Source organism: Pseudoalteromonas sp. J2K-J599 (assembly GCF_059295115.2).
In genome coordinates this window covers 865,072-922,742 of sequence record NZ_CM200271.1, presented here as the reverse complement: position 1 = coordinate 922,742, position 57,671 = coordinate 865,072, and the positions used below count along the sequence as shown (strand labels likewise).

Below are 57,671 nucleotides of genomic sequence, written 5' to 3'. Positions count from 1 at the left end.
GACGAGTGTTGCTTTGACTGTTTCGTTTGGTAATGCACCGCTTACAAAACATACTTTATTGTTATGTTTAGCAATGCCACGCCCTTGATGATCCATTCCCGTTATAGTCAATTCTAGTGTTTGTTGCTTTAACGGTTTTTTTTTCGCTTTAAAAATTTGCGCCATTAGGCATTACCTTAACTTTATTTATGAAGCACCTATATTTAGATGCTTTAGAATGCGTGTTGAACCGTATATACTCAAGTCATACTAATAACGATAAAACGCTCTCATTATGACCAAATTAGGCTTACGCGATTCTGTTTTAACACTGACCCTGATCCCAACGGTGATCATAGGATTACTACTTGGTGGCTATTTTACAATAAATCGTTACATTGAGCTTGATGAAATTTTATATCAGCAAGGCACTACTATTTCTGAGCCCCTTGCTATTGCGCTTGAGCAACCCATGCTTGAAAAAAACAAACAGCTATTGAATCGCCTTATAAGCTACACACATAACAAGCACTCCCCTACAATTAAGTCGATTGCAATTTTTGATAAAAATAATGCGCTATTAATGACCAGTAATTATCACCGCTCATTTGAAAAGTTAATTAGTCAAAAAACGCTCATAAATTTAAAAACCACCCATGTGCAAAAGTCAGATGAGCTTGTTACATTTTTCACACCCATTATTAACCATACTAGTCACGATTCTAAATGGGACCCGTCGGCTTTTCAGTCATCTCTGGGCACCGTTATTATACAGCTAAATAAAGACCAAGCTGTTATAGGGCAACAAAGAGCTTTATTAATTAGCGGTATTGTAATTATTTTATCATTGGTGTTTGCAGCTATTTTAGCTTTAAAGTTGAGCCGCATGTTTATGACGCCGCTTAATAAGTTAGTACTTGCAACCGACAAGTTAGTTGAAGGTAAAAGAAGTACTGGCCTTAACGACAACATGATTGGTGAGTTTGAGTTACTTCGAGAAGGCTTAAACACCATTGCTCACACTATGGTGATGCAAAAAGATGAAATGCAAAAAAATATTGATCAAGCAACAAGCGACTACCGCGAAACACTAGAGCAATACGAAACGTCAAATATAGAGCTCTCGTTTGCAAAAAAAGAAGCGCAAGATGCTAACCGTGTAAAATCAGACTTTTTAGCTAAAATGAGTCACGAGCTTCGTACTCCGTTAAACGGTGTTATTGGATTTACACGCCAGCTTTATAAAACACCGCTGAATAAACATCAAAAAGATTACCTCGACACTATTATGCTCTCAGCAAATAGTTTAATGACTATTATTAGCGACATTTTAGACTTCTCCAAACTAGAAGCGGGGGCAATGGAGCTTGAGTCGATTCAGTTTCAACTTCGTGATGCTGTAAATGAAGTAATGACACTACTCGCTCCTAGCGCACACGATAAGCAATTAGAGCTATCCATTTACATTAACCAACAAGTACCGGATGACTTAACAGGCGATCCCACTCGCTTTAAACAAGTCTTAATAAACCTGTTAAGTAATGCGATTAAATTTACCGAAAAAGGCTCTATTAAGGTCGACATAAGTCATCGGTTACTCGACGACGAACGCACTTCTTTACTTGTGTCAGTAACAGATACTGGCGTGGGTATACCTATGGATAAGCAAGACTCTTTATTCACTCCATTTGGGCAAGCAGACTCAAGCATTACACGTAAGTTTGGTGGTACAGGCCTTGGTCTTATTATTACCAAGCATATTGTTGAAGCAATGAGTGGTCGTATAACGTTAAATTCTGCGCCTGGTAACGGTACCTGCTTTACATTCAATAGTGTGTTTAGTTTGCCAAATCACGTATTTACAAATGACTTACCGACTAAATCGCTCATTGGTAAGCGTATCTTATATTTAGAGCCACATGAGCATACGCACCATGCCGTACTTTCGTTATTAACCCAGTGGGAATCAAACGTTACGGCATGCTTTAACGAAACTAGCTTTTTAGACGCTATAAAAAATACTGAACATAAATATGACGTTTGCTTAATTGGCCATATGGCATCAGTTGATGATATGCAGCAACTAAAAAGCTATGTAAAAGCCGTGCGTGAATCTACTGATTACTTATATTTAATGCTTAATACTGTATCGCACAATATGCGAGAAGCCTTTATAGGCAGCGGAGCTGATGCATGTTTAAGTAAGCCACTTAATCACCGTAAGTTATGTGAAGTACTTGCAGCACCTTACAGACTTGACCACCCGACTCATAATATTGAACAAAACGATCAAGCTCTACTGCCGTTAAAAGTATTGGTTGTTGATGATAACGATGCTAATTTAAAACTTCTCCATACTTTGTTAAGTGAACAGATTGAAGTAATAGAAACGGCTCATAATGGTTCACAGGCATACAGTTTAAGTAAAAGTCATAAATACGACATAATTTTTATGGATATACAAATGCCAATTATGGACGGTATAACCGCATGTAAGCTTATACAAGAATCATCACTTAATGAAGACACACCCATTATCGCTGTAACGGCACACGCCCTTCAAAGCGAAAAAGAGCAACTACTAAAAGATGGCTTTAAAGGCTATTTAACTAAGCCTATTGATGAAGATATGCTTAAACAAATTATTAGCGACCATAGTCCACAGACTCCTGTTAATCGTGACAAAGCTAAGACAGATACACCACAAAGTCCTGCACCATTTCAAAGTAGTAGAATTGATTGGGCACAAGCCCTGCAGCGTGCTGGCGGAAAGAGCGAGTTAGCGCTAGAGATGCTTAACATGCTACTTTTAAGTGTCCCTGAGACCCTTACATTACTTGCTAAAGCAATAGAGAGTAACGATTGCCAGCAAGTGTTAAGTATTGTCCATAAGTTTCATGGTGCATGTTGTTACACTGGTGTACCTAAACTTAAATCACTCGCAGAAACAATCGAAACATCGCTTAAAAATAAATGCTTGTTAGAGAATATTGAACCTGAATTATTTGAGTTACAAGATGAGCTTGAAAACCTACTTGCAGATGCAAGTGTGACCGAACTGCAAAGATAAGCTTTGAATTTTAGATACAAAAAACGCGGTATTTACCGCGTTTTTTAATTAAGCTTTTTAAATGCTTATGTTTGCTTATCTTACATTCTTGCTTCAATCATTAATCGTTTCATGTCACGTACGGCTTTATCAAGCCCATCTATAGCTGCACGAGCAATAATAGCGTGACCAATATTTAGCTCATAAATCTCAGGCATTGCAGCGATTGGTTTCACGTTATGATAATGAAGACCATGGCCAGCGTTAACAATCAAACCTAAGCTTGCTGCGTATTTTACACCTTCACGAATGTGCTCTAACTCTTTGTGTAAATCAGTATCATTTGTTGCATCGGCGTACGCGCCTGTGTGTATTTCTACATAAGGAGCACCACATTCTTTGGCTGCATCTAACTGTGCTTTATCTGCATCAATAAATAGCGATACTTTAATACCCGCTTCGGTAAGCGTTTTTGTTGCTGCTTTAATTTTATCTATATTACCGGCTACGTCTAAGCCACCTTCGGTTGTTAATTCTTCGCGCTTTTCAGGTACTAAACACACGTACTCAGGTTTTACTTCAAGCGCTATTTTTATCATTTCATCGGTAACAGCGGTTTCAAGATTCATACGAGTTTGAATGGTTTTAGCCATTACATAAACGTCGCGATCTTGAATATGGCGTCTGTCTTCACGTAAGTGAATCGTAATACCGTCTGCGCCTGCATGCTCTGCTACACTGGCTGCATGAGCTGGATCTGGATAGCTTGTTCCACGCGCTTGGCGAAGTGTTGCAATATGATCTACGTTTACACCCAAAAGAATATCTTTCATTTTCTTACCTGTAAAATTACGTTTATTGAGAGGCCATAAATAGCTCGCGGCTTTTTAATGGTTTACTACCTAATAAGGGTTTTAATAAATAGCGACTTAATTGCTTTGCCATATATAGCACATCATTTTGGCTAAAGTCATGATTTGCTATGGCGTTGAGTTGTTTGCCACTAAATCCAGAACGTGTATCTTCTTGTACTAAAAAACCAAGTTCGGGGAAATAACTATACGTCTGCTTTTCATCTATTGGTTCACCACTGGCGTCAAAACTAAAATCCACGCCATAACCGAGTAATTCCAATAGTTGAAACTCGTATGAGCGAAGCACCTCTTGTAAATTAGCCCCGCTGTTTAGGTTTGATAGATGAGTTTTATATAGCTCAAATACTTGTTCAATTGGCTCGTTAACAGGAACGATACGATTTGTAAGCTCATTTAAATAAAAACCACAATAAAGCTCATCACCTTTTAAAAAGTGCGAGTTCCCATGCAGTTCAAACTTATTGATATATTTTAAATCGTACTTGCCACTGTAATTAACAAGCAGTGCCTGAAACGGCTGAAGTTGTGCTTTATGTTTAGTGGCCTGGCGACCACTAATTCGGGCCAGCATTCTTAACTGACCAACGCCTTCTACAAGCATATCTAACATTACTTGGGAGTCACTATAAGGACGCCGATGTAATAAATACGCGGTGTAGAAGTCGCTATCCATTCACTAAGCTACTGCTTGGTCTAGTCTTCACTGTAACCTAAGCTTCTTAGTGCACGTTCATCGTCAGCCCAACCCGACTTAACTTTAACCCAAAGCTCTAAGAATACTTTGTTATCAAGCATTTCTTCTATGTCTTTACGGGCTTCACGACCAATGGTTTTTAGCTTTTCGCCTTTATTACCAATAACCATGCGTTTTTGTGTTTCGCGCTCAACAAGAATCAACCCGTTGATATGCCAAATACCGTTGTCTTGCCATTTAAACTGCTCAATTTCAACAGTTACAGAATACGGCAATTCTTCGCCCATAAAACGCATTAGTTTTTCACGAATTACTTCAGCTGCCATAAAGCGCATTGAACGGTCAGTTACATAATCTTCCGGAAAGTAAAATTCGCAAGGAGGTAAGCGTTTAGTTACTTCTGCTTTGATTAAATCAACATTTTTACCTTGCGTTGCCGATACTGGCATAATTCCAACAAAATCAAATTTGTCACTTAACCACTTCATATGAGGCAACACAAGGTCACGGTCTTTAACTTGGTCTATTTTATTAATAACCAATAATACCGGCTTACCACTTTGCGATACTTTATTAAGTACCATGTCGTCATCGGCATTCCAATGAGTGCCCTCAACTACAAAAATAATAAGCTCAACATCGCCGATAGAACTAGACGCGGCACGGTTCATTAAACGGTTAATCGCACGTTTTTCTTCAACGTGTAGACCTGGTGTATCTATGTATACCGCTTGGTGTTTATCTTCGGTATGAATACCCATAATACGATGGCGCGTGGTTTGTGGTTTACGTGAGGTAATACTCACTTTTTGCTCAATAATTTCATTAAGCAAAGTCGACTTACCTACGTTTGGGCGCCCTACAATAGCAACCATTCCACAAAACGTATCTACATCACCTTCATGAGGCTGTATTAGGGTATCAAGGTTCATTTTTAAGTATCTTCAATGCTTTTTCAGCAGCTTTTTGTTCGGCTTTACGGCGCGAGCTACCTACAGAAATTATGCTATCCATTCCATCAACAATACATTCGACCGTGAATGTTTGATTGTGTGCTTGGCCTTTGGTATCAACCACAGTGTAACCCGGTAAAGATAATTTACGGGCTTGTAAATACTCTTGCAGCAGGGTCTTCGGATCTTTTTGGTTAAGCCCTGGTGAAATAGCATCTAATCGTGATTCGTACCATGACAATATAAGATCGCCACAGCTATCAATACCTGAATCTAAAAATGCAGCGCCAATAATAGCTTCTACTGCATCAGCAAGCGTTGACTCGCGACGGAATCCGCCACTTTTAAGCTCGCCCGGCCCTAAGCGTAAATAATCGCCTAGGCCAAATTCAAGACCAAACTCGGCAAGTGTTTGACCACGCACAAGCGTTGAGCGCATGCGGCTTAAATCGCCTTCACGCGCTTTAGGAAATTTGGCATAAAGTGCATTGGCAATCACAAAGCTTAAAATAGAGTCGCCTAAAAATTCTAGTCGCTCATTATGCTGGCCTTTGTGGCTGCGGTGCGTCATTGCTTGCTCAAGTAAACCTTGATCGGCAAATTCATAGCCAATTTTTTTATATAATTCTGTTACATTTTTTTTCATCGTTACTGAATATTACCTAGGCGCTCAAAGCGAACACCAGTTGGAACCCATCCTGGTAAAATATCATCAGGGCCATTCTCAAATTCAAAACTCATCCATATAAAGACAGCTTTACCCACCAAGTTTTCTTTTGGTACAAAGCCCCAAAAGCGACCATCTTGGCTGTTGTCGCGGTTATCACCCATCATAAAATAATGATCAGCAGGAACAGTCCATTCATCAGAAGGCGTGCCCGGTTGCTGGTAGTAACGCCCTTTTCTCTCAGGCGCTTGTGGGTTGATTAATATATCATGCGTAACTGTTGTTAAATTTTCATTTACACGAGCTAGAGGCATTGGGCCTTGTTTGAATTCGTTATCATTAATTAGTTTAAAATCAATTTTATTGAATTCATTACATAAAAGCTCACCCTGCTGGGTTTCGCCTTCTTTACAATTTGGCTGAATATATAAACGTTTATCGCGATAAACAATTTTATCGCCAGGTAAACCAATTGTACGTTTAATATAGTCAACATTTTCATCTAAAGGGTATTTAAAAACAACAATATCACCACGCTCAGGCTGCCCAATATCAACTAATTGAGTACGCCAAACAGGGTCTTTTATTCCATATGAATACTTTTGTACTAAAATAAAATCACCTACTAATAATGTAGGCATCATTGAACCGGATGGAATTTGAAACGGTTCAAAGATAAATGATCTAAAAATAGTAATTGCTGCAATCATCGGGAAAATCGACTTTGCTGTTTCTGTTAGTACTGGTTCTGGTGCAATTAATGCCGCAGTTTCTTCATCTAACGGAGCTCCAGCAGACGTTTGCGCTATCGCTAAGCGCTCCTGCCTTTTTGGGGCGTACATTAAGTGATCTATTAACCATATTAAGCCTGAGCCTAAAGTTAATAACACCAATAAAACTGAAAAATAACCAGCCATTTATAATCCTTTGTTTTTATTTGCCAACTTTTAAAATAGCTAAAAACGCTTCTTGAGGCACTTCAACATTACCTACTTGCTTCATACGTTTTTTACCATCTTTTTGCTTTTTAAGTAGCTTTTTCTTACGGCTCACATCACCACCGTAACACTTAGCAATTACGTTTTTACGTAATTGTTTTACCGTGGTACGGGCAATAACATGTTGTCCGATAGCAGCTTGAATCGCTATATCAAACATTTGACGTGGGATAAGCTCTTTTAACGCATCAGCTAACTGGCGACCACGAGACTGTGCACCATCTCTGTGAACAATTATCGCAAGTGCGTCAACGCGCTCACCATTGATTAAAATATCAACACGCACCATATCTGATGTTTGAAAGTGTTTAAAGTTATAGTCAAGAGACGCAAAACCACGGCTAGTTGATTTTAATTTATCAAAGAAGTCCATCACCACTTCAGCCATAGGTAGCTCGTAAGTTACAGCGACTTGCTTTCCGTGATAAGTCATTTTTGTTTGGCTACCACGTTTTTCAATACACAAAGTAATAACGTTACCTAGGTATTCTTGTGGTACCAAAATATTAGCTTCAACAATCGGCTCACGAATCTCTACAATATCGTTTACTGCAGGCAAATCAGATGGATTATCAATCTGAAATGTACCTTCTTTAGTAACTATCTCATAGATTACCGTAGGTGCTGTTGTAATTAAATCAATATCGTATTCACGCTCTAAACGCTCTTGAATGATTTCCATGTGTAGCATACCTAAAAAGCCACAGCGGAAACCAAAGCCAAGTGCAGTTGAATTCTCTGGTTCAAAGAATAACGACGCATCGTTTAAGCTTAATTTATTAAGTGCATCACGGAACGATTCATACTCATCTGATGCAATTGGGAACATACCCGCATAAACCTGAGGCTTAATTTTTTGAAAGCCAGGTAAGCGAAGTGGAGCTGCATTTTTTTGATGAGTAATAGTGTCACCTACTGGCGCACCATGTATCTCTTTAATACCAGCAATAACAAACCCTACTTCACCTGTTCTTAAAATACCGGTGTTGGTTTGCTTAGGTGTAAACACACCTACTTGGTCGGCAGTATGTATATGCTCGTTCGACATTATTTTTATTTTGTCGCCAGTGCGTAATTCACCGTGCTTAATACGCACTAGTGATACAACGCCTTGGTATGGGTCAAACCAAGAATCGATAATAAGTGCTTGTAAAGGTGCATCTTTGTCGCCTACTGGCGGCGGTACATCTTTAACAATCATTTCAAGAACTTCGGCAATACCTACACCTGTTTTAGCGCTACACTGCACTGCATCAAGGGCATCAATACCAATAATCTCTTCAATTTCTTCTGCAACACGTAAAGGATCCGCTTGCGGTAAATCGATTTTATTAAGTACTGGAATTACTTCTAATTCCATTTCAATAGCGGTGTAACAGTTAGCTAATGTTTGTGCTTCAACGCCTTGGCCTGCATCAACAACAAGCAACGCGCCTTCACAAGCAGCTAAAGATCGTGAAACTTCATACGTAAAATCAACGTGTCCTGGAGTATCAATGAAATTAAGTTGGTAGGTTTCGCCGTCGTTCGCTTTGTAATTCAACGTTACACTTTGCGCTTTAATGGTAATACCACGTTCGCGCTCAATATCCATTGAATCCAAAACTTGTTTTTGCATTTCACGGTCGGTTAAACCGCCACAAACTTGGATCAAACGATCTGAAAGGGTCGATTTACCATGGTCAATATGGGCGATGATCGAAAAATTACGGATATGCTTCATAAACTGGATTCTATACTTCTATTTTAATGGACTAAATATGAATACCTAAGTGACTTGAAAATACTTGCTTTAGGATGCCATAAGCTAAATTTGTATATAACAAACTGTACTTACGCTTTTTAAGATGGGTTACAACCATTTTATGTATTGAATAACAATAAGTTATATTTACTTAACTTAAATAATTCAGCCAGATAAAATAATTTAAAAAACCACGGTTCCCTGTATTTCCAAGTTACTTTGGTATAAAACGGCAATTTTACATTTAATTGGCGTCAATCACCATCTATTTGAGTTAAAGGGATACTAATTGGGTGAATTTTTATAACTTTTATATCGTGCTTTAGAGATTTCACGCGAGTTTTAGCTATAAAAAAGCCAGTAACGCCACCTAGAGCAGCAGCTAAAATCTGCCAGCCTTCGGAAGCTATAAACAATTGCGCCGCAACAAATGCAAAAACAAGACTCAAAAGGAGCGGTAGCATGTAAACCGCAAAAGCATGCTTAACAACATGACTATCATCTAGTGACAAAGTGACCTTTTGCCCTATTTCTACAGAGGATTCAAATTTATGAGGAAAGGTTTTTTTTGCAGTGCCAAATAATTTACTAAACACTTGTGAGCCGCAACGACCATTGCAGCCTTCACAAGCTTGTTTTTGCTGTGCTTCTAAATGAGCAATGTGGCCATCGAGGGCCACAACAGTGAGGGTTTGTTCAATCATAACAATCCTTACGGAATCGTCTATAGTGCGCGGGTAACTGACTCTGCAATCGCTTTTGCGGTCATACTCGGTACATTACCAACAACCGAAACATCAAAATTACCGCCATTATGCACATATACTGTCGTTGCACCAGAAGTGAGTGCTCCACTTAAACGCTTACCTGGTAATGGGCGCTGAATAAATACAGAAACCTCAACAAAACCATCAGAGAACAAGTAATAATCAGTTAACTCGTTATTTAAATCGAGCTTATGTCTGTCTGATTTTAGCAACTCAAAGCCATCTGGTAACCAGCTAATTTTCCAATTAGTGGCAGTACTATCTTCATTTATAAGTGCATCGTTTGGCAAAGGCGTTGGAAAGTTTCGATTGAGCACTTCAACTAGCATACCGGCTGGCTGCTCTGTCACACTAATATGTGTAAGCTGTAACTGCTCTAAGGCTTCACCTTCATGGTTAACGTACGCGGCTTTTAGTAACAACGACGATTCCATATCCAACCAAATCCAGTAATTATATTTATACTCGTCTTTAGATTCAATGCGAACAAGTTGCGCTGCGCGCCCTGCAATACGACCTTTGCCGCCTAGTACAAAATCATAGTGCGCACTTAAGCGGTCTATATCTTTAAATAGTACTTCAGGGATTGGACCTGCTATTGAATCTGTTTTTAGAGAATATGGTTCAGACTGAGGTTCAAAATAAGTAACTTGATTATCGATACGGACCATTTCAAGCCCAGCACCGTTAAGTAAACTTAAATGCTCAAGTTCGGTGTCACCTTGTAAAGCATGCACCCATCGGTAAGGTTCCATTGTTTTACCTTTGACAACCACAAACGAAGCGTCAAAATTACGGGTGTGAACGGCATTAGCCATTTTGAGTAATAAATCTTTGGCAGGATTTGTGTCGTCGGCAAATGCATTAAAGCTTACTACCAACGACAGAACAAAAGTGATTACTTTCATTTAATTAGTTTTTTTCCTCAGACGCTTTGGTATTAGTTTGCGCTGTTTCTAAAGAATTCGCAACTCGTGCTTGGCGTTGATGCTCAAGAACTAACGCACCAATACGCTGTTGCTGTAGTTCACGTAAACCTTGCTCAGCATTTTCAAGCGCTGGCTCAGACGAATAACTTACTGGCGATGCCATACCTGCTAACGGTGTGGTTTGCAGTAATGGAATTTCACTTTGCTGCTCATTGTTACTTTGAGGAAGCGTATTAACGCCCACAATAGCAAACATCGCTACACTTGCTGCAATAGCTAATTGAGCAACTGGTTTGCGCCAATTAAAAGCGACTACTTTATTATCTTGTACTGTTTCAGTGATTGCTTGAGGCTGTGTTTTTGACTGACTAAAGTCAGCATAAACAGGCTCGCTTTCTAGTGCTAATGCAACGCGATCGCTAATATCAATATGTATGTCGTTATTATTTTTTTGAGCACGCATCGCATCACCAATTAACGCATAACGGCCAAACGTAGTTACATCTTGCTCTGCAATTTTTGCATCAGTTAGATGTTGCTCGCCATCAAGTAATGCCGATAACGCTTCGTTATCTAACTTGTTAAGGTGTGCTTTTGTCATACTAAGACTCGCCTATTAATGGGTTTAATTTGTTATCTATTGCTTCACGGGCACGAAATATACGCGAACGCACAGTCCCGACTGGGCAATCCATTACCACTGCTATTTCTTCATAGCTCATCCCTTCTATTTCTCTAAGGGTGATTGCGGTTTTAAGATCTTCAGGCAAACTATCAATCGTATTAAAAATAACAGCGCGTACTTCTTCGCTTAAAAGTAGGTTTTCAGGAGATGCATTCGATCGCATTGAATCAGCACAATCATAAAACTCGGCATCTTCAGCGTCTATATCATTTGCTGGCGGCTTACGCCCCTGGGCTACTAAGTAATTTTTAGCACAATTAACGGCAATACGGTATAACCACGTGTAAAAGGCGCTGTCACCTCTAAAGTTAGGAAGTGCACGATAAGCTTTAATAAAAGCTTCTTGTGCTACATCAGCAATATCGCCTTGGTTAGATACATAACGTGAGATCAAACCTGCAATTTTGTTTTGATACTTCTTTACTAATAGGTTGAAGGCGTTTTTATCTCCTTGCTGGACCCTTTTTACTAGCACTAAATCTAATTCCTGCTCGCTCATTCGAGCCGGTACTCCTATGTCTGATTTTTGCTTGTTATTCATATTGTCGTCATTGTTCACAAATACTCTGACCTCTTTATGAATAAAAAGTTCTGCTTAATATTATTTTTTTATAAAATAGATGATAATAACGGCGCTAAGCCTTTAAAATCACTACGTAGTAGTATGACAAATATGATACAACTACAGATATTAAAAACAAATATTGCTCTATATGGGCATTGTAACCGCAAAGTACCTCTGACATGAACCAAAATAAACATCACATTGCAGATGTCGCTATTATAGGTAGCGGCGCAGCAGGCTTATCACTTGCATTATCTCTAGCTAATTATTGTAACGTTACCGTGATCAGTAAAGGAGCGCTTACCGAAGGTTCTACTTTATATGCCCAAGGCGGTATAGCTGCTGTATTTGATAAACAAAACGACAGCATAGAATCTCATGTTGAAGATACACTCGATGCAGGCGGCGGTTTATGCGATAGAGACGCTGTTCATTATACCGCCAGCAATGCCCACGATTGCCTACAGTGGTTAATCGACCAAGGCGTACCCTTTGATATGGAGTTTGATAGCAAAGGAAAAGAGCGTTTTCATTTAACACGTGAAGGTGGTCACAGCCATCGCCGTATATTGCATGCAGCCGATGCAACAGGCAAAGCGGTGCAAACAACACTTATCAGCCAAGTTAAAATTCATAAAAATATAACGCTTTTAGAGCAGTACAACGCCATTGATTTAATCACAGATAAAAGCGCCGGAAAAACAGGCTCACACATTGAAGGCATGTATGTGTGGAACAAAAAAGCTAAAAAGGTAGAAACCATTTCAGCTAAATTTGTTGCTCTTGCAACCGGTGGTGCAAGTAAAGTGTATTTATATACATCTAATCCAGACGTATCAAGTGGTGATGGTATTGCAATGGCTTGGCGTGCAGGTTGTAAAGTTGCCAATATGGAATTTAATCAATTTCATCCAACAAGTCTTTATCATCCAGAGCTACAAAACTTTTTGATTACCGAAGCCATGCGCGGTGAAGGGGCTTATTTAAAGCGCCCTGATGGAACTCGGTTTATGAAAGACTTTGATAGCCGTGAAGAGCTTGCTCCACGCGATATAGTGGCACGCGCAATCGATTTTGAAATGAAGCGCTTAGGCGCTAACTGTGTTTATTTAGATATTAGCCACAAAGATAAAGACTTTATTATTGAGCACTTTCCTACTATTTACGCAAAATGCTTAAGTGTAGGCCTCGATATAACGAAAGAAGCAATCCCAGTTGTGCCTGCTGCGCATTATACCTGTGGTGGTGTAATGACTGACTTTAACGGCAAAACAGATCTCGATAACTTATATGCTGTAGGTGAAGTTGCTTACACAGGTTTACATGGTGCAAACCGTATGGCAAGTAATTCACTATTAGAGTGCATTGTATTTGCCCACGCTGCAGCTAAAGATATTTTAAGTAAAATTGAACATGCACCAGAGCCGATGGCGCTTCCTCATTGGGATGAGAGCCGTGTTAGTAACTCAGATGAAGAAATTGTTATTACCCATAACTGGCATGAACTACGTTTATTTATGTGGGATTATGTAGGTATTGTACGCTCTACTAAACGCTTAGAACGAGCACTTCATAGAGTTGAGTTGCTACAGCAAGAAATACACGATTACTATGCAAACTTTAGAGTAAGTAACAACTTACTTGAGCTTCGTAATTTAGTGCAAGTATCAGAGCTTATTATTAGAAGTGCTATGGAGCGAAAAGAAAGCAGAGGCTTGCATTACACTATTGATTACCCTGAACAAAGTGAAAATCCAATGCCGACTATTTTGACTCCAAAACGCAATTAATTGCGCCGACAGTGGCACGTTTTAGACGCGCATAACTTTGCTCATTAACGCCATTGGCTGAAATTATAAGCCAATGGTTGTTACTAAAACCTTTAATATGAAGCCATATATTATTACCATAAAATCGGCTTTTGTTACTTATTTCCCCCTGAATTTTTAAGCTCTCGCCCTCAAACCTAAATAACTTTGGTTCTAATATTATAATGCCCTCATGCGGGTGAATTGCTAATACCTTGCGCCACATTATCAAGCCAGCTAGTGCATTAATTATTAAACAAAAAAGCATAGCTAATAGTGAATCCAAAAATAAACATAATATAAAACTGAGCATGCAAAAAAAGACCACAATTGGTTTGTGGTCAGCTTTATTATTCGTAACCGTAAACCTATACACGAACTCGGTCTAAGATCAGCGAAACCATACCGTTTAACTGCTCGTCTTTACATTCTTCATGACCCATAAACCATGCAAATAAGTCAGGGTCTTCTTCTGTTAGCAAACGTTGAAAGATAGCCTGTTGCTCTGCGCTCAAAGAGTCGTATGCTTCTTCTACAAACGGCATAAACAAAACATCTAGCTCTAACATGCCACGACGACAAGCCCAACGAATACGTGCTTTACTATGAATTTCAACCATTTTAAACCTCATACTTAATTGACTCGAGTTTAACAAACACAAGCCTGTTTAGCAGCTATTAATCTCTCATTAAATAATAAACCCGCACCAATAAGCGCTTGTCTGTACCATACGTAACAACTGCGTTATTATGTCACTTCATTTATATTGCAAAGAAGGTTTTTATGTCGAGCGTTTATGCATGTCCGTTATCTCATCAACTTATTAGCCTCCGCGGTGCTGATAAATTATCTTATCTGCACGGACAAATCACTCAAGATCTAAATAAATTAACCAGCAGTAATTATTTGTGGGCTGGCCATTGCAGCGCCAAAGGTAAACTTTGGGGTGTATTTAAATTATTTTCTTACCAAGATAGTTACTACCTTGCAGGTAGCCAAGCTGAAGTTGAAAAATCATTAGCTGAACTTAAAAAATACGCTGTATTTGCAAAAGTTGATATTACTGAATGCTCAAAACGTTTAATTGGTTTAATTGGTGATGATTTATCTGATGTACTGGCACAACTTGATATTAGCTTTGAAGGCGATGCAAGCGCGTGTGATTTTACTAATGGCAAAGCGCTAAAATTAGCTGATAACCGTGTTTTAATAATGGTTGATAACCAATTTAGCATGCCTGATAACGTATCCACACTTGATAACGAAGCCCCTTGGCAACAAGCAGCGATGCTTGCCGGTGAGCCTCAGCTAAGTGCAGATGCAATTGGCGAGTACGTTCCTCAAATGGTAAACCTACATGCTATTGGCGGTATAAGTTTCAAAAAAGGGTGTTATACAGGTCAAGAAACCGTAGCCCGTATGAAGTACCTTGGTAAAAATAAACGTGCAATGTATATCGTTTCAGGGCAAAGCGAAGGGATTCTTTCAGAGCCTGATTTAGAAACCCAATTAGGCGAAAATTGGCGCCGTGCAGGTAAACTTATTGCACAAAGCTTTGATGAGCAAACAAATAAATTAACAGGCCTCGTTGTGTTGCCAAACGATACTGATGTAACTCAGGTACTTCGTGCAAAACACACACCTCAGGTGGAGCTAAGCATTCTGCCTCTACCCTACTCTCTTGAAGATGAATAAATAGGAATGACTATGATCGTTGCGGCAAACAAAGTGGTAAAAATGCATTATTCAGTAATGGATAATGATGGCAATAGCATTGATAACTCGTTCGGTGGTGAGCCACTACACTTTATCATTGGCACAGGCTATTTAATTTCAGGCCTAGAAAATGCTTTGCTGGGCAAGCAACCAGGCGACACGCTTAGCGTAAAGGTTGAACCTGAAGAAGGTTACGGCGAGCGCCACGAAAACCTAATGCAAGCAGTACCTAAATCAATGTTTGAAGGTATGGAAATTGAAGTTGGCATGCAATTTCGTGCATCAACAGATGATGGTGACCAATCAGTAATGATCATCGATATCCAAGATGAAGAAGTGATTGTAGATGGTAATAACCCACTTGCAGGTATAACACTTAACTTTGATGTAGAAATACTAGAAGTACGTGATGCTACAGAAGATGAATTAACTCACGGCCACGTACATGGCGAAGGTGGGTGTGGCCACGACCACTAATGCACTGCTAAACAGATAAAAAAAGCGCCTTAGGCGCTTTTTTTATATCATATTGTTACGCTTAACCGTTTCAGCTTTTGGCTTACTAGGCAGCGCGATTGATACGTTTTTTTCTTTTAAAGCAGCTAGTAAACCTTTTTGATCGTTTGTACCAACTCTATACAATGTGCCATCTTTGAGCGTTAACTGTATTGCACTAAAGCCAGATACTGTATATACCCAACCATCATGAGTAATTCGCATACCAATACCGTGCCTGTAAGAGTTTTGAACTGCTTTTGCTTCTGCTACTTCGCTAAGCTCAATACTTTGCCCAGCAACGCCTGGACCAAACGCCCAGCTAATATTTTTATCATCTACTTTTACTGTTAGGCCATGGAACAAAAAGCCCACCAGCACTAAAATCCCAGTAAATATTATTAAAGGTCCATCAGCGCCTAACAAGTTCCACGCAAGCGCCACAAAACCGCCAATCCACGCTAATACAAAAAAGATAAACACCGCATACTGTTTATGCTGATACATAATATTCTCTAAATTAAATAAATACTTAAAAGCTGTATACCAATGTAGCACTCAGCTCTGAGTCAAACTTGAGTTTATCATCTTCGGGTTTTGAATTATAACGATACATGTAGGTAAATTTGAGTGATACCGCGCCAATCACTTGGCTTATCAGTGCTGTTTCCGATTTTAAGCGAGAATTAAGACCTGAAAGCGACTGCTCTATACTCACATCTTGATTAAAACGAGTACGCTTAGAGACCAAACGTTCCCACTGCATTGCAACACGTACTAAATAACCGGTTTTATCAATTTCATCTTCGCTCACATCCGAATCTTCATCGGCGACTGAACGGTATAAACCAGGTCCTATATCAATATCTACTTTGTTTTTAGAGCCTTGATATACACGCGCACCATAGCCTGTCGCCACCGTGCTTTTAAAATCAAGTCCACTAAACTCATCTTCTTCGTAATCACCGTAAATAAAAAATGAGGAGTTTTTAACACCTACTTTATAGTTACCTTGCGCTGATACAAAAATACGATTAGCTGTAACATCAGTGCCACCGCTTTCATCGTTCTCATCACGCTTATAAAGAGAGTCTATTTTAAATTGGTTACGCCATTTTTCAAAATCTTGGTATAAATTACCTTTGAGCTTAAAACTGGTCGAATTGGTGTTACCTTTACTTAGAATAAAACCAAATTCAGTATCACCGTAAAGCATATCACCTTTGTGTAACTCATGAATTTCTTCATCAGAGAGCTTGCCATATTCATGAAAATCTTCAAATGGATCAACAGCCCAACTTGGGCAGCTAATTATTAAAAAAATTAAAAATAAATACTTACACACAACACTCTCTCTGCACACAATTATAAAAATAAGCGGTATTGCTTATTCACTCTCTTTCCATAAAATATGACAAAACGGAGCATCTTTATCACGACTAATCAAAATTTTAGCAAACAAAACATCATCATTTTCAAATTCTAAACCAACTAGCACCTGAATAAAGTGCTCTGGCTCTATCTCAAGGGCAACAAAATCTTGCCACTGATCGTCTGGCTCGTCTTCTTCGATAAAGCCTAGGTCTTCTCTAAACTCATTAAAGTCTTCAACATCTTTATCACTCAAGTTATTTGGCGCTAGCTCTAAAAAAATATCATAAGCTTGGTGAGTAGCTTCTTCTACCGTATATAAACGTGGACCCGACATATGTGCTTAACCTTAAGCTTTTAAGTTGCGCTATATTATCAAATCTCATCATCATTTTGATAAAAAAAAGCGTAAAACACAGACTTTTTTGTAACTGAGTCATGCTTTATTCAGCATACAACTCAAACAATAAATAATAATTTAACTAACCCATTGAATATCAAGATTACTTTTTTAATTTAAGCTTAAAATAACAACGTAAAAAATTTTATTATCTCAAGTGCTAATTGTTTAGCTTTTTCTCATCTAAATCTAACCCTTTAAGACTACAGCTTTAGCAATAAATTCCATTTATTTAAAAAATACCGTCACTTTACTTAATTCTTATAACAACATAAGCTCAACTAACAGGTCAGAGGAGTGTGTAATGATAAAACTAGAAAAACAAAATGGCATTGCAACCGTCACGCTTAGCAGAGCAAAAAAACAAAACGCATTAAGCTTTGAAATGTTTGTAGAGCTAAACAAAGCCATTAAAAACATAAAAAGAGATCGCAGTATTCGTGCTGTAGTAATAAAAGGCGATGGCGAGCATTTTTGTGCAGGCCTTGATATATCAGCCGTAATGGCGGCACCATTGAATATTATAAAATTATTGCTTAAATGGTTACCTGGCAATCAAAACTTAGCGCAAAAAGTAGTATTAGGCTGGCAGTCACTGAGCGTGCCTGTTATTGCACAAATTGATGGCAACTGTTTAGGGGGTGGTTTGCAAATAGCGCTGGGTGCCGATTACAGGATTGTCCATGTTGATGCCAAGCTTGCCATTATGGAAGCGCGTTGGGGGTTGTGCCCCGATATGGGCGCAAATGTAATGATGAGCGGTTTAGTTAAGCGTGACCAAGCCCTTTGGCTTGCAAGCCACGCAAACCCAATCACAGCACAACAAGCAAATGAGCTAGGTTTAGTTACTCAGCTTACCGATGATACTCAACAAGCCACGCAAAACATGCTCAATACATTACTTGAGCGCTCACCCGATACGCTTGCTGCTATTAAACGTGTTACACAACTTAGCTATAAACCAAACCAACGAAAAATACTCGCTAAAGAAACCTTCAGCCAAATTCGCTTATTGCTAAACCCAAACACTAAAAAAGCAATTGCTAAAGCAAAAGGAAAAGCGGATATAACCTACGCAAATACAAAGCACTGGTAGACTATTGCAGAATGCATAAAAGAGTTTGATTTGTTAAAGTTAAGCTCTTATCTTTTCTGTGAGCCACTTTGATGAAATATCTGCTCAGTAGCGCTATTATTTTACTATGTTTAGCCTGCGCTAAACTCATTATGCACTTTATTGGTGGAAGCTTTCCTGCGCCGTTACTCGCTATGGTTATTTTATTAGTTTTACTCTTATCGGGTATTGTAAAAGAGCAACATGTAAAACCATGCGCCTCCCCTATTTTAAATATTATGCCTATATTTTTCATTCCTGCTGGTGTGGGATTTATTGAGCATCTCGGTCTTATAAAATCGCACTGGGCATTTTTAGCATCAGTTGTGGTGCTTGTCCCTATAACTACCTTATTGCTTGTTAGCAGTGTAATTGCGTACTTTAAGGGAAGAGAAAATAATGACTAATTTTACTTTTTCCGCTATTTCAGAGCTACAGCCTAATTTATGGTGGCTAAGTATTCCTTTTATTATTGTATTATTTTTAGCACTAAGGGCCGTAAACCAAAGTATAAAAAACAGCGTATTTAAATCGCTCACCAACCCCGTATTTTTAAGTATTAGTATTATCGCTTTATTACTCGTTAATCTAAACTTGCCTTATACGCAATTTGCCACGCACAGCAAATTACTAAGCTGGTTATTAGAGCCCGCAATTGTGGCTCTAGCGCTTCCTTTATATCAGCAGTTTACACACGTACGAAAAAATCTATTACTCATAGTCGCAACATGTAGCTTAGGCATTGTTAACGCAACCGTTGTGGCATTTTTGCTAAGCATATTATTTAACGCACCTGCACAGCTAAGTGCATCTGTTGCCGCACTCAGTGTGACGACCCCAATATCTTTAATTGTTACCGACTCGTTAGGAGGGATTAGCTCACTTGCTGCGGCTTTAGTTATTTTTATTGGTTTACTAGGCGCTTTATTTGGTTTTATGCTTTTTAAACTCATTAATATTTTTAATCACGAATCTCAAGGCGTTGCCATGGGCACAGCTTGCCATGCAATTGGGACCGCTGCTGCTATTGCTGAGCATCCAAAAGTAGGCGCTTACTCATCAGTTGCAATGGCACTAAGTGCTTTATTAACAGCGATTATAGTGCCGCTGTTATATCCATTTTTAGTCAACATTTTGCTATAGTTGGAAAAATACAACATAGCCCTAACATAGAGCGCTTTATGATCAGTTCTGAAATCGAGCAGTTTGAAAAATATTACACCATGCTTACTGAGTATATGGTTACCTACAGTATGCAAATTGTTGGCGCTATTTTTATCGTCCTCATTGGTTTGTGGATAGCACAAAAGCTTGCCAAATTTGTAGCCGCGTTAATGACCCGTCATAACGTTGATATTACGCTCACAAACTTTGTCAGTAGCGTGGTAAAAGTACTGCTAATTGTAATGGTTATAATTATTGCACTTGGCAAAATAGGTATCAGCGTTACGCCATTTGTAGCAGCCATTGGTGCTGCATCTTTAGGTGCTGGTTTAGCGCTGCAAGGAATGCTTTCTAATTATGGTGCAGGCCTTGCCATTATAGCCACTCGACCTTTTGTTGTTGGTGATACTATTGAAGTTAAAAATGTAAGCGGCCAAGTTAAAACAATTGAGCTTGGCTACACTATTTTAATCAATGAAGAAAAAGTAGAAATCACCATTCCAAATAAGCACATAGTGGGTGAAATACTTCATAACTCATTTAGTTACTCATTGGTCAAAGGTGAAATAGACATAGCCTATAGTGCTTGCTCTGATAACGCGATTAGCCTCATTGAAGACGTACTTAAAGCACATGAATTAGTCGCACAAAATCCGTTATCACAAGTGGGTATTGAACGCTTCGCCGATAGCGGTGTTACAATAAGCTACCGATACTGGGTGCCTACTACTAAAATTATCGAAACCAAACTGGCTATTAACGGTGGTGTTTATAAAGCAATTAATAACGCTGATATTGAAATTCCATTCCCTCAACGCGTCATTACAATTAACAAAGCCGACCTAGAAAGCTAATTTATTTTGAGCTTGCATATCTGCAAGCTCATCCTTTACTCCCCCCTCTGCTCAGAATAAACTCAAATAGTTGTGTTATAGATTTATTTGCCATATAAATAGTGTTAATAAATATCAATACGCACTTAATTTTAATAATAAAAAAACAATAATGAGTAATGATGATGCGCAACACCTTCTACCTAGGCGATTGGCAAGTAACACCTTCAACTAACTCAATTCAACTCACTGGTAAAGCCAAACAGTTAGAGCCCAAAGCGATGGAAGTTTTGTTGCATTTGTGTCAACAAAATGGCGACATTGTAAGCAGCGATGAATTGCTCAATAAATGCTGGAAAAATACTGATATTGGCGATAATCCATTACATAAAACTATCACTCAGCTAAGAAAAGCGCTCGGTGATAAAGCCAATGAACCACATTATATTGAAACTATCCGTAAACGTGGCTACCGCATTATTGCAAAATTATCTTTTCCGTTAGCAGATCCTATCCCAAGCACTAAAAGTACATGGCAGGGAGGATCCCCTTTCTTAGGCCTGCGTGCATATAACCCAAATGATACCCACGTTTTTTTTGGCCGTACCCAACCTATAGCTACCCTGCTGGAAAGGATATCTAGCCAGGTAAATTACGGTCGTGCTTTTTGCTTAATACTTGGCCCTAGTGGTACAGGTAAATCCTCGCTTGTTAATGCTGGAATTTTACCAAGACTGCTAGATGAGCGAGGCTATAATGGCATCGGGGTTATTTCCTACACCCAGATCGACTTTGCAGATGTGCATAAAAATAGACTTTTTCTAGACTTAGCTTCTGCATTACTTGATTGGGATATAAACGCCCAGCCTGTGTTTGAAGGATTAAGCGCGCAAACACTTGCAGAGCAACTAGAATTGGCAATAGATGGCGTAATTAACGCCATACAAGCTGCACTTAGTAAAGCCTCTACACAACTTAAAACACCCCAGTTATTTTTATTTATTGACCGCTTAGAAGTACTGCTTTCTTCTCCTATATTTAGTAGCGAAACACGCAGCCATTTTTTATCGGTTATTGAGTGCTTAGCAATCTCTAAAGCTGTGATTGTATTTAGTGCGTGTCGTAACGACTTTTACCCTTTAGTGGTTGAACAACCAAGTTTAATGGCAGGCAAAGCTCATGGCGCGCACTACGATTTAACACCGCCAAACCGCCAAGAACTCCAACAAATTATTCGCCTGCCAGCGTTAACCGCTAATTTAACGTTCTCCAATGACCCACAAACTCAAACACCACTGGATGAAATATTGTGCGCCGATACAGCCAATAACCCCGATGCATTGCCCATGCTGCAATACACATTGCAAGAGCTGTACTTACAGCGCAGTGATAATAACGAGCTACTGCACAGTGTTTACACAAAACTCGGGGGTATTGAGGGCGCCATAGGCAAAAAAGCAGAAGATATATTTATTGATCTTAGTAATGAGCAACAGCAGCAACTAAAAAGCGTATTATCACAACTGATCACTTTAAACCCAGATGGTAAAACCATTACGAGCCGCGCTGCCCGCTGGCAAACATTAACCAACACAAGTCAAAAAGAGCTTGTGCAAGCCATGGTCGATAGCCGTTTATTTGTATCGCATTTACAAAACCAAGAAGCCTGTTTTAGTCTTGCTCACGAGGCATTATTGCGTCAATGGCCGCGCGCAAAACAATGGATTAATGACCATAAAGATGCCTTAGCAATAAAAAGTCGTTTACAACATCAAGCACAAAATTGGATAGATGAAGGTAAAAGTAGTGCTTACCTCCTAGCGCCAGGTAAACCGCTACAAGAAGCGCAGCTATTACTTAACGACAAACTGTTTAAATTAGATGATAACGAGCATGCTCTTATCAAAAGCTCTGTAAAAAAAACAAAAACAAAAATAAGAGCAAAACGAGTGACCGTTACTTTATTGTGCTTACTTACATTTACCGCGTTATTAATGAGCTTCACTAGTTTTAAAGCCCAACAACATGCGCAAAAAAAACAGCTTGAGGCCGAAAGCTTACTAGGGTTTATGGTGGGTGACTTTGCCGATAAATTACGTAGCGTTGAACGTATGGACTTACTTGATGGTATTAGTAATAAAGCACTTGAGTATTTTACTGATCAAACTGACGATTCAAGTTCACTTTTTAGCTTTAGCGATAATAAAGCACAATTTAACAACCGTTTTCAGTACGCACAAACCCTCGAAGCAATGGGTGAAGTAGCTTATTCCCGAGGTAAAACCGATGAAGCCTTTACCGCCTTTGAAAACGCCCGCACCCGCCTTGAGGCATTATTAAAAATACAACCTAACAACTTAGAGCTACTAACGCTTGCAGGCGCCAATGCCTTTTGGCTAGGTCAATTAGCTTATGATCAAAATGATCATCAAGCTACTGAGCAAATGTTTAAAAAATACCACGCTTACAGTAAAAAAATGTATGCGCTGGCAGCCAATGATTTTAACTCCATTATGGAATTATCGTATTCGTCTAATTCTTTAGGTTCTTTATACATTGAAAAATCCAACTACAGCGCTGCAAAAAAGAACTTTGCAGAGTCACTTTTACTTAAAAATAAAGCGCTTGAACTGAAACCCAATAACAAAGATTTACTTCGAGATAAATCCGATACGATTAGTTGGCTTGCAAAAACAGAAGAGAAGCTAAGTAACTTTAATGAAGCAGTTAATATATTGGAAGGTGCAGTTGGCGTAATCACAAAATTGATTGCTAACTACCCTCGTGATGCAAGCCTTTTTTACACGTCAGCAAACCTATATATGCAACAAAGTTATTTACTGAGCTATTTGAGTGATAAACGGATGGCCCATAAAAAAGCCAGCTTGGCGAATCAAGTTATCAATGAAGCTTTAGTACAAGATCCAAAAAACAATAAATTTCAGCTTATGTATTATCGCTCTTTAGCACATTCACTAATGCTATCTACTGATGAAGCTACTGACTCAACAATTGAAAAAATAATTAATTTTTTAAAATCTCAAAATTTTAAAAATACCAGCACTATTAATACACAAATTACACTGATTCAATATTTTATAAATAGACAATCACCACTCAAAGCGCAGGAGTTATTAACTGAGCTTGAGAATAATGAAAACTACAAACATCAATTAGCCAACCTAACTAAAACTGGTGATTACTTAGTATATACAAGAATAAACTTAATCAAAGCAAACTTAGCTACAACTAATAAACAGCGAGAGCAATTTTGCTTAAGTGCTATCAAAGCAATTTCTAAAGCTGCAAAAATAAGTCAGAGCGTAAAAATAACATACCCACTAGTACAAGCTTATACCTGTTTAAACAGAGAAGACGAGATATCAGAAATAAAAACAAGCCTAGTTAAATTAGGCATTACGAACTTCCAACTATAATTACTCATAAAGGAAATGATATGAATAACACCCTAGAAAATGTCGACTTTCAAGTAAATATTAAACTTAACAACGGTGAAGCTATTTTTAGCTATACAAAAAATGGCGAATCCGCTACTGGCGGTGGTGTTGTAAGAACTGAAACCGCTGGCAACTACAATTTAGACGACGCCACAATTCAAAATGGTTTCGTATTTACTGGCGCTACTATCACCGATATCGACACACAAAAACCATGTGCCCAAGACTTCAGCTATAAAGTAAGTGACAACGGCCACACAATTATCATTACCGACACAGATGAAAATAATGGCTCTGTATGCTTAATCTTTAACGTTGAGTGTAATGGCAATAAATATGAAAGCGCTGATCCTCAAGTTAAGAATGAAAAAGAACTCTAATTAGTAATGCTTATTTTTAAATTGCACATGCATATTAATTGCGGTGCAATTTATTTAAAAGCGCCCCTTAAATAAACATAAATAACAACAACTTAAATCAGAAGGTTACCGAAAGGTTTAAAAAGGATAAATTGAATAAACTGCTAGACATAAAGTTTCATTAACAATAAAAATGAGCAACACCATGTCTAACAATAATGAAAATAGCAGAGCAAACAACACCGACAGCGCTGTATCTGCATTAATCAGCAGCATTTCTAATACCGTTAACAATGAAAAAATAAGCGCAATTATTAATGTCACTAATGTCATGGCCGATGCTATTTTTATTGTTAATGCAGATGGGGTGTTTGAATCAGTAAATCCCGTAGCAGCACGTTTTTTCAATGTAACGTCTGATTCATTAATAGGTAAAAAATGGCAAGATTGTTTACAAGAACAGTATCGCGATGACTATAAATACATGTTTGAAAGTTGGAAAAACAACTATCAAACACCACTCAACCATGGTCCGAAAGAAGTTAAAATAAGAAAAAATAATGGTAACTGTTTAGATGTTGAGTTATCTATATCATGTTTACCCGAATCGGTAGTCGCAAGTACCCCACTTTTTATTTGTATAATGCATGATATTTCAAAGCACGTTAAAAAATATAAAGTACTGGAAAACGTAGCCAGACTTGATCATCTCACTGGTATTGCTAATCGCTGTACTTTAGGAAAAACCATCATAAAAAATTGGCAAGAGTGCATAGTTAACAAGCAGCCTCTTAGCTTTATACTTATTGATATTGATTACTTTAAATTATTTAACGATAACTTTGGCCATGTAAAAGGTGATAAGTGCCTTCAAAAAGTTGCTCGTACAATTGAAGAGTGCTTACCATCTAAAGACAGTTTAGTAGCACGCTATGGTGGTGAGGAGTTTGCTGTTGTGCTGCCTCGTTCGCACATTTCAAATGCACAAATGATTGCTAAGCGTATTCAAGAAAAAATACTCCACATTAATTTTAGAGATCTCGGTTTACCAGCGAATGTAAAAATAAGTGTAAGTCAGGGTTTAGCATGTGAATACAATAATCAATACAGAACATCTGAGGCATTAATATGCGCGGCGGATACTGCCTTATACAGAGCGAAGTCGGAAGGTCGTAATAAATTATGCATAAGGTGATGTACTAATTATTTGGTATAGCATTTATCTACTAAAATAAAAAAACCGCAATTGCGGTTTTTTTATGACTTGAGAAAAGCTTAAATATCGATTAACAATCCTTCATCCTTTTTAATCTTTTCGATCACCATATAAGTATGATGAGTACCCACGCCGGGAATATCTACTAAGTCGCCAAGAACTTGTCTATATTCTTCCATATTAGAAACGCGAATTTTTAATAAGTAATCATAACCACCAGCAACCATGTCACATTCGACTACTTGTTCTATCCTTAATATGTGCTCTCTAAATACTTTAAATACAGCTGTATTTGAAGCAACAAGCGATACTTGAACATGCGCTACTAAGCTCTGATTAAGTTTAGCTTCGCTAAGCTTGGCATAATAGCCTTCAATATACCCTTCTTGCTCTAATCGTTTAACACGATCTAGGCACGGGCTGGCACTCAAATTAACCTGTTTTGCGAGGTTAACATTAGAAATTCTGCCGTTCTTTTGAAGAACGTCTAGTATGGCTAAATCAATACGATCTAGCATGCGTAATCTATTTGGAATTGTCATAACAGAATTTTATGCGGATAAGTTAAATTTATACCCTGTAAATTATCGTAAATCGCGAAATTTAACCAGCATATTCTGCTGAATTTTAATTAGAATGCACTCACAATATCACTGGTAATTTATTGGTAATTAATTTTACTTTAATTCTTAACATCCTGAGGGTTGCTTATGTTATTCAACGGCGATTTAACTACTACTTGTCCTATCAGACAAAGAATCCGTGACTTCTACCGCATAGATGAAAATGCAGTTATTGATCATATTTTACCGCTTGCAGAAGTAGGCGTAAAAGCACGAAGTCGTGCCTGGGAAAGAGCCCGCCAGATTGTTTTGAACATTCGTAAAGAGCAAGATGGGCAAGGCGGTGTTGATGCGCTTTTAAATGAATTTTCACTCTCTAGTGAAGAAGGCGTTGTATTAATGTGTTTGGCCGAAGCACTGCTTCGCGTACCAGATAAAGCAACTCAAGATGTACTTATTCGTGACAAGTTAGCCAAAGGTGATTGGAGCTCTCATTTAGGAAGCAGCGATTCTTTATTTGTAAACGCATCTTCTTGGGGATTATTAGTTACCGGTAAAATGGTTAACTACACAGACAAAACTAAAGAACAACAGTTCGGCATGCTTAAAAAGACCATTGGTCGTTTAGGTGAGCCAGTTATTCGTAAGTCTGTAAACTTTGCTATGAAAATTATGGGCAAGCAATTCGTAATGGGTCGTACCATTGACGAAGCAATTGAACGTGCTGCCGAAACAGAGCAAAAAGGCTATGTGTATTCTTACGATATGCTAGGCGAAGGCGCGCGCACAATGAAAGATGCGAAGCGTTACTTTGACAGCTACATGAATGCTATACACTCAATTGGTGAAGCGGCTAATGGTCGTGGTCCAATTAAGAGCCCGGGCATTTCAGTTAAGCTTTCTGCTATTCATCCACGCTATGAGTTCACTCATAAAGACCGTGTGATGGAAGAAATTGTACCAAAGTTAAAAGAACTTGCTCTTGCCGCTAAAAAATACGATATCGGCTTTACCGTTGATGCAGAAGAAGCAGACCGTTTAGATATTTCATTAGATGTAATTGAAGCGGTATTCAGTGATGAAGATCTTGGTGATTGGCAAGGATTTGGCTTAGCGGTTCAAGCCTATCAAAAACGCGCTATTTTTGTAATTGAATGGCTAACAGACCTTGCAACCCGCGTTGGTCGCAAGATGATGGTACGTCTAGTTAAGGGCGCATACTGGGATACTGAAATCAAAACCACACAGCAAGATGGTTTAGATCATTACCCAGTATTTACCCGTAAAGCAACAACAGACGTTTCTTACAAAGCGTGTGCTATTAAAATGCTTGAAGCGCGCGATGTGCTTTATCCGCAATTTGCTACACATAACGCTTACACTGCCGCAACTATTTTAGAAGTAGCAAAAGGCGACAACACTGGTTTTGAATTTCAACGTTTGCACGGTATGGGTGAGTCATTATTCGACCAAATCGTTAACGAAGAAAAAATTCAGTGCCGCGTGTATGCCCCAGTTGGTCAACACGAAGACCTCCTTGCGTACCTTGTTCGTCGTTTGTTAGAAAATGGTGCTAACTCATCATTTGTGAACGCCATTGTAGATACAACAAAACCTGTTGAATCACTACTACCAGACCCTGTAGAAACATTGCAAGGCTTGCGTAATAAGTACAATACGCAAATCAAAATGCCAATTGATTTATACGGTGAAGAACGTGCTAACTCTAAAGGCATGGATTTAACCGACATTAACGTTATCACTCCTTTCAAAGAGAATCTTGAAACATGGTTTAACGAGCACTTAATTGAGCAAAGCCAAGTACCTGAAGGCTCACTTGCAGTTAAAAACCCAGCAAATCACAAAGAAATCATCGGCCACGTTAAATTGCAAACTGGCGAAGAGATGAAAGTATTACTGGCTAACGCTGAAGCAGCACTTGAATCATGGTCACAAACACCAGTAAGAGAACGTGCTAACTTACTGCGTCGCGTTGCTGACATATTAGAGCGTCATCACGACGAACTTGTTGCTATCTGTATTAAAGAAGCAGGTAAAGTAGCGCAAGATGGTATTGATGAAGTACGTGAAGCGGTTGATTTTTGCCGTTACTACGCGGCGCGCGCTGAGGAGTTATCGCAAGATGAGCGTTTTGAAGCCCGTGGCGTTATTTTATGTATTAGCCCGTGGAACTTCCCGCTTGCAATATTCTTAGGCCAAGTTGCTGCTGCGATTGTTACAGGTAACACTGTAATAGCAAAGCCTGCTGAGCAAACAAGTTTAATCGCCCTTCGTGCAATTGAACTAATGCTGTCTGTTGGTTTACCTGAGCATGTTGTTCAACCGGTTATTGCTCGTGGTTCTGAAGTAGGCAAAACAATTGTTCCTGATGAACGCATTCAAGCGGTTATGTTTACAGGCTCTACTGAAACAGGCACATTAATTTCTCAAACACTTGCTGCACGTAACGATATTCAAGTACCGTTAATTGCAGAAACAGGTGGCCAAAACTGTATGATTGTTGACTCAACGGCGCTTCCTGAGCAAGTAGTTGACGATGTGATCAGTTCTGGTTTTCAAAGTGCTGGGCAACGTTGTTCTGCTCTTCGTGTTTTATTCATTCAAGATGACGTAGCAGATGGCATTATCGAAATGCTTAAAGGTGCGCTAGCTGAGCTACACATTGGCGACCCATCATTACTATCAACTGATGTTGGTCCGGTAATTGATGAAAAAGCACTTAAAAACTTAAACGAGCACGTTGAGTACTTAAAAGGTAATTCTATACTTCATTACGAGTGTAAAATCCCGAATAACACGCAAAATGGCGCATACTTTTTTGCACCTCGTTTATACGAAATCAAAGATTTATCAGTACTTAAGCGTGAAGTATTTGGCCCATGTGTTCATATTGTTCGCTTTAAATCGAGCGAACTTGATGATGTGATGGATCAAATTAACAACACAGGTTATGGCTTAACAATGGGTGTACATTCACGTATTGAAGAGCGCTGTGAGTACCTTGCTAAAATGTCACGTGCGGGTAATGTTTACATTAACCGAAACATGATTGGTGCTATTGTTGGTGTGCAACCATTTGGTGGCCGTGGTTTATCAGGTACTGGCCCTAAAGCCGGTGGCCCTAACTACCTTCAACGTTTAGTAAAAGAAAAGGCATCACCAGATAACGTGCAAATGACAAACCTGACGCCAGATGAGCTTGATTTACACCACTACAGCGGTGCAGATGAGCAAGTTAAAAAGCTAATGGCTAACTCAATGCGCGATGAAAAAATCTGGCGTGCAACACCACTAAACGACCGAGTTTCGGCTGTACGTCAGTTGCTTGCTAAAATCGCGACGGTAGAAATTATCGACGATTTAGCAGACGATTTAGCATTAACATTATCAGAAGCTCGTGCACAGCTTAACCGCCTTGAAAAGCACATGCGTAAATTTACTACCCTGCCAGGGCCAACGGGTGAGTCTAATACACTTCATCTAGAAGCGCGTGGTTGTGTAGTGTGTTATGCAGATAAGAGCACATCATTTAACTTCTGGGCATTGTCTATCATTACCGCTATTGCCGCAGGTAATACGGTAATTACTGTAGCGTCTGAGCTGTTTTACGATGAAGCTGTTGCCTTTAAAGATAAATTTATCTCTACAGGTGTTGCAGAAGGTGTTTTCCAAGTAGCTAAACCTAATCAGTTACAAGCTATCTTAGCTCACCCTCATTTAGCTGGTGCGGTAGTTGCCGCTCGCTCGTCTCGTTTAGGCTACTTCAGCCAACAGCTTGCACAGCGTAAAGGCGCAATTTTACCGGTAATTAGCTCTGAGTATTACGATACATTAATCAAGCGCTTAATTACTGAAAAAACAATTAGTATTGATACAACAGCATCAGGCGGTAATACCTCGCTAATGACGCTTGTTGAAGATGATGAATAATTAAGCTAATAGTTTTTCACTAAAAAATAAAAAAAGGCACTGTAAAGTGCCTTTTTTATTTGGTCGTTACGTATAAGTTTGTTAGTTTAAAAGTAGATTAACAACTGAAGCCGTGAAATTGAAAACCATTCCTATTACTAAGTTAGTCCCAGGTATGTTTGTGCAAAGCGTTACCAAACAAACTGGCAGCATTAAAATTAAAAACCAAGGCTGGGTTAAAACTCAAGCTGGTATTAATAACCTGATAAAAGCAGGTATTTTAGAAGTAGAAATCGACCCAGATAAAACCCTCATTGATTCAGTCCCTGAAAAAGATCCTATCGCTACACCTACAACAAAAATAAAGCGTGATCCTTGGCAAAAAATAAACAGCGCTGAGCAAGAAATGGGAAAAGCAAAAAAGCTTTATGACGAAGCAAAAACACTGCAAATAAAAGCATTTAAAGATATAAAAGCTGGCCGTGATATAGATATAACCCCGTTTAGAGAACTGGCAAGTGGCTTTATGGATTCTGTTTTTAGAAATCAAGATGCCCTAGCCTGCCTTACCCAAATGCGCCAAAAAGATGCCTACCTACTTGAGCACTCAATTAATGTATCAATATTAATGGGTATTTTTGCAAAACACTTAAATATAGAGAAAGACACTATTGTTGAGCTGACTACCGGCGCACTATTACACGACATTGGTAAAATAAAAATCCCTGATGAAGTGCTAAACAAACCTGGCCGCTTTACAGACGACGAATTTAAAATAATGAAAATGCATTCGCTTTTCAGTAAAGAGATATTAGAAGACTCTGGCTTAACAGGAATCGCGGTAGATATTGCAGGTATGCACCACGAAAGACTCGATGGTAAAGGCTACCCGTTTGGTAAAAAAGGTGACGAGATAAGTCAGTATGTGCGTATGGCGTCAATTGTAGATGTTTATGATGCACTTACCGCAGAACGTGTTTATAAAGCAGGCATGGAGCCAATAAAGGCGTTTAAAATATTAAAAGACGGGTGCCCTGATAGCTTTGATCCTGTGCTGCTTAATAAATTTATTCAATGTATTGGCATCCATCCGGTAGGAACGCTTGTAAGGTTATCGAGTCAAAGAGTGGGTTTGGTCACCGAGAGTAATCCGGGGGCACCACTAAAACCTGTCGTTAAAACATTTTACAGCGCTAAGCATAGCCGCTACACCGAAGTAAAAGATATTGATTTATCTAATAAAAAAACTGTAGACACTCTTGAGTCAGCGATTAAACCTAAAGAATATAACATTGATTTAGAACGCTTTTATAAAAATTCAATATTATCCTAAGCACTATTGAGAGCTCAATATTCTACCGAGCTCTCAACATGATAACTAAGCGCTTACTGCGGCCAGTCTTGCAAAGCTTTTAAGCTAAACTCATAACCATCAAAATCTAGCACACTTTGCTCAGGTGTAATTTCTGTGACTGTTAGAGCTCCTATGCTTTCTCCTTCGTGTAATTCTCGGCCATTTAGCTTGATCCAACGTTTATCAGCACTCGATGAATATATATGCGCTTGATATTTAATACTAGGTAACATTGATTGCAAACCATCAGGTAATAACTCAACAGGCTCAACACGTGATGACGTTTTTGACGCTTGAGTAACTTCATAATCTTGGTTTTTTTCGACATCTTGTATAGCTTGCGCAAATGCATTTTTAAGAGTTGTAGGCACAGCATCAAGCTCAGGGTCACTCGTCTGTTGAGATTGGGTGCTGCCATTAATTGGCTTACCCAATACTTTATATTTACTCATATCAAGTTGAGCCGATGCGGTATTTTGATTTTGCCCAAATACCGAAGTGTTTTGTGCATTATTTGGATTGTAATTACTTTGTGGGTTAAACGCCGGCTGATTGTAATTTTGAACAGGCATTACTTGTTGCATACTTTGCTGATTATAACCTGCTGCGCTCGTGACTTGGCTCGACGGTATAGGAATATACTGACCATTTGGGGTTAATAACATTTGCTGTACACCATTGGGGGTTTGCACATGCACAAGTTGCCCTTCAATCGTTGCAGTATTTGTTGGAGCTACTTTAGCAGGCTCTAGCTTAGCTACTTGCTGTTTTTCAGCTTCAACATCTTCCTCTTTAACGTCTTTGTTAGGCGATGATTTTTCGCTTTCCACCACCTTAATTACAGCGGGTTCCGCTGCGTTTAATAAAGTCGTACTCTGGAACCACTTTCCGGCGGTAAAGCCACCCGCTACCGCAATAAAAGCAGCTAAGCTTGTACCAAATACTAATGCTAATCGTCTATAACGCTTAAGTGCTTGCTGTTGCTTTAACTGCTCAGATTGTAAGTCGTACTGTTCAGCACTCATATCTGATTGCTGCGACTGCTTTAGCGCATCTAATAAATAAGACATAACTTACCTAACTATAAAATAAATGAAAGCCCAATGCCTACGGCAAATAAAGCAGCGAATGCAAGGCTATAGGGTACAAATGACGTTGCTTTGTTAGCTTGGTTAACCGGTGCTACAAAATCCATGGGTAAAGACTCATGGGCTGATTTTTTTATTATATCGCTATCAACTATCAACTGCTGCTTTGCAAAAGTCCCAACTAAAGCACGCTCACAGACCAAGTTCATTAATCGTGGCACACCGCCAGTTAATTGATGAACAGCTTGCATGGCATCCATCGAAAAGATTCCTTTATCACACCCTGCAATATGTAACCGATGCTTTATGTAAGCGACTGTTTGGCCTTGCGTAAGTGGTAATAAATGGTAACGAGCCGTTATCCTCTGGGCAAGTTGCCTTAATTCGTTGCGCTTCAAAAGATCTTGCAGCTCAGGTTGACCAACCAATACTATTTGTAATAATTTTTTATGATCGGTTTCTATATTTGTCAGCAAACGTAATTGCTCAAGCACGTTAGGGGCAAGTAATTGTGCTTCGTCAATAATAAGTATAGTGTGCCCGCCCGATTTATTATTAGTCTCTAAATGCTTTTTTATAATATCGGTAAGACTTTTAAGCGTCGCATTATGAACATCGTAACTAATATTGAGCTCATCACAAATACTGGCTAATAACTCCAGCTCTGAAAGCGCTGGGTTATGGATCATCGCTACTTGAGTGTTTTCAGGAAGCTGCTCCAACATACTGCGGGTAATTGTAGTTTTACCTGTACCTACTTCACCTGTTAATAATACAAAACCACCGTCTTCACCTAATCCATAGGTAAGGTGTGCTAAGGCTTCTTTATGTCGTTCACTTAAAAATAAGTAATGAGGGTTGGGCGAAATCGAAAAAGGTTTTTCGTTCAGGCCAAAATAGCTTAAATACACCGTGATGTTCCTTCGTAGTTAAATCACGGCCTATAATGGCAAAAAAATGCGCTGAGTGACAACGTTGTAAGCGCTTTATTATTGAAATAACGTAAATTTATGTAAAACAAAAAAGTGCAGCTGTTTTAAGGCTGCACTTTTGTCTGTCTAATCTTTGTATGCATTTTACTCTTCGTAGCGCACTAATCGTAAATACACATTACTGGTTTTAGCATGTAAGCTATTCAACCCACTATCAAATTGATAAACCCACGCTGAGCTCATTGTGCTTACACCCGATGTATTTGACCAATAGTTTTGAAGCTTAGTGCCCAAAAATACGTTTTCATTAATACTCGGCTCTGTGCAACTGTGCTCTAAAATACTCGCCAATTCTTTAATGTTAGGCATTTGCCAATCATCGTAATCTGCGGTTGTATCATTTTTAGCACCACGAAGTGCTTCTTGCCAAGTAAGAGAAGGTGTTGAGCCTTCACAAAGTTGTGTCTCTGTATTATAAGTTTGCCCATAACTACAGCGTTGCCACATAAGGCCTGTTTCACTATCAGACACTGTGCCATCTGCATTTATGGTAAATCTATCTGTCGGTGTTGTGGTATCTGCACCGTCGTAGCACGTTTGCGCCGCTGCAATATTAAAGCTCAAGCTTATAGTTGCTAGTGCATAGAGTAATTTTAATTTCATTATTTTCTCCTAACGACTTCTAACTAAACGTACATAAGCAGTATTTTCTTTTGGATAAGCAAGGTCGTTACCATCACTCATATCAATGATATACGCTTGCGATAAACTGGTACCATCAGCTGCTGTTTGTGAGGTCCAGTAACGTAAATGGCTTAATGCACTTTCACTTGGCATATTAGGAAAAAATGCCTCATCAATTAATATACTTTGCCCTTGTTTACCGTAATCAATTAAGCCCAAAAGCTCTGTATAAGTAGGTAATCGCCAGTTTGTACCACCACAAAAATCTAAATCATTAACTTCGTTTATATAACTTTGTACTCCACAACTTGTATTGTCCGGACACGTTGAATTGGCGGTACTGGTATCGGTAAAAGTCGTATTCCCTACATCCCAAAAGTAATGATTTTGACCATCACGTAACGAAGTATTTGGTACCGTGCCAGATGCCACACTTTTCACCTCCCATACAAGCCCAGTAACATTATCGCGTATACAGGTAAAGTCAGGACTATCATCACCAACCTCATCAGCAAACTCATTAAGTTTAGTGTAATCAAACGCTAAATTACCTTTGCCAACTTTATCTAAGCGGTTTGCATAGCTATCGCGTCCAAGCTCTGCATCTTGCGCTGGAAAGTCATCACTTTCACAATTAATACGTTGAGTATTGTTATAACACTCACCAACACCACTATCGTTGATGAATCCAAGTGCTTTAGGTGATACATCAACAAATAAGGAGTCTGTATCTGTGCGTCCTTTTGAGTCGGTTACCGTGACTTCAAAGCCCAATGTAGACTCAGTATCAACATCTGAGGCAAAAAATGTCGTTGTACATTGGTCGCTATTGCTTAATGTTTCGGTATTACCGGTAAGTTGTTGCCATTTACACTTATAGGTATCGGTAACGGTTTCGCTATTCGTTGCATCAAGCGTTACTTGCTCAAACTCTTCGACATTTTGATCAGCGCCTGCATTTGCATCCACTAACTCATTTGTTTTGTTGAGTGTCATTGAATATTGAGTACTCGCCTCACCACCTTCATCATCAGTGACAGTTAGCTGCCAAGATAAATTCACGTTACTTTCAAGTAATGGATGAGAAAAACTAAGAGTTGATTCATTAAAACTCTCAATATCTAAATCAGGACCCGATAGCAATTGCCACAAATAACTATCAATTTGGCCATTATCATCAGGATCGCTCGACTCTAGGGCACTCAAAGTCACTGTATCTTTGTATACAGAGGGAAGTGTTTCAGGAGATGTTTGTGTAACAACAGCAAGAGGTAGTTGGTTATTAGAGCTCACTGAAATAGAAATGTCGTCACTAACAGCGCTACTACCTGTACTTTGATAGCTCACTCTTAATATTATTTCACTATCAGTTTTTACGTCAGGTGCAGTAAGTGTTTGCTCAGCGCCTTCAAGGGGGAAACCTTCTATGCTTGGGCCACTAACTTGTTGCCATGAAAACGTACCATCAGCGGGGGAACCTTGTGCTGTGATGGTAAATTCAGATTTTTCGATAATTTGTAAATCGGCTCCAGCATTAACAGACGTTTCAACAACTGTATTATCGCTATCACCGCCACCGCCTCCACACGCACTCAGTAAACTACAAGAAATGAGGGGGATTAAAGCAAACGCTTTCATACGCAGCACCTTATTATGTCAAATAATTACTATAGTGTAATCACTAGCAATAAAGATGCCATTAAAGTACTACATATATGTGTCTTGATGAATACGTACAAACAACTTCGTACCGATTTTACTGTAATCTATTTTGTATTCACGCCCGTCTAGAGCTTGAATAAACAGCAACTGCTTTTCTTCGCCAAATACATCAGCGCTACTTACATAAACCATTTCTAAATAACGCTCTTTTGCATCACGGCGGTTTTTAGGTAATTCTTCTTTAAATGGCTCCAGACCATGTTGCGTTACTTTAATTCGAGGATGAATTTCAGAGTTTACAATCACTAAATCATGCTTTTTATCTTTATGTATTATGGTGTTTCGACCACTTTTTAAAAAGGCTCTCTCTTGACTCATTTTTCTTTCCTACAGTCGTAGCTTAATTACTAAGCTGCGACGCTATAAACTGACTAGGCTCGAGCTTCCACTTATTTAAGTTAGCACTAAATGCCCAAATATCTCTATCTAACACGCTGGCAGGCAATAATAAATCGTAACCTGTTAGCTGCTGAAGGTGCTTAGTTCTATTAGCAAACATGGCTATAAGCCCAGTATAGCTTATCCCTTTATGGGATGTGTAATGTGTATCTTCTATTAACCATTCTGATGGGCAATTGCCATTTTTGCAATGTTTTTGAACAACTTGCATAAATAAATTACGCTGCTCTATTAATAATTTCCCTGCAATTCTAGGCGCTATGCTTGATAAAAAGTCGTCTATATCATTTACCTTAACGCCAACCGCATTTAATTCTAAATAGTCAAAGCCATCTTCTACTTTGGGTATTCCACTGTGATGAAAGTTACTATGAGGCATACACCAAGCTCCGTACTTGTGGCAATAAACGAGCTCAGATTCGCTCAATATAAGGCTATGGTATGGCTCTTGAGATTTTAAAAATCCAATAAAAATAGCCACAAGGCACAAGCTCACTAAAAGTATTTCAAGTATGCTAATCTCACCCGGCCTCAGTAAATTAAATAACATAATAAAGACTAAGCCTATAGCACCTACAACAATCGCCTCAATTGCGTTTCGCGCGCCCTGTGCCCGAAACTTAATGACATTGTCAGATTTATCCATATCGGTAAAACACCATATAAAAAACAAACATAATAATGCCCCAAATTATGACCTTTCTTGTTGTTATACATAAGTTACAGCTAGTTTTAAATTTCATACATTACCGCTTTTTCCTCAACAAAATAGGAACAATGAATAAATCTTATTTACTTTTACGCTTAACGCACAAATTTATGAGATACATAACCGTCTTTTCACGGTCTTATTTCGTACAATACTTACAATTCATTTTCAGGTATGAAATCAATGTACTCAAGACAATCAGGTAAAGCACTTTTTCCATTTATTATTACGTTACTTCTAATATTTAGCGTTTATTTATATTTACCCGCCAGCCACGGCGAACAAGCCGATTCATCACAAATGTCTACCGAAGTAACGGCTCATACTGTTACCTCTGAGGAAAACGCAGTGATGATAGAGGCCATCGGTAGTGCACGTGCAAACCAAGCTATTTATATAAAAAGTGCGCAAAACGATTATGTCACAGATATATATTTTAAAGATGGCGACTTAGTCAGTAAAGGACAAAAATTAGTACAGTTACAAAGCCAACAAGAGCAACTTGCAGTTAAAGAACTCGGTATTAACTTACGTGAGGAAAAACGCCAGTTAGATCGCCTTACCGAACTTTCACGCTCGCAATCAACGGCAAAGTCATTACTTGAAGAACAATTATCTCGTGTTGATGCCACTGAAGCTCAACTAGAAAGCGCTAAAACAAAGTTAAATGAAATGACTATTACCGCGCCATTTTCAGGCCTGTTAGGTAAGCGTGAAATATCAGTTGGCGCCTACGTAAGCAACACAACAATAATCACCACACTTGATGATATTAGTATTATTAAAGTTGACTTCAAAGTACCTGAAAAATATTTAGCACAATTAAACATAGGTATGAAAGTACTTACCCAAAACGATGCCTACCCAGGGCAGACATTTAACGGCAAGGTAACGCATATTAGCTCGCGTATTGATTCGGTAACACGCAGTGTTGAAGTAACTGCAAGCTTTGCTAATAAATCAGGATTACTTCGCCCTGGTATGTTACTAAATACAGCACTTGAGCTAAGCAGTAACCAAGCTTTAATGGTGCCAGAAAAAGCGGTTATCCCTTTACAAGACAAACACTTTGTTTTTCAAATTCAAGACGGAGTAGCCAATAAGGTTGAAGTGCATGTTGCTGGCAGAAATAATGGCTGGGTTGCTATCGATGAGGGTTTAAATGATGGCGAGCAAATTGTTACTGAAGGGCTAATAAAAATTCGCTCTGGTAGTAAAGTAAGCGTAAAGGGGTAATACGTGAAAATTACTGATACTAGCGTTAAACGCCCCGTTTTTGCCATAGTAATTAATTTACTACTTCTTACTTTTGGTCTGGTTGCATTTACTATGCTGCCACTTCGTGAGTACCCTGATATTGAAACGCCAATAGTAAATATCAGCACTGAATACACAGGTGCTTCTGCCGAAATTATAGAAACCAAAATAACGCAAATAATAGAAAATCGAATTTCCGGTATTGAAGGTATTAAAAGTATTAACTCTTCGAGCCGTAATGGGCGCTCAAACATTACCATTGAGTTTGATATTAACCGCGACATAGATGCTGCATCTAACGATGTACGTGAACGTGTAGCACGTGCACTTGATAGTTTACCCGATCAGGTACGCCCACCAGAAGTGTCTAAATCAAACAGTGATGAAAGCCCTATTGCATGGTTTGTATTAAACAGCGAAACAATGGACTCGTTACAGCTCTCTGATTACGCGCAGCGTTTTATTGTTGACCGCTTAGCCGTAGTAGATGGTGTATCTAATGTACGTATTGGTGGTGAGCGCCAATACGCTATGAAAATTTGGCTAAACCGCCAAGCAATGGCTGCACGCGGTATTACCTCAAGCGATATTGAAAATACACTGCGTACAGAAAACGTTGAATTACCTGCCGGCGAAATAGAATCAATAGATCGCGACTTTACCGTGCGTACCGCACGAAGTTATAAAGATCAGCGCGATTTTAAAAACCTTGTTATTAAACGTGGTGAAGAAGGTTATTTAGTGCGTTTAGGTGAAGTTGCCGACGTAAAATTAGAAGCTGCCGATGACGAAAGCTTATTTCGTGGTAACGGGCGCAACATGATTGGCCTAGGAATTGTAAAACAAGCTAAAGCAAACACGCTTACCGTAGTAGATAACGCACGCAGCGAACTTGAAAAAATCAAACGTAACCTACCTGAAGGCACAACAATTCAAGACAGCTACGATTCGTCTGTATTTATTAAAGAATCAATTAGTGAAGTTTACAGCACACTTGCCATCTCTATGGGTTTAGTCGTACTCGTTATATTTTTGTTTTTAGGCAATATACGAGCAACGCTTATTCCTGCGGTTACCGTACCGGTCGCACTTGTTGGTAGCTTTATGTTTTTATTAGCAATGGGCTACTCAATCAACTTACTCACTTTACTTGCCTTAGTACTGGCTATTGGTTTAGTAGTAGATGATGCCATTGTAATGCTTGAAAACATTCACCGTCGTATTGAACTAGGTGAGCCGCCATTACTAGCTGCATATAGAGGTGCGCGTGAAGTTGGTTTTGCCATTGTCGCAACCACGCTTGTACTAATATCGGTGTTTGTGCCACTTGTATTTATGGATGGCCGTATAGGGGCATTATTTACTGAGTTTGCAATGGCGGTGAGTGCTGCCGTATTTTTCTCAAGTGTTACAGCGCTGACTCTCGCACCAGCCTTGTGTTCTAAAGTACTTAAAGTATCAGACAAACCAAATAAATTTAGCCAATGGATGGACCGCCAGTTTACTAAAATTGAAGTAAGTTACCGTAATTCGCTCTCCACTAACATAACCCGTAAATGGGGCTTAATGGTGAGCTTATTATTAGCGGGCTTTGTTAGTTACTCGTTGTTTTTACAAGTTCCCTCTGAGCTAACGCCAAAAGAAGACCGTGGCACGTTCTTTATTATGATGAGCGGCCCTGAGGGCGCAAGTTACGAAAATAACGCCGCTAATATGGCTAAAATTGAAGAACGCTTAATGCCTTACTCGCAAGCAGGTGAGCTAAGTCGCGTACTTGTTCGAGTACCTGGCTGGGGTGGCAGCGGCGGTGTTGCGATTGTTGGTATGGCCGATTGGGATAAGCGCAAACGCTCAACATGGGAAGTAATGGACGAAATAAGCGGTAAAATGCAAGAAGTTACCGATGTTCGTGCATTTGCCATTATGCGCCGTGGTATTGGCGGTGGTGGTTCATCTCGCCCTATTGAGTTTGTATTGCAAGGTAATGATTATGCACAACTTGCCGATTGGCGTGACCGTATAATTAAGCGTGCTGAACAAAACCCAGGTTTAGTAAGAATCGATCATGATTATAAAGAAACCTTCCCGCAGTTTTTAGTCAGCATAGATAAAAACAAGGCCGCTGATTTAGGCGTTTCTGTATCTGATGTAGGCCGTACACTTGAAACAATGCTTGGCCAGCGCCGTGTTACAACCTTTATTGACCGTGGTGAAGAATACGATGTAATTTTAAAAGGGACTAAAGAAGACTTTACTAACCCTACTGACATTTCAAATATATACCTTAAATCACGAAGCGGTGAACTAGTCCCACTTGATAGCCTTATCAGCTTAAAAGAAGAAGCAACCGCATCGCGATTAAACCGATACAACCGTATGCGCGCAATTACATTAAGTGCCAACTTAGCCGACGGTTATACGCTTGAGCAAGCGCTTAACTTTTTAAACGAAGTAGCCGCGCAAGAAAACGATATAGATGGCGCCGTAGATTACAAAGGCGAGTCGCAGCTTTATTACGAAGGCGCATCAGCGATGACCTACGTATTTATACTTGCACTCACTGTTACCTTTTTAGTACTGGCAGCGCAGTTTGAAAGCTTTATGCATCCGTTCGTCATTATGCTTACCGTACCACTTGGTTTAATGGGCGCTATGTTCGGACTTTGGGCTACAGGACTTACCTTAAATATTTACAGCCAAATAGGTATTGTCATGCTCATTGGGTTAAGTGCTAAAAACGGTATTTTGATTGTAGAATTTACTAACCAACTGCGCGATAAAGGCGTTGAATTTAGTGAAGCTATTTTGCAAGCAGCAACTCAGCGTTTGCGCCCTATTATTATGACCTCGCTGACTACGGTTATGAGTTCGGTACCTTTAGTACTTGCTTCAGGTCCGGGCGCTGAAAGCCGTATGGTGATAGGTGTAGTCGTGTTTACTGGGGTTATTGTATCGACCCTACTAACTCTTTTTGTTGTACCTGCTGCATATTATGCACTTGCACGTAACACTCAATCACCTGAGTTTTTACAGCAAAAATTAGACAAACAAGCCGCTGAAAAACCTTTCGAAGAGATCTAGCCTCTTAATTGCGCCGTAACCTTGTTGTTGCGGCGCATACAATTTATGCTCGCCTTTAAACCCCATATACATTTTAGGAATACTTATGAGCTCAACAACGTAAGTAGCAACATTTGGTGGCGGCTGTTTTTGGTGTATAGATGCTGCATTTAGACGTGTAAATGGCGTACTAACCGTAAGCTCTGGCTACACCGGCGGTGAAACAAATAACCCAACATATGATTCTGTATGCTCAGGCACAACCGGTCACGCTGAGGTTGTTAAAATTGAATTTGACGCGACTGTAGTTAGCTTTGAAACACTCTTAGCAATGTTTTTCACACTGCATGATGCAACACAATTGAATCGCCAAGGTAACGATATAGGCACACAATATAGAAGTGTGGTTTACTATCACGATGAAGCTCAACTTAAGCAAACCAACGAAATGATAGTTCAACTGCAAAGCCATGTCGCTGAGCCAATTGTGACAGAAGTCAGCCCTGCCACTACGTATTACCCAGCTGAGCATTATCACCAAGATTACTATAACGAAAATCCACAGCAGGGTTACTGTAGTATTTTAATAGCACCTAAGTTACACAAATTTGAAACCGTATTTAAAGAGTTCTTAGCCGACTAGCTAATTTAAGTAGTTAAATTGGGTAGTTAAACTTAGCTACACATTAAAAAGCCCGACATAAGTCGGGCTTTTTAATATTAATAAATACCGTTAAAACTGGTAGCTTGCGCCTGCAAAAAAGCGACGCTCTGGTGTGTTGTAGTAATACACTTCACCCGTTGTAAAATCAACGTTTGAATCAACAGCGTTATACTCTTTATCAAATAAGTTTTCTACACGAAGCGAAACTTCAATATGTTCATTTACTTGATAATTACCCGCTAAGTTCCAAAGTGTATAAGAGCCTAAGCGAGTCACAGCACCTTGTCGGTCGCTACGATATTGCATGTCTAAGCTTGCATCAAAAGCACCAAACTGTTTTGCAAGTTCCCAGTTAAAAGTACGCTTAGCAACATTACGCAACTCTGCGCCCGTTTCTTCGTCTTCAGCGCTTAAGTAAGCAAAGTTGAGGTTGCTATCAAAACCAAAAAACTGCTGAGATAAGCTAAATTCAACCCCTTCGTAGCGTGCTTCATCGATATTAGCCAATGCAAAGTTTGCATCGTAATCAATCTTATCTTCTATATCGTTTCTAAATATTGCAATATCAACTTGCGCAATATCAAAGTCCACACTCAAACCTAACTCACGGTTTACTGATTTTTCAGGTTGTAAATCAGGGTTACCATAAAGTGGATAATATAAATCGTTAAATGTAGGAGCTTTAAAGCCAGTACTTTGGCTTATACGAAATGTTGCATCTTCAGATAAATGATAACCTGCAGCGGCGGTATACGTTGTTTCATCGCCAAATTGCTCGTCATCATCTTGGCGAACAGTTAAATTAGCCAATACTTTATCTGCATCGTAGTAAGCACCTACAAACACAGCAAGTACATCGCGGCTGTCTTCAACAAATGGTTGCGAACTATGCGACACATCATCGTTGTACCAATTAATACCACCACTAATGTTAAGTTCATTAGATAACAGGTACTGCCCGTTATAATCAATTTGTGTGCGTTTAGTTATAAATGTACTTATTGTTGGCCCAACTGAAAAATCAACATAAGTGTTATCTGAATCATCTGTTGAAAGCGCTAAATCAATACTATGCGTTTGGTTAGTGTAGTTTTTGCTCCAACCTGCAGAAAGTTGATAGTTTTTAAAATCATCTCGTTCAATCGTACTGTCTGCTGGGCTAAAGCTACTGTCGTAATCTGCATAACCTTCACTGTATTGGCCTAATAACTTAAAGTCGCCGTAATGTGCATCGGTGTAGTTTACTTTAAATCCAAGGTTTTTATTTTCATAGCCATCTTCATCAGGTGCTACGCCTTGCAGTACATCAAAGTTATCTGTTTTTTCAAAGCCTGCGTTAAATGCTGTTGTTATATCATCTGATTTTACAGAGCCTACAACTTGATAATTTTGATAAGAGTCAGAACCAAATGTAGCGCTTAGGGATAAGTTATCTGACTCACGCGTAATAATATTAATAACACCAGCGAGTGCATCAGAACCATAAACAGCCGCGCGAGAGCCTTTAATAATTTCTATGCGTTCAATACTATTTAGAGGGACATTATTTAATGCTTTTTGACCTAGTGTTGCTGAGCCTGTACGTACACCGTCAATTAAAATCAACGTATCGCCAGAGCCCGTACCACGCAGTGACACACCTGTATTTTGACCAAAACCACCGTTTGGATTAACCTGAAAACCCACTCGCGTGCTTAAAAGTGTAGGTAAATCGCGTACATTACTAGCTTCTATTTCAGCACGTTCAATAACATTTACACTCGCTAAAACGTCGTTAATTGATTGCTCAAACTTATTAGCTGTAACGGTTATTTTTTCAATTGATTGCTCTGCACCAGACACAGAAAATGAAAGCGCAGCAGAAATTGCAACGCCTAGAGTTGTTTTGTTTAACATGATGTCCCCTACCTTTGCCCACCGCAAAGATTTAAGTAAGTAAGATTGCATCAAGGCCGGTCTCCGGACTCAGTAAGCACATAAAAACATGCAATACTCTACCGTTGCGGGGGCAGTGTTGGGCTTGTAGTCATCATGAAAACGCACCAACTTCCCGATTATCCTGCTAAAAAAATCATTACATGAAGTGGCTAGCAAGCACCTTGAAAATATGCCGTCATTGTGAGCATTTTGTTTACAAATGTCAATGGACGTCTATATAGCTAAAAGGAATTTCAGTTCAGTGCTGTATTATTATAGCTTGAAGGAATACCGTACTTATCAAGTAGCTTCTGGAGTTGTATTTGTGTAGTAGGTAAATTTAATATTTCATCCATTTTGTGACTAGATATTTTATTTGATTGTGAGTTAATCAAAAAATGTGTTTCATACACTGCATCTGGTACGTCACTCTTAAATAGTAAATCCATATTTAAGATATTCTGCTTTTTAAAATACTGATAAGCAATACTGTTTAAAACCCCGACTTCAGCGCGCCTTAATAGCAGCATTTTAACTACATTGAATTCATCAATTGTTAAGCTTACCAGGTGCTCTTCTCTCAAGTACTCGGCATTTGTATTAAATCCTGCAAATTGATACGAGTACCCTAAAACCCCAACTTTGGTTAATTTGTCCAGACTGTCAAAATAAGTTTGCTCTGATGCATTCTCTTTGAGTGTATAAAGCTCGTTTTTGGTGACGGTGTAAAATTCAGTTTTTTCAATATTCCCCTGCGCTGCTTGTGGCACCCATTGCATTGCCATTAAAAATAAAACGTCGAAGTTATTTTTTTTAACAGACAAAGTAAGCCTTTTTACAGGTAAAGAAATAAGTATAAAATTAAATTCCTCCTGTGCGTCGTTTAAAATATTAATAAACTCAGGAGCAAAGCCCTGCTTTTTTTGCGCGTTTATAATAATTGGAAAGTAACCATCTTCGACCAATACATCAATATCAACTGGTTTTGATAAGCTTGGCTTAGTAAATATAAGCAAAACAAATAACAGAAATAATTGATGGGGTCTCATTTTAATACCTTCTAGAGTGAAGTTTTTATTATATTCAATTAAATATAATAGCTTAAATATCAAAAAGTGGATTAATACATGCAGAACTACGAGAGGATAAGGTGGGAAAGTTGTAAAAAATTAAGTAGCTTTAATCTGTCTGCAAATATAGACAAATTAAAGCACTTTTATTAAAAACAGTTTATAAATTAGTTGTACTAGCTCAGACTTGATCTGACAGTTACCCGTTTTTTAATCGGTGACTGTCAGTCTAGATTTGAGCTAAATTTTTCTCAGCCCAGATCAATTTTCCATCTAATAAAGTTTCTAATGGCGTTCTGCCACAGCATATTTTTCCTTGATGAGTTCGGTCATTATTGTAATAAATCATCCATTCGTCCAGATCCTTTTGCAATTCCTCTAATGAGCTATATAGCTTTTTACGGAATGTAACTTGATAGAATTCATTGAGTATCGTTTTGTGGAAGCGTTCGCAGATACCATTTGTTTGCGGTGACATAGCTTTGGTTTTTGTATGATCGATATCATTAATAGCCAGATATAACTGGTAATCATGATGTTCGACTTTGCCACAATATTCAGTGCCTCTATCGGTTAGAATACGTAGCATGGGAAACTCGTACTGTTCGAAGTACGGCAGTACTTTGTCGTTGAGTATGTCAGCCGCAGTAATTGGCGTTTTCGTGGTGTAGAGCTTAGCGAACGCTACTTTGCTGTATGTATCAACGAAGGTTTGTTGGTAGATACGCCCAACGCCTTTGAGATTACCCACGTAAAATGTATCTTGAGAGCCTAGATAACCTGGGTGAGCCGTTTCAATTTCACCACACGCTTCGTCATCATGTTTTTTCTTTTCAAGCGCAGCTACTTGAGCGTCGGTGAGAATGATACCTTCGTTAGCCACTTTATTTTCTAGTGCCTTGAGACGCTTTTTGAAGTTCTCTAGGTCATGACGTAGCCATATTGAACGAACACCGCTGCCAGAAACGAATACGCCTTGTTTTCTGAGTTCATTACTCGTTCTGTGTTGGCCATGAGCTGGATAATCGACAGCGTATTTAATAACGGCTTGTTCTGTTGCTTCATCAACTCTATTTTTTAAGTTTGGCGCTCTACGACTTTTATCAATTAACGCATCAAGTCCACCGTCTTCGACGAGTTCTTGATATCGATAAAATGTATCACGGGATACGCCCATCACTTTGCAGGCTCTTGATACGTTGCCAAGTTCTTCTGCAAGATTAAGTAAACCCGCTTTGTGTTTAATAATTGGGTTGTTAGTATGTAGCATGAGAGTTACCTCTTATATGTTTTGATTTAAAGATTCGACACCTTTTATCAAAACGGGTAACTCTCACTTTTTCAAGTTGATGTGTCAGATCTTGTCTGAACTAATACAAATTAGTCGCGAAAGTTTTTAAACTGAAAAGGCTGACCTAAATCGGCACTGCGCACTACCTGCATAGCCTCTTGAAGATCGTCACGCTTTTTACCTGTCACACGTACTTCTTCGCCTTGAATAGCGGCTTGTACTTTAACTTTTGAATCTTTAATGGCCTTAACCACTTTTTTGGCCATGTCTTTTTCGATACCTTGCTTTAACCCAACGTTACGAAATACATTTTTTCCTGCACGGCTAATATCTTGAAGTTCTAAACTAGCTACATCCATACCGCGCTTTGAAATTTTTCCCGCTAAAATATCAAACAACTGCATAACTTGAGAGTCAGCTTCTGCTTTAAGCTTAATTGTTTTATCGTTTAGCTCAATAGATGCATCAACGCCTCTAAAATCAAAGCGAGTCTCTAGTTCACGGTTTGCGTTATCAACCGCATTTTTAGCTTCGTTCATTTCTACTTCAGATACAATATCAAATGAAGGCATTAGTATACTCCTAACTATTTAATCTTAATTTTATGTGGCAATTATAACGCTAAAATTATAAATCTTTACATTTTTCTGCATCTTGTTCAGGTGCGATACTAAATTAGTTTGATATACTTGCGCCTCTTTTTTAAGCGATTTTAGGATTTGTCGTGACAAGGCGTGTTTATCAAGCAGTTTTTTTAATCAGCATAGTGGCTTTCACCTTTTTATTTGCCAAAGAAATAAAAGGTGGCGTTGTAAATTTATTTCCTCATGTTGATAAAGTTGCCCATTTTGGGATTTTTTTTATATTAGCCATAATAATGGACAAGGCTTTTAAGCTTCCTTTATATGCTCAAATACTCTTATTAGCAGGCTATGGCGCCTCGATAGAAATAATGCAAGACGCACTTCCTTATAGGCAAGCATCACTTGGTGATTTTTTTGCTGATTTTGCAGGTGCTGCAAGCTACTTTTTACTTAGAGTAATTTTTACACCTCGAAAAAAGAACCCACATGGCTAATATTTTAATCGTTGGCGATGGCGCTATTGGCTTATTGCTGAGCCACTTTTTGAGCGCATCGCATAATGTCAGTGTTTTAACTCGTAAAACCCCAACAAACACCCGCTTTTACAGCAGAGGTAAGGGTGCATCAAAAAAAATTGACGCAAAATTTATTTCACTAAATCAGTTAGATAAAGCAACTGAATTTGATGTAATTTTATTTACCGTTAAAGCTTTTCAAGTGCTTGATGCTTTTTCTCAAATAAAGCCATTTTTACCAACACATTGCTCTGTTGTACTTTCGCATAATGGAATGGGCAACGTTGATGAGATAAATAACCAGCTAAACACTCATCAAGCACTCTACTTTTTAACGACAAGCATAGCGGGCTTTAAATCAAACCAATATATTGTGCAACACACAGGTGAAGGACAAAGCGTTATTGGTGGCTGTAATGCGCTTGCACTTCAAAATAGTGCGCCAATAGCTGATATTTTTAAAGTAATACCCAACCTAAAGTTTACTAATAACATTCAGCAGCTTCGTTTTGAAAAGCTACTCGTCAATATTGCCATTAATCCATTAAGCGCTTTAAGTAATGTAAAAAATGGCGAACTACGTGCACCTAAGTACAATACAATAATTTTTAATGCACTCACTGAAGCATGCAATATTGCAAAGGCTCAAGGGCTTAATATCCCATTAATTAAAGCTCTCAATACCGCTTATAAAATAATGGAGTTAACCGCAAATAATTACTCATCAATGCAGCAAGATATAGCTCACAATAGAGAAACTGAAATATCAGCTATATGTGGCTATATTAGCCAACAAGGTAAACTTCACAGTATTCCAACGCCTTACAACGATGAGTTGTTAGTCAAAATTCAGGCAAAAAAAAGCGTGGTATAAACCACGCTTATATAAGCTTTTAACTTTACGGGCGATAAACTTTTACAGTTTCGAAGCCCTGCTCGTGCAGCATAAGTGCCTGTAGTTGGCTCATTACGCCTCTGTCACAATATAAATAGTAGTCAGTGTCTTTTGGTAAATCACCAAACTTAGTAGCCAAACGGAAGAACGGTAAATGCACCACTTCAACACCATCGATTGCAAGCGGTGCAGCTTCTTCTTCTTCAGGTGAGCGAATATCAATTACTACAGAGCCTGCAGGTAAATCAGCAACCGACTCAGCCTCTTTTAGCTCTTGCTTTGCTTCTACGTCAATATCACGTACATCCATTATGCGCGCGTTATTTACTACGGTATCTAGCACATCAAAATCGAACTTTTCTTCTTCAGCTTCTATTACTTCAATTTTGGCTTTAACTGTCGGCTTTTTAGAAATAACACCACAATATTCAGGCATCGTTTCAGCCATTTCAGCTGTACCAATTTGGCGAGCAAGATTAATAATTTCTTGTTTATCATTTTGAATTAGCGGGCGTAAAATAAGCGTTTCAGTAACACGGTCAATCACGCTTAAGTTCGCTAATGTTTGACTAGATACTTGGCCAATACTTTCACCAGTGACAAGCGCCTGAATGTTCAACTTTTCAGCCACTACACTTCCTGCTCGCATCATCATACGTTTAAGTACAACACCCATTTGGCTGTTTTCAACGTTTTCTAGAATTTCAGCAACAACAGGTTCAAAATCAACTGTTATAAATTTAACTTTATGTGTTGAGCTGTATTTTTTCCATAAAAAATAGCTCGCTTGCTTAACACCAATCTCGTGCGCTGCGCCACCTAGATTAAAGAATAAAAAGTGCGTACGTGCGCCTTTACGAATCATTTGGTAACTTGCTACGCCAGAGTCAAAACCACCCGACATAAGCGAAAGCACGTCTTCTTGCGTTGGTAGTGGAAAGCCCGCCATACCAAAATGCGTTTGCGAAACAATGTAAGCTTTATCGTCTTTTACTTCTAAGCGTATTGTCACTTCTGGACGGCTAAGCTTAACGCTTGCGCCTTCAATATGTTGATTTAGCCCACCACCAACATAACGCTCTAAATCAGTCGAGGTAAAGTCATGTTGGCCTATACGCTTAGCACGCACACAAAAAGTTTTACCCACAATTGTGTGACCCACTAACGCTATTGTTTTTTGATAGATATCATCGAGAGTTTCAAATTGCGTTTCAGTTACTTCAATAAACTGAACGATACCAGGTATGCGTTTAAGGCTGTCGATAAAATCAAGGCGAACTTGTGCATCTTCAAGCTTTGTAACAACTGAAATATTATCCCAGTTATTTCTTACTTGTACTTTTTCGTCAAGACGTCGCAATACAATTTTAATGTTATTTTCTAACACTTTAGTAAAGCGTTTACGGACCGAACGGCTTTTGATGGCTATTTCAGGATGTAGTTTGACGATAAATTTAAGCATAGTTCACTCTTAGACTGCGGGAATTCGCGCTCCCAGGCATTTGGCGCGCGATTATAGCAAAAAATTCAGCGTCTAGGAAACAACCAATAATTATCGACTAAGCAACCGCGAGGGCCTGTTTATCTTTCGAGGTTAAATTTGCAGCAGTGTGTTTGGTATTTAAGCAAGGCAGAGCCTATGTAGCGTGGTTATTCCCTATAAATAGGCGATAACGTAGCATAAATGCCAAACATGCGCTGCCCGAAGGGTTCTGCCTTGGGGCAATTAACTCTTTGTTGCCTACATAGATTTAGTCAGTAAGGTAACGCAGGAGCAGTTACCCTACTGGCTTACAAATCTCGCATCGCGATTTAATCGCCCCTAGATTGAACAAATTTTAACCTTAAAGGGTCACAGCCCCTAAGGCTTGTTGTGCTAACTCGGTGTATTTTTCGCGTAGCAGGTTCATTTTATCGATACTTTTATCGGTACTGTACGCTCTAAATAATGTAAGTACTTTTAAAATACCGTGATATATATCTTGCTCAGCAAGTGTACCGCTTGGCCTACGAGCCTTAATATAAGGCGTCCAAAAACTAACAGTTAACTTTAGTGTATGGGCTAAATCAATGACATCTTGCTCATCAATAGCAATCATTTCACTATCACGAAGACCTAGAATAATTTTACGAACTTGCTCTAATAACTCTAACTGAAAATCAATGTAAGCTTGTTTTAGCTCAGTGTCTCTGGCGAGTATATCGCCAAGGTTGTCGTAAAAAAAATGGTAACGCCACATCAATTCAAATAACGAATCTAAATAAGCCGTTAAATGATTAAATGCATCATCATCTTTATTAATAGGTTTAAAGTGAGTATTTAAATGATCGCGATACAACGCAAAAATATGACGGATAATGTCTTCTTTATTTTTAAAATGATAATAAAGATTACCCGGGCTCATCCCTAAGTTTGATGCAATATGATTTGTCGTTATTGCACGCTCACCATTTTCGTTAAACAACAAAATACTGGTGTGTATTATTTTATCCTTGGTATTCATATGCTAATACTCAAATTATCTATAGGCTACATTACACTCAAAAGAGGTAAACAGTATAAACAAATATGAATCATTAAAACACTCAAACCTTGGACTGACCTGTTCAAAGAAAGTAAGTGTTTATATGCTTTATTAGCTAGGCTGCTTTGTGGCATAAACACTGTTAAACTAGCGCTAAAATCATAAATAGTGAACATTATGAAAGTTATTGCAATTTACCCGGGCACCTTTGATCCACTAACCAATGGTCATACAGATCTTATTCAACGTGCAGCTAAAATGTTTGATACTGTATTAGTTGCGGTTGCGAACAACCCAAGTAAAAAACCCTGTTTTAACCTTGAAGAACGTGTTGAACTTGCAAACTCTATTTTAAGTCACTTAGATAATGTTAAGGTCATTGGTTTTTCTGGCTTATTGGCTGACCTTGCGCGCGATCACAATGCTAATGTGCTTATTCGTGGTATTAGGGCTGTATCTGATTTTGACTATGAATTTCAATTAGCTAACATGAACCGCCGCCTGAATCCTGATTTAGAAAGTGTATTTTTAACACCCGCAGAGCGAAATTCATTTATTTCATCAACGCTTGTTAAAGAAGTAGCACGTCACAATGGTGATGTAAGCGAGTTTGTAGACCCTGTAATTGTTAAAGCGCTAAAAACTAAATTGGGCTGTGGTGCCAGTTAATAATAAATAAGGCCTGTTAGCACTGAAATCCATTACTAATAGGCCCTTTTATTAAACACTTTATTTAGCTTTCCTTCTAACCAAGCAAGTTTTAAAACATCTTTACCTATAAAGAAAACTAAAACCATGGTCAAATCTGTAAAATTTATACCTACTATGTACACCCACCAGAACCACCAAAATTCATAATGGTGCATAACATCATTATCTATATACATTGCAAAAAATAATAAAGTGTTTATACCTAAACCAAATAATAAATAAATGTATACACCGCTAATTTTTATAAAAAAACCAGATAAAATAATAACAAATAGAGTAATACTATCGAATAAGAAAAAATCGAAGTAAGTTATCGAGTCCATATCAATAAAAATACTAGAAGAGTAAGAAAGTGCCATGATGAAAGATAGCCAAACAATGCTTTTATCTGCGTTATTTATAGAGCTTACTAAAGAATATAGAAAAGCCATCAAAAAGCCCCACTGTACAAAAGCACCTATATAAAAAGAGATATTTGTATTTAAAAGTAGCTCAATCATCTCACCCCAACACTATATAAACCGTTATTGTACCGCTTAACATATAACGGCAACATAAAAAATGCACAAAATCACTCTTCTTTTAAGTTGAGCTTTACTGCCTCAGCGATCTAAACTTAACCTTCTAACACACCTTAAAAGCTTGTTTAAGCCTAAAACATCCTTATTGATGATTAATACCAATGCCATTGTAAAGTCGAAAAAATACATTCCAAAAATATAAACTGTCCAAAACCACCAATAGTAAAGAGTACCTGCAATTTCAATATCGTAATGCATACCTAAAAATAAACATGCATTAATAAAAAGCCCTACAATTAAATAGTCAAAAGCAATTGGTACTAATTTTTTATATATAAATCGCCAAAGTATCAGGGCGCTAATAGTAGCAAGATCATAATAGAAGTAATTTAGGTGAGGATTTTCAATCAGTGGATCCATAAAAAGACTAGATATATATGAAACCATCATTATAAATGAAAGATGCGCTCTACTTTTATCATTTTTATTAATACTCGCTGATAGGTTATATAAAAATGCGATTAGGAAGAACCATGTAAATAGTATTGCTACGTTATATCCTAAATCTACCAGTGCCCAAAGTATGTCAGCTACCACTATTATTCCTTTTCATAATACTATTGTGGAACCATATTTTAATTGCAGCTAAAGCTAAAAAATCTTTGTTTATAAAAAATATAGCTAGCATCATAAAGTCGGCTAAATTAATAACAATTGAATAAAAAAACCAAAACCACCAAGGTTCGTAATTATTAAAAACTGACACATCTATATACATACCAAGAAATAATGATGAGTTTATAATCAACCCTAACAACAAGTAGATCGATATAAGATTTTCAATAATGAACAACCTTAAAATAATAATGGCGAAAATAGTTGTTATATCAAACAAAAAGAGCTGAAGATACGATATGTGTTGTATATCTATAAACAGGCTTGAGGAATAAGAAATTGACATAACAAATGATAACCATACAGCTTCTTTTCGAGGTTTGTTAATACTTATAACTAATGAGTACAAAAAAGCCATTAAAAAGCCCCACTGTACAAATGCACCTATGTAAAAAGAAATTGCTGGATTAACTAGAATATTATCCATTATTTTTGAGATTTTTGTTGAATACTAGTGACAGAATCATTAAAACATCGAACATATTTACACCAACAGAATAAACACTCCAATACCACCAAGGCTCATAGTTATACAAGACGTATAGATCGTAATGTAATATTAAGGTAAGCACAGCATTTATTATTAACGCAAAGATGATGAAGTGAAAAGCCATAGAGCGGTGAAGTACTTTAAAGTACTCTAAAATTAATAAAGCTAAAATAGTAACAAAATCGTAGAGCATCGAGTTTAAATATAAACCTTCTAATAAGTCTATATAACCACTAAAAACATATGAGCAGAGCATAAGCGCAGATAAATAAACAGGAGACTTATTTTCTTTATTTATCGTAGAGGTCAAACAATACAGAAAGGCCATTAAAAAGCCCCACTGAGTGAAGGCTTGTACATAAACCATTAGGGGTTCAGTAACGTACATTTAAGCTAAGTTACTTTGTGGGTATCGTTTGACTTGAAGTAATTAAGGAGTTTGCTTTTTAATTTATGAAAACCAAGTAAGTCTCTATCTACAATCAAAATAACAATCATTATAAGATCGATTATATTGACTGAAAATGTATACAAATCCCACAAGAACCAAGGTTCCCTGTTATTGTAAACATACATATCTAAGTACATACACAAACTCAATAATGAATTAACTATAAGGCCTATTAATAAATACATAAATGAGGGAGTTGTTTTTTTTAATAGTAAATAAACTGATAATAAGGCACCCACCGTAGCATAATCATAAAGTGCCCAATCAAGATAAAGTGAGCTTTCAACTGATAACCATGAGAAAAAATAGTCTGATGTAGAATAAGAAAACATCATAATGAAAGAACTGAGCAATAAGGTTGTATTTCTTTTTATATCTAATGAAAAAACAAAAATATTAAAAAAAAATGCCATCAAAAAACCCCACGAGGCAAAAGCTGATAGCGAAAAGAAACCAAAAAACTCAGTTAAAAACATTCATTACCTTCATTAATTATTTTGGTTTATTTGGGGGATAAAGTATCACACCACCACGCTGTAAATCAGTACTCGCAGCAGCCATAGCTTCTTGTGAGATGCTTACTGTATCAGATTGCAGGGTTTTAGGGCTAGCAGTTTGTTCCATTGCAGGCTTTAATTGTTGTGTTTTGTTGTATGCTTGCATTTGTAATTGGCTATTAGCTGAAACTTGCATGTGATTGATCCTTGTAAAAGTTTTAATTATATTTGGTGCAACTTTTAACCACATTATTATGTAGATAAATGCATTACCTGTTTTAAGCAGTGATAGCTATTTTGCTATCTATCTTATACAAAGCAACCAATGTGCCAACTTTTTTTGACGCATTAAAATTCACTCAAAAATATAATAAAACCAAACAACTCCGACCAGTTTACTGCAAATATAAAAAAACGCACAGGGATAACCGTACGTTTTTTGTATCCAGGGAGTTTAAGCTACGTATTTACACGGGATCTCCGCACGTGTACTTAGCTTCAAAATATATTCCATTGCTACTTCGTCACAATTTTCTTTACGAAGGCAAAGTTCACAATCTTTCATTACTTTTTCTGGCAAAGAGTCTTTGCTACAAAAAGTAAAACGTTGTTGCTCAAAAAAATCTGGTACACGGGTCAATACAATAACTCGGTTAAGTGCCAATTTTTTGGCTTTAGTAAGTAGGTGCTCTACAAGCTGTCTACCCTGCCCCGTCACTTTACTTTTTGGGTCTATACCCAATGAGCGTATTTCAGCAAGGCCGGTATCGTAAATGTATAACGATGCACAACCTGACACTTTTCCATTTATTTCAGTAACTGCAAACTCGTTAATAGAGTGCACCATATCGCTTTTTGCACGAGGTAGGTTTTCACCTACCGTTGCCCAATGCTGTATAAGTGTTGCAATTGCCTCTACATCATCTAAATTTGCATCACGTACCGTTATTTGCTGTTTTTTTTTGGCTTCTTTAACAGCATTAGTTACTTGCTCAATAGACGTCCCACCAAGCGCTTGACGCGCTTTTATACACGCATCAATTTCAAGTACTGGGTAAACATCATCTTCAAATACAGTGTTTACTGATTTGTACTGCTCAAGTGATAGCTCCTCAAGCGTTTTACCTTCGCTAATCGCAAGCTGTACAAGTACACCCACAATGTGATGCCCTTCTCTAAATGGCACACCTTTAGCAACTAAGTAATCAGCAAGTTCGGTGGCATTAGCGTGGCCGCCTTTTGCCGCTGCTAACGTTTTATCACCATTTACTTTTACGCCTTTAATACACGCTTGCGCCATATGAATACATGCAAGCCATGTTGGCATAGCGTCAAACAGGCCTTCTTTGTCTTCTTGCATATCTTTATTGTATGCAAGTGGCAACGCTTTTAACGTCATCATCATAGCGCTAAATGCACCAAATACACGTCCGGTTTTACCGCGAATAAGCTCGAGTGCATCAGGATTTTTTTTCTGAGGCATGAGCGATGAGCCTGAAGTAACGTTATCAGCAAGCTCTATAAATCCGGCTTCACCCGAATTATAAAAAATCAGATCTTCAGACATACGAGATAAGTGAATCATCGAAATAGACGCACAACTTAAAAGATCTAACACGAAGTCACGATCAGATACGCCATCAAGGCTATTTTTTGTAGCCGCTGTAAAACCTAATCCGTGGGCTAATGCTTGGCGATCAACCGGGTAAGCTGTACCTGCTAATGCACCACTGCCTAATGGGCAAAAATTCATGCGTGCTTTAGCATCTTGCAGGCGGCTTTCATCGCGCTCTAGCATTTCTACATACGCCATACACCAGTGGCTAAACAATACTGGTTGTGCGCGCTGTAAATGCGTGTAACCTGGTAATATTGTGCCAAGCTCTCGCTCTGCAAGCGCTACAAACTCGCCCTTTAGCTGTGCAATGGCATCTAGTAAATGATCGGCTGTATCACGGCACCATAGTCTAAAATCGGTGGCAACTTGGTCATTACGGCTTCGGCCTGTATGTAATTTTTTAGCTAAATCACCTACTTTTTCAATTAGAGCTGCTTCAACATGTGAATGAATGTCTTCTGCACCTGAAGTAGCAACTGATTGTGGATCAGCTTTAACTTCTTCAAGTAGCTCATTTAATGCAGCAACTAATTTTGCATGCTCATCACTTGAAAGTACATTTACCTGTTCAAGTGCACCAGCCCATGCCACAGAGCCAATAATATCTTGCTCTGCTAACTGGTAGTCAAAGGGAAGAGAGTCGTTAAATTGCTTAAACGCCTCATCTGGACCCGTAGAAAAACGTCCGCCCCATAATGCCATGAAATCTCTCCAAACCCTGTAATGCCCCTTTTATAAGGGGCTATAAATAATTTACTTTTTAGCCAATGCTGAAATTCTGCTTGAAAGCGAGAATAAACGAATAAAGCCTTCAGCGTGTGACTGGTCATACACATCATCTTCACCAAATGTAGCAAATGCTTCGCTGTATAAGCTATTTGGTGATTGCTTTTGAACCGCAGTTACTTGACCTTTATATAGCTTAAGTACCACTTCACCTGTTGCCACTTTAGAAAGTGCTTCTGCACCGGCTAAAATAGAATCTTTAAGAGGTGTAAACCAACGTCCGTCGTATACTAAATGTGAAAATTCACCACCTAGTACTTCTTTCCATTTACGGCTTGCTTTATCAAGCACTAGCTCGTCAATGGCTTGAAGCGCTGCCATAATTACTGTGCCACCTGGTGTTTCATAACAACCGCGTGACTTCATACCTACTAAACGGTTTTCTACAATATCAACACGTCCAACGCCATGAGGTGATGCAATATCGTTTAATTTAACTAAACAGTCATATGGTTTAAGTTCTTCGCCATTTACAGCAACCACTTCGCCTTCAACAACTTTTAAAGTTACTAGTTCTGATTTATCTGGTGCTTGCTCTGGAGAGTTAGTCCAAGTCCATACTTGCTCAGTTGGTTGACACCATGGATCTTCAAGCTCACCACCTTCGTGCGAAATATGCCAAGCGTTAGCATCACGGCTATAAATTTTTGTAGCTGATGCTGAACACGGAATGTCACGCTCTGCTAAGTAATCAAGTAATGATTCACGACTCGATAAGTCCCACTCACGCCATGGCGCAATTACTTTTAAATCTGGAGCAAGGGCCGCAAAACATGATTCAAAACGAACTTGGTCATTACCTTTACCAGTACAACCATGAGAAAGTGCATCAGCACCTACTTTACGTGCAATTTCAACTTGTGCTTTAGCAATAATAGGACGCGCCATAGACGTACCTAGTAAATAAGTACCTTCGTAAACCG

General features: G+C 38.6%; 53 protein-coding genes, 1 pseudogene and 1 riboswitch (2 of these 55 only partly in view). Of the genes and pseudogenes, 19 read left to right on the top strand and 35 right to left on the bottom strand.

Going from position 1 to position 57,671, the window contains the following annotated elements:
* Nucleotides 1-165 carry the beginning of a 23S rRNA (uracil(1939)-C(5))-methyltransferase RlmD gene (rlmD, locus tag AC5NT5_RS04170; RefSeq protein ID WP_024594976.1) on the bottom strand. It extends 1,161 nt beyond the left edge of the window, so 165 of the gene's 1,326 nt are visible here — the first part of the coding sequence; it begins with the start codon at nucleotides 163-165; its stop codon lies beyond the left edge, outside the window.
* A 109-nt stretch (nucleotides 166-274) separates the two neighbouring features.
* On the opposite strand from rlmD, the gene barA reads away from it, so the two are divergent.
* Nucleotides 275-3,049: a two-component sensor histidine kinase BarA gene (gene barA, locus AC5NT5_RS04165; protein ID WP_024594975.1), complete on the top strand. Its 2,775-nt coding sequence runs from the start codon at nucleotides 275-277 to the stop codon at nucleotides 3,047-3,049.
* 80 nt (nucleotides 3,050-3,129) lie between these two features.
* Here the strand turns inward: barA and pdxJ are convergent, their stop codons facing one another.
* From pdxJ to rpoE, 10 genes are all read right to left on the bottom strand, one after another.
* Nucleotides 3,130-3,861, bottom strand: a complete 732-nt coding sequence (pdxJ, locus tag AC5NT5_RS04160) for a pyridoxine 5'-phosphate synthase (protein ID WP_002958712.1) — start codon at nucleotides 3,859-3,861, stop codon at nucleotides 3,130-3,132.
* Between the two features lie 22 nt (nucleotides 3,862-3,883).
* Nucleotides 3,884-4,576 carry a DNA repair protein RecO gene (gene recO / locus AC5NT5_RS04155; RefSeq protein ID WP_002958713.1) on the bottom strand — a complete coding sequence of 231 codons (693 nt, stop codon included), beginning with the start codon at nucleotides 4,574-4,576 and terminating at the stop codon, nucleotides 3,884-3,886.
* 20 nt (nucleotides 4,577-4,596) lie between these two features.
* Nucleotides 4,597-5,529: a GTPase Era gene (gene era, locus AC5NT5_RS04150; protein ID WP_182696102.1), complete on the bottom strand. Its 933-nt coding sequence runs from the start codon at nucleotides 5,527-5,529 to the stop codon at nucleotides 4,597-4,599.
* The gene (gene rnc, locus AC5NT5_RS04145) at nucleotides 5,519-6,196 is read right to left on the bottom strand and encodes a ribonuclease III (protein WP_002958715.1); all 678 of its coding nucleotides are present in this window, start codon (nucleotides 6,194-6,196) and stop codon (nucleotides 5,519-5,521) included. The genes era and rnc overlap by 11 nt, the downstream gene beginning before the upstream one ends.
* 2 nt (nucleotides 6,197-6,198) lie before the next feature.
* On the bottom strand, nucleotides 6,199-7,134 hold the full coding sequence (gene lepB / locus AC5NT5_RS04140; protein ID WP_002958716.1) for a signal peptidase I: 936 nt from the start codon (nucleotides 7,132-7,134) through the stop codon (nucleotides 6,199-6,201).
* Nucleotides 7,135-7,150: 16 nt separating this feature from the next.
* A complete protein-coding gene (gene lepA, locus AC5NT5_RS04135; protein ID WP_002958717.1) occupies nucleotides 7,151-8,938 on the bottom strand; it encodes a translation elongation factor 4 in 1,788 nt (595 codons plus the stop codon).
* 275 nt (nucleotides 8,939-9,213) lie between these two features.
* Complete coding sequence (locus AC5NT5_RS04130; protein WP_494513437.1) at nucleotides 9,214-9,663, bottom strand: SoxR reducing system RseC family protein; 450 nt, start codon at nucleotides 9,661-9,663, stop codon at nucleotides 9,214-9,216.
* A 20-nt stretch (nucleotides 9,664-9,683) separates the two neighbouring features.
* Complete coding sequence (locus AC5NT5_RS04125) at nucleotides 9,684-10,634, bottom strand: MucB/RseB family sigma factor regulatory protein (RefSeq protein ID WP_494513436.1); 951 nt, start codon at nucleotides 10,632-10,634, stop codon at nucleotides 9,684-9,686.
* A gap of 4 nt (nucleotides 10,635-10,638) precedes the next feature.
* The gene (locus AC5NT5_RS04120) at nucleotides 10,639-11,256 is read right to left on the bottom strand and encodes a sigma-E factor negative regulatory protein (RefSeq protein WP_002958720.1); all 618 of its coding nucleotides are present in this window, start codon (nucleotides 11,254-11,256) and stop codon (nucleotides 10,639-10,641) included.
* A gap of 1 nt (nucleotide 11,257) precedes the next feature.
* Nucleotides 11,258-11,839 carry an RNA polymerase sigma factor RpoE gene (gene rpoE, locus AC5NT5_RS04115; protein WP_002958721.1) on the bottom strand — a complete coding sequence of 194 codons (582 nt, stop codon included), beginning with the start codon at nucleotides 11,837-11,839 and terminating at the stop codon, nucleotides 11,258-11,260.
* A 245-nt stretch (nucleotides 11,840-12,084) separates the two neighbouring features.
* On the opposite strand from rpoE, the gene nadB reads away from it, so the two are divergent.
* Nucleotides 12,085-13,695 (top strand): L-aspartate oxidase, encoded by a 1,611-nt coding sequence (gene nadB, locus AC5NT5_RS04110; RefSeq protein WP_182673366.1) that lies wholly within the window; start codon nucleotides 12,085-12,087, stop codon nucleotides 13,693-13,695.
* Here the strand turns inward: nadB and AC5NT5_RS04105 are convergent.
* Both AC5NT5_RS04105 and AC5NT5_RS04100 read right to left on the bottom strand, forming a co-directional pair.
* Nucleotides 13,670-14,026: a hypothetical protein gene (locus AC5NT5_RS04105; RefSeq protein WP_223231626.1), complete on the bottom strand. Its 357-nt coding sequence runs from the start codon at nucleotides 14,024-14,026 to the stop codon at nucleotides 13,670-13,672. The two genes, nadB and AC5NT5_RS04105, sit on opposite strands and share 26 nt — an antisense overlap.
* 55 nt (nucleotides 14,027-14,081) lie before the next feature.
* On the bottom strand, nucleotides 14,082-14,333 hold the full coding sequence (locus tag AC5NT5_RS04100; RefSeq protein ID WP_002958724.1) for an FAD assembly factor SdhE: 252 nt from the start codon (nucleotides 14,331-14,333) through the stop codon (nucleotides 14,082-14,084).
* Between the two features lie 164 nt (nucleotides 14,334-14,497).
* Here AC5NT5_RS04100 and ygfZ point away from each other — a divergent pair, with 164 nt between their 5' ends.
* Nucleotides 14,498-15,409, top strand: coding sequence for a CAF17-like 4Fe-4S cluster assembly/insertion protein YgfZ (ygfZ, locus tag AC5NT5_RS04095; RefSeq protein ID WP_182673365.1), 912 nt, complete (start codon nucleotides 14,498-14,500; stop codon nucleotides 15,407-15,409).
* Nucleotides 15,410-15,421: 12 nt separating this feature from the next.
* On the top strand, nucleotides 15,422-15,907 hold the full coding sequence (locus AC5NT5_RS04090) for an FKBP-type peptidyl-prolyl cis-trans isomerase (RefSeq protein ID WP_002958726.1): 486 nt from the start codon (nucleotides 15,422-15,424) through the stop codon (nucleotides 15,905-15,907).
* Between the two features lie 42 nt (nucleotides 15,908-15,949).
* Here the strand turns inward: AC5NT5_RS04090 and AC5NT5_RS04085 are convergent, their stop codons facing one another.
* Genes AC5NT5_RS04085 through AC5NT5_RS04075 form a run of 3 tightly spaced genes read right to left on the bottom strand, consistent with a single transcriptional unit; the run spans nucleotide 15,950 to nucleotide 17,633 of the window.
* Complete coding sequence (locus AC5NT5_RS04085; protein ID WP_002958727.1) at nucleotides 15,950-16,432, bottom strand: hypothetical protein; 483 nt, start codon at nucleotides 16,430-16,432, stop codon at nucleotides 15,950-15,952.
* Nucleotides 16,433-16,457: 25 nt separating this feature from the next.
* Complete coding sequence (locus AC5NT5_RS04080; protein ID WP_002958728.1) at nucleotides 16,458-17,270, bottom strand: DUF481 domain-containing protein; 813 nt, start codon at nucleotides 17,268-17,270, stop codon at nucleotides 16,458-16,460.
* Nucleotides 17,271-17,312: 42 nt separating this feature from the next.
* Entirely contained in the window at nucleotides 17,313-17,633 is a 321-nt protein-coding gene (locus AC5NT5_RS04075; RefSeq protein WP_002958729.1) for an HI1450 family dsDNA-mimic protein, read from the bottom strand.
* A gap of 367 nt (nucleotides 17,634-18,000) precedes the next feature.
* On the opposite strand from AC5NT5_RS04075, the gene AC5NT5_RS04070 reads away from it, so the two are divergent.
* The 7 genes from AC5NT5_RS04070 (at nucleotide 18,001) to AC5NT5_RS04040 (ending at nucleotide 25,819) form a co-directional block, all read left to right on the top strand.
* Nucleotides 18,001-18,792 carry a crotonase/enoyl-CoA hydratase family protein gene (locus tag AC5NT5_RS04070; RefSeq protein ID WP_494513435.1) on the top strand — a complete coding sequence of 264 codons (792 nt, stop codon included), beginning with the start codon at nucleotides 18,001-18,003 and terminating at the stop codon, nucleotides 18,790-18,792.
* Nucleotides 18,793-18,863: 71 nt separating this feature from the next.
* Nucleotides 18,864-19,217, top strand: coding sequence for a CidA/LrgA family protein (locus AC5NT5_RS04065; protein ID WP_010553207.1), 354 nt, complete (start codon nucleotides 18,864-18,866; stop codon nucleotides 19,215-19,217).
* A complete protein-coding gene (locus tag AC5NT5_RS04060) occupies nucleotides 19,210-19,953 on the top strand; it encodes an LrgB family protein (protein WP_169059746.1) in 744 nt (247 codons plus the stop codon). The genes AC5NT5_RS04065 and AC5NT5_RS04060 overlap by 8 nt, the downstream gene beginning before the upstream one ends.
* A 38-nt stretch (nucleotides 19,954-19,991) precedes the next feature.
* Nucleotides 19,992-20,828, top strand: coding sequence for a mechanosensitive ion channel family protein (locus tag AC5NT5_RS04055; protein ID WP_002958733.1), 837 nt, complete (start codon nucleotides 19,992-19,994; stop codon nucleotides 20,826-20,828).
* 161 nt (nucleotides 20,829-20,989) lie between these two features.
* The gene (locus tag AC5NT5_RS04050; RefSeq protein WP_494513498.1) at nucleotides 20,990-24,244 is read left to right on the top strand and encodes an nSTAND1 domain-containing NTPase; all 3,255 of its coding nucleotides are present in this window, start codon (nucleotides 20,990-20,992) and stop codon (nucleotides 24,242-24,244) included.
* 20 nt (nucleotides 24,245-24,264) lie between these two features.
* A complete protein-coding gene (locus tag AC5NT5_RS04045; RefSeq protein ID WP_182673361.1) occupies nucleotides 24,265-24,645 on the top strand; it encodes a DP-EP family protein in 381 nt (126 codons plus the stop codon).
* A gap of 184 nt (nucleotides 24,646-24,829) precedes the next feature.
* Entirely contained in the window at nucleotides 24,830-25,819 is a 990-nt protein-coding gene (locus tag AC5NT5_RS04040; protein ID WP_494513434.1) for a GGDEF domain-containing protein, read from the top strand.
* An 80-nt stretch (nucleotides 25,820-25,899) separates the two neighbouring features.
* Here AC5NT5_RS04040 and AC5NT5_RS04035 read toward each other — a convergent pair whose 3' ends face one another.
* On the bottom strand, nucleotides 25,900-26,382 hold the full coding sequence (locus tag AC5NT5_RS04035; RefSeq protein WP_024596882.1) for a winged helix-turn-helix transcriptional regulator: 483 nt from the start codon (nucleotides 26,380-26,382) through the stop codon (nucleotides 25,900-25,902).
* 168 nt (nucleotides 26,383-26,550) lie between these two features.
* Here AC5NT5_RS04035 and putA point away from each other — a divergent pair, with 168 nt between their 5' ends.
* Nucleotides 26,551-30,354, top strand: coding sequence for a bifunctional proline dehydrogenase/L-glutamate gamma-semialdehyde dehydrogenase PutA (putA, locus tag AC5NT5_RS04030; protein ID WP_494513433.1), 3,804 nt, complete (start codon nucleotides 26,551-26,553; stop codon nucleotides 30,352-30,354).
* Between the two features lie 118 nt (nucleotides 30,355-30,472).
* Complete coding sequence (locus AC5NT5_RS04025) at nucleotides 30,473-31,666, top strand: cyclic di-GMP phosphodiesterase (RefSeq protein WP_182673358.1); 1,194 nt, start codon at nucleotides 30,473-30,475, stop codon at nucleotides 31,664-31,666.
* A 53-nt stretch (nucleotides 31,667-31,719) separates the two neighbouring features.
* Here AC5NT5_RS04025 and AC5NT5_RS04020 read toward each other — a convergent pair whose 3' ends face one another.
* The 6 genes from AC5NT5_RS04020 to AC5NT5_RS03995 form a co-directional block, all read right to left on the bottom strand.
* A complete protein-coding gene (locus AC5NT5_RS04020; protein WP_182681812.1) occupies nucleotides 31,720-32,757 on the bottom strand; it encodes a general secretion pathway protein GspB in 1,038 nt (345 codons plus the stop codon).
* 11 nt (nucleotides 32,758-32,768) lie between these two features.
* Entirely contained in the window at nucleotides 32,769-33,686 is a 918-nt protein-coding gene (locus AC5NT5_RS04015) for an ExeA family protein (protein WP_182681811.1), read from the bottom strand.
* Between the two features lie 165 nt (nucleotides 33,687-33,851).
* Nucleotides 33,852-34,370, bottom strand: a complete 519-nt coding sequence (locus AC5NT5_RS04010; protein WP_039484834.1) for an Lcl C-terminal domain-containing protein — start codon at nucleotides 34,368-34,370, stop codon at nucleotides 33,852-33,854.
* A gap of 9 nt (nucleotides 34,371-34,379) precedes the next feature.
* Nucleotides 34,380-36,029: an Lcl C-terminal domain-containing protein gene (locus AC5NT5_RS04005; RefSeq protein WP_494513432.1), complete on the bottom strand. Its 1,650-nt coding sequence runs from the start codon at nucleotides 36,027-36,029 to the stop codon at nucleotides 34,380-34,382.
* Between the two features lie 69 nt (nucleotides 36,030-36,098).
* A complete protein-coding gene (locus AC5NT5_RS04000; protein WP_024596875.1) occupies nucleotides 36,099-36,431 on the bottom strand; it encodes a hypothetical protein in 333 nt (110 codons plus the stop codon).
* Between the two features lie 22 nt (nucleotides 36,432-36,453).
* The gene (locus AC5NT5_RS03995) at nucleotides 36,454-37,158 is read right to left on the bottom strand and encodes a DUF2982 domain-containing protein (protein ID WP_494513431.1); all 705 of its coding nucleotides are present in this window, start codon (nucleotides 37,156-37,158) and stop codon (nucleotides 36,454-36,456) included.
* A gap of 246 nt (nucleotides 37,159-37,404) precedes the next feature.
* Here AC5NT5_RS03995 and AC5NT5_RS03990 point away from each other — a divergent pair, with 246 nt between their 5' ends.
* The 3 genes and pseudogenes from AC5NT5_RS03990 (at nucleotide 37,405) to msrA (ending at nucleotide 42,181) form a co-directional block, all read left to right on the top strand.
* Nucleotides 37,405-38,457 (top strand): efflux RND transporter periplasmic adaptor subunit, encoded by a 1,053-nt coding sequence (locus AC5NT5_RS03990; RefSeq protein WP_182673353.1) that lies wholly within the window; start codon nucleotides 37,405-37,407, stop codon nucleotides 38,455-38,457.
* A gap of 3 nt (nucleotides 38,458-38,460) precedes the next feature.
* Nucleotides 38,461-41,559 (top strand): efflux RND transporter permease subunit, encoded by a 3,099-nt coding sequence (locus AC5NT5_RS03985; protein ID WP_024603401.1) that lies wholly within the window; start codon nucleotides 38,461-38,463, stop codon nucleotides 41,557-41,559.
* Between the two features lie 85 nt (nucleotides 41,560-41,644).
* Nucleotides 41,645-42,181: pseudogene (gene msrA / locus AC5NT5_RS03980) on the top strand (peptide-methionine (S)-S-oxide reductase MsrA).
* A gap of 90 nt (nucleotides 42,182-42,271) precedes the next feature.
* On the opposite strand, the gene AC5NT5_RS03975 reads toward msrA, so the two are convergent.
* The 4 genes from AC5NT5_RS03975 to AC5NT5_RS03960 all read right to left on the bottom strand — a co-directional run bounded on the left by AC5NT5_RS03975 (nucleotide 42,272) and on the right by AC5NT5_RS03960 (nucleotide 47,052).
* A complete protein-coding gene (locus AC5NT5_RS03975) occupies nucleotides 42,272-44,098 on the bottom strand; it encodes a TonB-dependent receptor domain-containing protein (protein WP_494513430.1) in 1,827 nt (608 codons plus the stop codon).
* A 37-nt stretch (nucleotides 44,099-44,135) separates the two neighbouring features.
* Nucleotides 44,136-44,319, bottom strand: a riboswitch (cobalamin riboswitch).
* A gap of 54 nt (nucleotides 44,320-44,373) precedes the next feature.
* Nucleotides 44,374-45,168, bottom strand: a complete 795-nt coding sequence (locus tag AC5NT5_RS03970; protein ID WP_494513429.1) for a transporter substrate-binding domain-containing protein — start codon at nucleotides 45,166-45,168, stop codon at nucleotides 44,374-44,376.
* Nucleotides 45,169-45,418: 250 nt separating this feature from the next.
* The gene (locus AC5NT5_RS03965; RefSeq protein WP_494513428.1) at nucleotides 45,419-46,459 is read right to left on the bottom strand and encodes an IS481 family transposase; all 1,041 of its coding nucleotides are present in this window, start codon (nucleotides 46,457-46,459) and stop codon (nucleotides 45,419-45,421) included.
* Nucleotides 46,460-46,569: 110 nt separating this feature from the next.
* Nucleotides 46,570-47,052: a YajQ family cyclic di-GMP-binding protein gene (locus AC5NT5_RS03960; protein WP_002958753.1), complete on the bottom strand. Its 483-nt coding sequence runs from the start codon at nucleotides 47,050-47,052 to the stop codon at nucleotides 46,570-46,572.
* Nucleotides 47,053-47,204: 152 nt separating this feature from the next.
* On the opposite strand from AC5NT5_RS03960, the gene AC5NT5_RS03955 reads away from it, so the two are divergent.
* The gene (locus AC5NT5_RS03955) at nucleotides 47,205-47,558 is read left to right on the top strand and encodes a VanZ family protein (RefSeq protein ID WP_002958754.1); all 354 of its coding nucleotides are present in this window, start codon (nucleotides 47,205-47,207) and stop codon (nucleotides 47,556-47,558) included.
* Nucleotides 47,551-48,453 carry a ketopantoate reductase family protein gene (locus AC5NT5_RS03950; RefSeq protein WP_182681805.1) on the top strand — a complete coding sequence of 301 codons (903 nt, stop codon included), beginning with the start codon at nucleotides 47,551-47,553 and terminating at the stop codon, nucleotides 48,451-48,453. The genes AC5NT5_RS03955 and AC5NT5_RS03950 overlap by 8 nt, the downstream gene beginning before the upstream one ends.
* 25 nt (nucleotides 48,454-48,478) lie before the next feature.
* Here the strand turns inward: AC5NT5_RS03950 and thiI are convergent, their stop codons facing one another.
* Together thiI and AC5NT5_RS03940 are read right to left on the bottom strand one after the other, a co-directional pair.
* Entirely contained in the window at nucleotides 48,479-49,936 is a 1,458-nt protein-coding gene (gene thiI, locus AC5NT5_RS03945) for a tRNA uracil 4-sulfurtransferase ThiI (RefSeq protein WP_149602230.1), read from the bottom strand.
* A gap of 382 nt (nucleotides 49,937-50,318) precedes the next feature.
* Nucleotides 50,319-50,978 (bottom strand): TetR/AcrR family transcriptional regulator, encoded by a 660-nt coding sequence (locus AC5NT5_RS03940; protein WP_494513427.1) that lies wholly within the window; start codon nucleotides 50,976-50,978, stop codon nucleotides 50,319-50,321.
* Nucleotides 50,979-51,176: 198 nt separating this feature from the next.
* Here AC5NT5_RS03940 and coaD point away from each other — a divergent pair, with 198 nt between their 5' ends.
* Nucleotides 51,177-51,668, top strand: coding sequence for a pantetheine-phosphate adenylyltransferase (coaD, locus tag AC5NT5_RS03935; protein ID WP_024595945.1), 492 nt, complete (start codon nucleotides 51,177-51,179; stop codon nucleotides 51,666-51,668).
* 35 nt (nucleotides 51,669-51,703) lie between these two features.
* Here the strand turns inward: coaD and AC5NT5_RS03930 are convergent, their stop codons facing one another.
* The 6 genes from AC5NT5_RS03930 to AC5NT5_RS03905 all read right to left on the bottom strand — a co-directional run.
* Nucleotides 51,704-52,210 (bottom strand): hypothetical protein, encoded by a 507-nt coding sequence (locus AC5NT5_RS03930; RefSeq protein ID WP_002958759.1) that lies wholly within the window; start codon nucleotides 52,208-52,210, stop codon nucleotides 51,704-51,706.
* Between the two features lie 102 nt (nucleotides 52,211-52,312).
* On the bottom strand, nucleotides 52,313-52,828 hold the full coding sequence (locus AC5NT5_RS03925) for a hypothetical protein (RefSeq protein WP_494513426.1): 516 nt from the start codon (nucleotides 52,826-52,828) through the stop codon (nucleotides 52,313-52,315).
* A gap of 961 nt (nucleotides 52,829-53,789) precedes the next feature.
* Nucleotides 53,790-54,323, bottom strand: coding sequence for a hypothetical protein (locus tag AC5NT5_RS03920; RefSeq protein WP_024596069.1), 534 nt, complete (start codon nucleotides 54,321-54,323; stop codon nucleotides 53,790-53,792).
* Nucleotides 54,324-54,339: 16 nt separating this feature from the next.
* Nucleotides 54,340-54,540, bottom strand: coding sequence for a hypothetical protein (locus AC5NT5_RS03915; protein WP_024596070.1), 201 nt, complete (start codon nucleotides 54,538-54,540; stop codon nucleotides 54,340-54,342).
* Nucleotides 54,541-54,798: 258 nt separating this feature from the next.
* Nucleotides 54,799-56,664 carry an argininosuccinate lyase gene (gene argH / locus AC5NT5_RS03910; RefSeq protein WP_494513425.1) on the bottom strand — a complete coding sequence of 622 codons (1,866 nt, stop codon included), beginning with the start codon at nucleotides 56,662-56,664 and terminating at the stop codon, nucleotides 54,799-54,801.
* Between the two features lie 51 nt (nucleotides 56,665-56,715).
* Nucleotides 56,716-57,671: the 3' portion of an argininosuccinate synthase gene (locus tag AC5NT5_RS03905; RefSeq protein WP_182673348.1), read on the bottom strand. 247 nt of this gene lie beyond the right edge of the window; only the last 956 of its 1,203 coding nucleotides appear in the window; its start codon lies off the right edge, out of view; the stop codon is at nucleotides 56,716-56,718.

Bases quoted from the DNA above. Each gene is read 5' to 3' on its own strand.
- lepB (WP_002958716.1), bottom strand. From the start codon at position 7,134: ATGGCTGGTTATTTTTCAGTTTTATTGGTGTTATTAACTTTAGGCTCA.
- AC5NT5_RS03990 (WP_182673353.1), top strand. From the start codon at position 37,405: ATGTACTCAAGACAATCAGGTAAAGCACTTTTTCCATTTATTATTACG.
- AC5NT5_RS04040 (WP_494513434.1), top strand. From the start codon at position 24,830: ATGTCTAACAATAATGAAAATAGCAGAGCAAACAACACCGACAGCGCT.
- AC5NT5_RS03930 (WP_002958759.1), bottom strand. From the start codon at position 52,210: ATGATTGAGCTACTTTTAAATACAAATATCTCTTTTTATATAGGTGCT.
- era (WP_182696102.1), bottom strand. From the start codon at position 5,529: ATGAACCTTGATACCCTAATACAGCCTCATGAAGGTGATGTAGATACG.
- AC5NT5_RS03965 (WP_494513428.1), bottom strand. From the start codon at position 46,459: ATGCTACATACTAACAACCCAATTATTAAACACAAAGCGGGTTTACTT.
- thiI (WP_149602230.1), bottom strand. From the start codon at position 49,936: ATGCTTAAATTTATCGTCAAACTACATCCTGAAATAGCCATCAAAAGC.
- rnc (WP_002958715.1), bottom strand. From the start codon at position 6,196: ATGAAAAAAAATGTAACAGAATTATATAAAAAAATTGGCTATGAATTT.
- AC5NT5_RS03950 (WP_182681805.1), top strand. From the start codon at position 47,551: ATGGCTAATATTTTAATCGTTGGCGATGGCGCTATTGGCTTATTGCTG.
- AC5NT5_RS04035 (WP_024596882.1), bottom strand. From the start codon at position 26,382: ATGACAATTCCAAATAGATTACGCATGCTAGATCGTATTGATTTAGCC.
- AC5NT5_RS03920 (WP_024596069.1), bottom strand. From the start codon at position 54,323: ATGTTTTTAACTGAGTTTTTTGGTTTCTTTTCGCTATCAGCTTTTGCC.
- AC5NT5_RS04090 (WP_002958726.1), top strand. From the start codon at position 15,422: ATGATCGTTGCGGCAAACAAAGTGGTAAAAATGCATTATTCAGTAATG.
- AC5NT5_RS04005 (WP_494513432.1), bottom strand. From the start codon at position 36,029: ATGAAAGCGTTTGCTTTAATCCCCCTCATTTCTTGTAGTTTACTGAGT.
- barA (WP_024594975.1), top strand. From the start codon at position 275: ATGACCAAATTAGGCTTACGCGATTCTGTTTTAACACTGACCCTGATC.
- AC5NT5_RS03915 (WP_024596070.1), bottom strand. From the start codon at position 54,540: ATGCAAGTTTCAGCTAATAGCCAATTACAAATGCAAGCATACAACAAA.
- AC5NT5_RS04050 (WP_494513498.1), top strand. From the start codon at position 20,990: ATGATGCGCAACACCTTCTACCTAGGCGATTGGCAAGTAACACCTTCA.
- AC5NT5_RS03940 (WP_494513427.1), bottom strand. From the start codon at position 50,978: ATGAATACCAAGGATAAAATAATACACACCAGTATTTTGTTGTTTAAC.
- pdxJ (WP_002958712.1), bottom strand. From the start codon at position 3,861: ATGAAAGATATTCTTTTGGGTGTAAACGTAGATCATATTGCAACACTT.
- AC5NT5_RS04125 (WP_494513436.1), bottom strand. From the start codon at position 10,634: ATGAAAGTAATCACTTTTGTTCTGTCGTTGGTAGTAAGCTTTAATGCA.
- AC5NT5_RS04055 (WP_002958733.1), top strand. From the start codon at position 19,992: ATGATCAGTTCTGAAATCGAGCAGTTTGAAAAATATTACACCATGCTT.
- AC5NT5_RS04065 (WP_010553207.1), top strand. From the start codon at position 18,864: ATGAAATATCTGCTCAGTAGCGCTATTATTTTACTATGTTTAGCCTGC.
- AC5NT5_RS03995 (WP_494513431.1), bottom strand. From the start codon at position 37,158: ATGGATAAATCTGACAATGTCATTAAGTTTCGGGCACAGGGCGCGCGA.
- ygfZ (WP_182673365.1), top strand. From the start codon at position 14,498: ATGTCGAGCGTTTATGCATGTCCGTTATCTCATCAACTTATTAGCCTC.
- AC5NT5_RS03960 (WP_002958753.1), bottom strand. From the start codon at position 47,052: ATGCCTTCATTTGATATTGTATCTGAAGTAGAAATGAACGAAGCTAAA.
- coaD (WP_024595945.1), top strand. From the start codon at position 51,177: ATGAAAGTTATTGCAATTTACCCGGGCACCTTTGATCCACTAACCAAT.
- lepA (WP_002958717.1), bottom strand. From the start codon at position 8,938: ATGAAGCATATCCGTAATTTTTCGATCATCGCCCATATTGACCATGGT.
- putA (WP_494513433.1), top strand. From the start codon at position 26,551: ATGTTATTCAACGGCGATTTAACTACTACTTGTCCTATCAGACAAAGA.
- AC5NT5_RS04020 (WP_182681812.1), bottom strand. From the start codon at position 32,757: ATGTCTTATTTATTAGATGCGCTAAAGCAGTCGCAGCAATCAGATATG.
- AC5NT5_RS04000 (WP_024596875.1), bottom strand. From the start codon at position 36,431: ATGAGTCAAGAGAGAGCCTTTTTAAAAAGTGGTCGAAACACCATAATA.
- argH (WP_494513425.1), bottom strand. From the start codon at position 56,664: ATGGCATTATGGGGCGGACGTTTTTCTACGGGTCCAGATGAGGCGTTT.
- AC5NT5_RS03975 (WP_494513430.1), bottom strand. From the start codon at position 44,098: ATGTTAAACAAAACAACTCTAGGCGTTGCAATTTCTGCTGCGCTTTCA.
- AC5NT5_RS04130 (WP_494513437.1), bottom strand. From the start codon at position 9,663: ATGATTGAACAAACCCTCACTGTTGTGGCCCTCGATGGCCACATTGCT.
- AC5NT5_RS04100 (WP_002958724.1), bottom strand. From the start codon at position 14,333: ATGGTTGAAATTCATAGTAAAGCACGTATTCGTTGGGCTTGTCGTCGT.
- nadB (WP_182673366.1), top strand. From the start codon at position 12,085: ATGAACCAAAATAAACATCACATTGCAGATGTCGCTATTATAGGTAGC.
- AC5NT5_RS04045 (WP_182673361.1), top strand. From the start codon at position 24,265: ATGAATAACACCCTAGAAAATGTCGACTTTCAAGTAAATATTAAACTT.
- rpoE (WP_002958721.1), bottom strand. From the start codon at position 11,839: ATGAGCGAGCAGGAATTAGATTTAGTGCTAGTAAAAAGGGTCCAGCAA.
- AC5NT5_RS04060 (WP_169059746.1), top strand. From the start codon at position 19,210: ATGACTAATTTTACTTTTTCCGCTATTTCAGAGCTACAGCCTAATTTA.
- AC5NT5_RS03970 (WP_494513429.1), bottom strand. From the start codon at position 45,168: ATGAGACCCCATCAATTATTTCTGTTATTTGTTTTGCTTATATTTACT.
- AC5NT5_RS04075 (WP_002958729.1), bottom strand. From the start codon at position 17,633: ATGTCGGGTCCACGTTTATATACGGTAGAAGAAGCTACTCACCAAGCT.
- AC5NT5_RS04120 (WP_002958720.1), bottom strand. From the start codon at position 11,256: ATGACAAAAGCACACCTTAACAAGTTAGATAACGAAGCGTTATCGGCA.
- recO (WP_002958713.1), bottom strand. From the start codon at position 4,576: ATGGATAGCGACTTCTACACCGCGTATTTATTACATCGGCGTCCTTAT.
- AC5NT5_RS04105 (WP_223231626.1), bottom strand. From the start codon at position 14,026: ATGCTCAGTTTTATATTATGTTTATTTTTGGATTCACTATTAGCTATG.
- AC5NT5_RS04085 (WP_002958727.1), bottom strand. From the start codon at position 16,432: ATGTATCAGCATAAACAGTATGCGGTGTTTATCTTTTTTGTATTAGCG.
- AC5NT5_RS04070 (WP_494513435.1), top strand. From the start codon at position 18,001: ATGATAAAACTAGAAAAACAAAATGGCATTGCAACCGTCACGCTTAGC.
- AC5NT5_RS04010 (WP_039484834.1), bottom strand. From the start codon at position 34,370: ATGAAATTAAAATTACTCTATGCACTAGCAACTATAAGCTTGAGCTTT.